Below are 57,671 nucleotides of genomic sequence, written 5' to 3' on the forward strand. Positions count from 1 at the left end.
TCGAGAGCACCATCCCGAAGTCGATGCCGTTGACTCCGACGCCGACCAGGGTGGCCCCGATGAGGCCGCCGAACAGCGCGTGGGACGAGCTCGAGGGCAGACCCAGCAGCCAGGTCAGCATGTTCCAGGTGATCGCGCCGATGAGACCGGCGAAGATCATCGGCAGGAACACGTCGCCTTGGATCGTGTCCTCGCGGATGATCCCGTGCGACACGGTCTTGGAGACCTCCGTCGACAGGAATGCTCCGACGAGGTTGAGGACTGCTGCGAGAAGGACAGCGGTCTTGGGCTTCAGCGCGCCTGTCGCGATGGGCGTGGCCATCGCGTTGGCGGTGTCGTGAAACCCGTTGGTGAAGTCGAAGAAGAGTGCCAGCAGGATAACCAGCACGACGATGAGGGCTGCGGTTTCCACCGTTCGCTTTCGGTCGTTGAGGAAGAAAGGAGAGGTGTCGACGGGATCGACGTGACGAACGAAGAGTTCACCGTGGGTTTTACTTCCGTTAACCGGCCCCGGTAGATCCTCCCACCCTCCCGGGTGCCGGTCAACTTGACCTGGGATAGCGTGGGAAGCGTGACTGATGCCCCGATCGCAGACCGCCGCTCCACCCTTCGCACGCACCACGGTGACACCTTCGATGATCCATACGAATGGCTTCGGGAGAAGGAATCCGGCGAGGTCATCGCACACCTCGAAGCCGAGAACGCCCACACTGAATCCGAGCTCTCCCATCTGACCGACCTCCGCGAGACTCTGTTCCAGGAGATCAAGGGCCGTGTGCAGGAGACGGATCTGTCCGTGCCCACGCGGCGCGGGGCCTGGTGGTACTACAGCCGCACCGAAGAGGGCGCGCAGTACGGCATCCACTGCCGTACTGCCGCGGCCGAGGACGACTGGACTCCCCCGGTGCTGGAGCCGGGCGTGGCGGTGCCGGGCGAGATCGTGCTGCTCGACGGCAACGTCGAGGCCGAGGGGCATGAGTTCTTCTCCCTCGGAGCGTTCGACACCTCGGACGACGCGACGAAGCTGCTCTGGGCGACGGACTTCGAGGGCGACGAGCTCTACACGGTGCACGTGCGCGACCTCGTGACCGGCGAGACGCTCCCCGACGAGATCCCCGACACGGGTGGCGCGTTCTTCACACCGGACGGCACCGGGATCCTCTACACGACTCGCGACGAGGCATGGCGGCCCGACACTCTCTGGCTGCACCGTCTCGGCACTCCCGTCTCGGACGACGTGAAGCTCTTCCACGAGCCCGATGAGAAGTACTGGCTCGGCGCCGGCATCACCCGCAGCCGCAAGTACCTGGTGATCGCCGTCGGATCGAGCATCACCAGCGAGGAGTACCTCGTCGATCTCGCCGGAGACCTCACCGCAGCTCCTCGGATCGTCTGGCCGCGTCGCGAAGGCGTCGAGTACTCGCTCGAGCACGCCGTGGTGGACGGCGAGGACCGCCTCTACATCCTGCACAACGATGAGGCCCTGGACTTCGAGCTCGTCTCCGTGCCCGCCTCCGACCCACAGAGTGAGCGCCGCATCGTCCTCGCGCACGAGCCGGGTCGTCGACTGCTCGGGATGGACGCGTTCCGCGACTTCGCGACGGTGGAGTACCGCCGTGAAGGCCTGGAACGGGTCGGCATCCTGGACTACACGACGGACTCGGTCGACGACATCGCCTTCGACGAGCCCCTGTACTCGGCAGGCGTCAGCGGCAATCCGGAATGGCACTCGCCGTTCCTCCGGCTCGGCTACACGTCGTTCGTGACTCCGGGAACCGTCTACGAGATGGATCTCGCCACCCGCGAGCTGCATCTGCGCAAGCAGGTCGCCGTCCTCGGCGGGTATGACCCCCGGGAGTACGGCCAGAAGCGCGACTGGGCCACGGCGTCGGACGGTACCCGCGTGCCGATCTCCCTCGTGTGGAAGCGATCGTTCGGAGAGCCTGGCGCCGACCCGCGCCCCGTGCATCTCTACGGCTATGGCTCGTACGAGCACTCGATCGACCCCGGCTTCTCGGTCGCGCGGCTCTCGGAACTCGACCGCGGCATCGTCTTCGCCGTCGCTCATGTCCGCGGCGGTGGCGAGATGGGTCGGCAGTGGTACGAGGACGGCAAGCTGCTGAACAAGCGCAACACCTTCACCGACTTCGTCGCGTGCGCCGAGCACCTCGTGGAGCAGGGAGTCACGTCGCCCGAGCGCCTGGTCGCCGAGGGAGGAAGCGCGGGAGGACTCCTCATGGGCGCGGTGACGAACCTCGCTCCCGAGCTGTTCGCCGGCGTGCTCGCGGCAGTGCCGTTCGTCGACGCGCTCACCACGATCCTCGACCCCTCCCTCCCCCTGACGGTGATCGAGTGGGATGAATGGGGCGACCCGCTGCACGGAGCCGAGGTGTACGAGTACATGAAGTCGTACTCGCCGTATGAGAACGTCCGCGACGGCGTGCGCTACCCGCGCATCCTGGCCGTGACCTCGCTCAATGACACACGCGTCCTCTACGTCGAGCCTGCGAAGTGGATCGCTGCCCTGCGCGTCGCCGGTGCGACCGACGCCCTGCTCAAGTGCGAGATGGTCGCCGGTCACGGCGGTGTCAGCGGACGCTACAACTCGTGGAAGGAGCGGGCGTTCGAGCTCGCCTGGATCCTCGACACGGTCGGCCTCGCGTCGCGCTGAGCTCTCGAAGAACACAGAGAACGGGCCGATCCGCAGGGATCGGCCCGTTCTCTGTGGTGCACGCGATCGAGGCTCAGCCGAAGAGCGCTGCCGCCTCGTCGTAGCGGCTGCGCGGAACGGTGTTCAGCTCGCCCAGAGCCTCGGCGAACGGCACGCGTACGATGTCCGTGCCCTGCATCGCGACCATCTGGCCCCATGCCTTGTCGATGATCGCGTCGGCCGCGTGGAGTCCGAGGCGCGTCGCGAGCACGCGGTCGAAGGCTGACGGCGATCCGCCGCGCTGGATGTGGCCGAGGATCGTCGCGCGGGTCTCGATGCCCGTGATGCGCTCGATCGCCGGAGCGAGCTGATCGCCGATGCCGCCGAGTCGAGGACGGTTGAATGCGTCCAGGCCCTTGTCGCTGTAGGCCTCATCCATACCGAGCAGCTTGAACCCCTCGGAGACGACGACGAGCGGTGCGCGACCGCGATCGTGCGCGCTCGAGACGAGCTCGGTGATGTCGTCGATCGACATGGGCACTTCGGGGATGCAGATGGCGTGAGCGCCCGCTGCCATGCCCGCGTGAAGGGCGATCCAACCGACGTGGCGCCCCATGACCTCGGCGACCATGCAGCGCTGGTGGGAGTCGCCCGTGGTGCGCAGACGATCCATCGCGTCCGTGGCGATGTTGACCGCCGTGTCGAACCCGAACGAGTAGTCCGTGGCGCGCAGGTCGTTGTCGATCGTCTTCGGCACGCCGATGACGTTGATGCCGTCCTTGGCGAGGCGGTCGGCTGCTGCGAGGGTCCCCTCGCCGCCGATCGCGATGATGCCGTCGATCTTGTGTCCGTACAGCGTCTTGGCGATGTTCTCGGCGCCGCCGCGCTCACCCTCGTAGGGGTTCGTGCGACTGGTGCCCAGGATCGTGCCGCCGACCTTCGACAGGCCCTTCACCTCGTGTCTGGTGAGCGGGAAGAAGTCCCCGTCGACCACGCCGCGCCAGCCGTCGCGGATGCCGACGAACTCGAGGTCGTAGGTGGTGGTGCCCTTGAGCACGATGCCGCGGATGACCGCGTTGAGTCCGGGGCAGTCGCCGCCGCTCGTCAGAATGCCGATCTTCATGCTTGCCTCAGACGGGTTCAGGGAAGGGGGAACAGGCGACGTTGCCTGCGATCGACACTAGCGCTCCGGGCGGACCGGGCGCCATTCGAGACGATGAAAACCGAGGATCTTGCCGCCGTTGCGCGACGATTCGCCAGAAATGCGCGATACGTCCGGCCGACATGAGAAATCGGCGCCAAGAAAAGAGTTCTTAACGCCGATCTCTGTCGACTCGAGAAGGCTCAGACGACGCCGAGCGTCTCCCGCAGAAGATGCATGAGAGCGCCCAGCTGCACAGGCTCGGCCGCCGCCTCGTCGAGGGCCTCGCCGTCCAGGGCACGGGCCGCGAGGCCCTGCTTCTGATCGATGAGCTCCGCGATCTTGGCGTCGATCGTGTGTGCGGCGATGATCCGCCACGCCGTCACCGGCTCGTCCTGACCGATACGGTGCACGCGGTCGATCGCCTGAGTCTGCTCGGCGGCCGTCCAGGACAGTTCCGCCAGGACCACGTTGGATGCGGCCTGCAGGTTCAGGCCGACACCGGCAGCGGTCAGCGAACACACCGCGATGCCGACCTCGGGGTCGCTGTTGAAGTCGTCGATCGACTGCTGCCGCACGGTCGAGGTCTGGTCGCCGCGGATCGAGACCGAACGGATGCCGGCCGACGCGAAGTGCGCCTCCGCCTGGTCCATTACGTCGATGTGCTTCGCGAAGAACACGACCTTGCCCACCGATCGCTGCAGCTGGGCCGCGTAGTCGGCTGCCAGGTGCGCCTTCGCCTGTCCGATGCGCCGCACCATCGTGAAGACGTTGTCTCCCCCGGTGCCAGCGGCCTTCGACTCCTCGAGCTCGTTCTGGGCGACCAGACGCACGATGTCGTCGTCGATCTCTCCGGGTGCCAGTCCGCGATCCCCTCGCGCCTCGATGATCCGCCGGTAGCGGGCGGCGAGCCGCTCGCCCAACTCTCGCTCGGCCTGACGGATGCCGCGGCCGAACTCGTCGTCCAGCTGCACGGGAAGGTCGGCGATGAGCTTGTCGGGAAGGTCGGCGGCGACGTCCTTCTTCTTGCGCCGCACGATACCCATCGAGATCACGGCTTCGCGAGCCTCGGGGTAGAACGCCTTGTCTGCGGGGGTGAAGCCGGTCGCGTCGAGCTTCTCCATCAACTCCGGCCCGGGCTTCTCACCCGTCGTCCACCCGAGGAAGCGCCAGATCGCGTCGAAGTCCTCGACGTCGTTGATCAGTGGGGTTCCCGTGAGCGCGAGCATCAGCGGGTTGCCGCCGGGGGTGCGCTCTCGAACGCGATTCGCGAGCGACAGCACGTTCTGCGACCGCTGGGAGCTGAGATTCTTGATGAAGTGGGCCTCGTCGACGACCATGCCCCGGAGGCCGATGGATGCGAGCCACGACATGTGGCGATCGAGGATCTCGTAGTTCACGATGAACACATCCGCGAAGGCGTCGATGTCATCACCATCGCCCTGGATCACGGTGGCCCTGCGCTGAGGGGTCCAGCGCTCGACCTCTCGCGCCCAGTTCATCTTGACCACGTTGGGCACGACCACGAGCAGCGGGTAGGCCCCGGCCACGGACGCCGCGAGCACCGACTGCGCCGTCTTGCCCAGACCGGGCTCGTCGGCGAGGAGGAAGCTCCTGTGCCCCTCTCGCACCGCTTCGAGGAAGCGGGACTGATGCACCATGACCTCGAGACCCTTGGGCGAGAGGTGGTCGTACTCGGGCGCCGGAGGCAGGTCCATACTGGCTGCTCCTCCCCCGGCTCCGGTCTCGAAAGCCTTGTAGAGCGGGCCCATGAGCTCCCAGCCGTCGAGACGTCGACGCGGAGTCGTGGTGGCGCGCGGGGTGAGATCGGGCGCGAGGAACGGGTTCGCCAGCTGACGCGCCTCGACAGAGGGCGGGGTCACCTGCCGCTCGGCGATCGCCGCAGACACCACGGGTGCCTGGACGGGCGCGATGTCGGCGATGATCAGCTCTTCCGGAGCCAGTTCGGCCCCCGACTCGAGCAGCCAGTCGCGTCGCATGCGCTTCGCCACCGGCGAGGTCGCCTGATCGGCTTCGAGAAGCTGGATCAGCGACGTGTCGCGCGCCGCCGTCTTCGCCAGGATCGTGGCGACGCCGTCGAGTCGCTTGAGAAGCTCTGCGCGGGCGGCATCGGCGATATCGGCATCCGCCTTGACCCTGGCGCGCTCTTCACGCACCAGGAAGGCGATGACCTGGAACTTGACCCGGTTGGTGGGTCCGAGCTTTCCTCGCTGCGACTTCGCCTCGATCTCACGCACCTTGCGGGCGAGGATCGGGATGAGGGGTGCCTCATCGTCGCGACGGGACGTCTTCTTGCGCCGTGTTGCGGCGGTTGCCGTGGTCGGCATGCTCCTCCTGAGCGTGAAGGCCGGAACACCCTGAGGATGCATCGGCCGTTCTCGGTGTCCGCGTGTGGCGTGAGCCAGGACCGTACGAACAGTATTTCCGGCGGTCGTCGACGAGCGAAGGACGCGCGAGGATCAGGGACCGCCGAGGCCCATTCTATGCCATGCCGCCTGAGCCACGCAGATCAGGACACGCAGAGTTCAGGGCGAGTTCAGCGGGCGTCGCGCGACAGGACGGTCTCGGCATCCGTCACGTCAGCGGCCATCTGGGATTTCAGCTTCTCGATCCCCTCGAACGCGACCATTCCGCGCAGACGCTCGACGAACTCGACGGTGACGTCGTGACCGTACAGATCGAGATCGGTCTCTCCGATCACGTGCGCCTCGACCTGACGTTCGAGCACGTCGTCGAAGGTGGGGTTGGTGCCGACCGAGATGGCAGCCCGGTGGCGGAGGCCGGTCTCGTGGTCGACGAGCCAGCCCGCGTAGACTCCGTCGGCCGGCACGAACGAGTCGACGGACGCCGAGAGGTTCGCCGTGGGGAAGCCGAGCTCGCGTCCGCGCTTGAGTCCGTGCACCACCTCCCCGCGCACGTCGACGTTGCGGTCGAGCACACGCGCGGCGGCGGTGACATCTCCGGCCATCAGCAGTTCCCTGATCCAGGTGGACGAGACCCGACGGTCGGAGCCGTCGAGGAAGACGTCGTCGACGACCTCTACGGTGAAGCCGTATTTCGGTCCGAGCTGTCGGAGGAGATCGGGGTTGCCCGCTCCGCCGCGGCCGAACCGGAAGTCCTCACCCACGAGAACGGTGGACACGTGCAGGGCACTGGTCAGGATGCCGGCGACGAAGTCCTCCGCGCTGCGCGCTGCGAGCTCCTCGTCGAACGTCAGAACCAGCGTGGCGTCGAGCTCGAGCTCGCTCAGCAGCTCGATCTTCCGCTCGACCGTGACCACGTTCTCCGGGCAGCGGTCGGGCCGCAGCACGGCGAGCGGATTGCGGTCGAACGTGACGGCCACGGCGCGGATCCCCGACTCGGCAGCGATCTCCTTGAGGCGCCCGATCACCGCTCTGTGCCCCGCGTGGACGCCGTCGAACTTGCCGATCGCCACGGCGGAGGGACCGAAACCGGGGGGAACCTCGCTCGGGTCTCGGAAGACGATCATGCGCTCGCCTCGACGCGGAGAGCGGACGCGACCGCACGGGCCGGCCTATGCGTGCGCAGCCACCAGATGCCGAAGATCGGCAGCACGAGCGGGATGAACAGATACCCGCGCCCGAACATCGACCAGACCGTGTCGTGCGGAAAAAGCTCGGGGAAGAAGATGCTGAGCGAGCCGACCACGAGGACGCCGGCGAGCTCGAAGACGATCGCCACCCAGGCCACCGCGTACCAGCCGCGTCGATTCGCGAGAACGAGTGCCAACGTCGCCAGGATGTACACGACGGCAGCGAGTGCCGAGAGCGCATACGCGAGAGGCGCTTCGCCGAACTGGCGGAAGATCTGCACGAAGCTTCGCCCGGTCGCCGCCAGCGCCATCACGGCGTAGACGATCACGAGGACACGACCGATGCCGGTCATGCGGGAGGTGGGAACGGTGGTGCTCATAGCGTCCTCCATTCTAGATCCGGGCGGGAAGCCCCGGATGCCTCGCCGACCGGTCAGGCCACCTGGATGGTCCAGATCACGTGCATGCGCCAGATCATGATCGCGACGGCCAGCGCCGCCACCCCGAGGATCACCGTGCTCCAACGGCTCCTCTCCATCAGCGCCCAGAGCACGGCGCCGATGGGGAGCAGCACCGCGGAGACGAGATAGACCCAGTACTCGAGCAGGTCGCCCGTCGGCGGGTTCCCCACCAGCGGCGCCACGATGGCGACGATCACCTGCACGACGAGGAGCAGCTCGACGAGCGCGAGCGCACCGACGGAGTAGTCGCTCGGACGTCGTCCGGCCAGGCCGAGTGACACGCAGAACAGTCCGGCCAGGGTCGCGACCGCCACCTGGGCGATCGTCAGCCAGAGGATCATCGAGCCGCCTCCGGCATGTTCATGGCGCTCTTGAGATCGGCACCGCGCCTCTCGACGACGCCGACCAGGACGCCGTCCTCGTCGATCGCAGCCGCTAGGGAGCCGGTCAGCCGATCCGCCTGGCCGACCAGCCGCTTGCCGTGACGCAGATCTCTCGCTTCCTCTGCCGACACCGGCATCACATCCAGGACCCTCGCGGCCGCAGCGGCCGGAGTCAGCAGCGCTGTCTCGTCGACGCCGTCGACCGTCACGGCATCCGCGACGTCGAAGTCGCCGACTCGCGAGCGCCGAAGGGCCGTGAGATGCCCGCCGACCCCGAGCGCTGCCCCCAGATCACGGGCGAGGGAACGGATGTACGTGCCGGAGGAGCAGTCGACGACGACGTCGAGATCCAGGAACCCGTCACCGGAACGCTCCGCCAGAACCTCGAACCGCGACACTGTGACGTCACGAGCTGCCAACACGACCTCTTCGCCGGCCCGCACACGGTCGTACGCACGACGTCCATCGACCTTGATCGCGGACACCGAGCTCGGGACCTGAGAGATCGCGCCGGTGAGCGCGTCGATCCCCGCCGCGACCCGATCAGGGGTGACCGAGTCCCAGGACCCCGCCGTGGCTCGGGTCAGGATCTCGCCGTCCGCATCGTCCGTGCCCGTCGTCTGTCCCAGTCGGATCGTCGCCTCGTAGGTCTTGTCCGCTCCGACGATGTAAGTGAGCAGTCGCGTCGCGCCCTCGACGCCGATCACGAGCAGACCCGTGGCCATGGGGTCGAGGGTTCCGGCGTGCCCGACCTTGCGAGTGCCGAGCGCACGTCGAGTGCGTGCGACGACGTCATGGCTGGTCAGTCCAGCTGGTTTGTCGACGAGGAGGATGCCGGGCGAGACCATCCCTCAAGCCTACGGTGCGCTCGAACGCCCCTCTGCCCGTCGCGACCCATGTCGACGCCGTCCGCCGCGCTTCGGCGGGATCGGGGTTCGCCTAGGCTGACGAGGTGCCTTCGACTTCGCATCCACCCGCCGAGGTGTCCGAGCCTCTCGCGGACTGGTACCGGGGTGCCGCACGCGACCTGCCGTGGCGGCGCACGGAATTCCGCGAGGATTTCGGCGCGTGGGGAACGCTGGTCAGCGAGTTCATGCTGCAGCAGACGCCCGTGAACCGAGTGATACCGCACCTCGAGGCGTGGCTCGCCCGGTGGCCGACGCCCGCGGCCATGGCCGCCGCTTCACCCGCCGAGGTCGTGCAGCAGTGGGCCAACCTCGGCTACCCGCGCCGCGCACTCTGGCTGCATCGCGCGGCCATCGAGATCTCTGAGCGACACGGCGGCGTCGTCCCCAACGACATCGATGCCCTCCTCAAGCTCTCGGGCATCGGCGACTACACGGCCAGGGCTGTCGCTGTCTTCGCCTACGGCGACCGGCACCCCGTCGTCGACACGAACACTCGACGTGTGATGGCGCGCGCCATCCTCGGCCGAGCACAGCCGGGACCGCCCTCGCGTCGCGACCTGGCGCTGATGGACTCGCTGCTGCCCGCCGATGTCGCAGAGTCCGCCGTGTTCAATGCGGCCGCGATGGAGCTGGGCGCGACGGTGTGCACGGCACGCTCGCCTCGCTGCGACGTCTGCCCGCTGAGCGACACATGCGCGTGGCTGGCCGCAGGGCGACCCGAGACCGGTGACACCCGCAGACGCCAAGCCGCCTTCGAGGGTTCTGACCGCCAGGCACGAGGAGCCGTGCTCCGGGTGCTGCGAACCGCCGCGCCCACCCCGGTGCTGATCGACTCCGTGCTGGCCGACTGGCCCGATCCGCTTCAGCGCGACCGTGCGATCGACTCGCTCATCGCCGACGGCCTCGCCGAGGCCGATGGCGAACTGCTGTCGCTTCCCCGCTGAGTCCGCCCGTCAGACGAACTGCCCGATGCGGTGAGCGAGCACCGTGAGCTCGACTCGGGTCCTCACCTCGAGCTTCACGAAGACCCGACCGAGGTGCACCTCCACGGTGCGCACCGAAACGTGGAGCGCATCCGCGATGTCGCGGTTAGAAGCTCCGCCGACCGCCAGCATCGCCACCTCGAACTCTCGAGCGGTGAGCATCGACTCCCACACTCGCCGGCACGAGGAGAGCGGGTCACCGCTGGCGGCAGCTCCGTCGGAGGCCCCCACCTGCTCCAGACGCACCGAGACCGCTCTCGCCCATGCCGTCGCACCGGAGACCTCGAGCAGGTTCCGTGCCATCGAGAGGTGCTCCCGTCCGAGACCCACGTCTCCCTTGATCAGCGACCTCGTGCCGATCATCGCCTCGACCCGTCCGCGCGAGAAAGGCGAGGTCAAGGTCCGTGCGGCGGCGACCACGACCGGCCGCGCAAGGCGCCACTCGTCGTCCGAGCAGCTGGTGATCTGCACGCGCAGCCGTTGCGCCAGAGCGATCTCGGGCGGTTCGATCCGCTGCGGGCTCCATGATCCGCCATGCGTGACCACGATCGCCTCCTCCAGCCCCGGCACCGACAGGGTCGGCTGAGGAGCGCCGCGATCCCTCCAGAGCCGCATGCACGCCGCGGCTTCGGCCGAGTGTCCCGACAGGAATGATTCGATCCCCCTGTCCACCAGCTGATCGATGCGCAGAGGGGCCGGGAGGGCGGCGGTGAGAGCCTTGGCGAACGGCCCCAGATGTCCGAGAACCGCGAGATCGAGGCGTCGTGCGATCACGACGCCGAGCCCGGCGAAAGGCAGCGCCACAGGCAGCTCGACGGCCGCACGAAGCATCCGGTCGCGCGCGGCGCCGATGTCTCCACGCCACATCAGGAGCAGCACCTCGGCGACCGCGCGGTACGCCGCGACGAGTGGACTGAGCTCGAAGCCGGCCACGAACGGGTCGACCTCGACGCCGACCGGCGAGTCACCTGCGGCGAGCAGGCTCAGCCCCCGGTCGACGTCCCCGTCGACCGCCGCTTGCAGAGCCCTCAACAGGCCGCCGGTGAGGGCCCGGCCCCGCGAACGTCGTCCTTCTCGCGGTCGCCGATGACGAGCCAGGCCAGTGCGACGACCGGATCTCGGAGTTCGCGATCGGCTTCGACGCGCGCGCTCGCGTGACGGAGAGCGTCGAGCCACGAGCGCATCGTGCGACGGTCACCGCGTTCGGCGCACAACATCGCCGCGAAGGCAGCAGCTCGCGCCCAGGAGTACCAGTGCTCCGCGTCATCGCGATCCGGCCGGATCACGCTCATGTCGACCTCGGGAACTGACCCGCGCAGATGCGTCTCGGCGACGAGCAGCCCGCCGAGCCCCTGGAGCCGATAGAGCTCGTCGCCACCGGGGAAGAGACTTCCGAGCCGTCGCGCCGCCTCGACCGCGTGCCCGGCCGCGATGGCGGCGACACCGGCGACGAGGTTCGCCTCGTCCTGCTCGACCCCGCTCGAGTGGGCGGCGGCTTCTGCAGCGAGGTGGAAGGCGCGCTCGCTGAGTCCCGCCTCCGAATGCTCCCTGGCTATCCGTGTGAGCTCCCCGGCAGTCACCGGTTCGCCGTGCATCGCAGCTCGAGCGCTGTGCCAGTCGGCGTCCACCTGCTCGCCGCGTTCGTCGAAGAGTCGGTGGAGTCGCAGGTGCACTGCAGCAGCCGCGGAGGAGGGCGTCGTCGCTCGCAACCAGATCGCCAAGCGGGGGTCGGACAGACGGACGCGACCGGCATGGATGTCGAGGAGCGCTCCGAGAGGGCCCGTGGTGAGCTCCGCGGCAGAACGACCGGCGAAATCGACCAGCGGATCCAGCCTGTCGTCGAGGCGCATCGACACCGCGATGAGCACCTCACGGTCGCTGTCGTCCAGCTCCAGCTGGGCGAAAAGCGTCTCGACCGATGACACCATCGGCAACGGTGAGGGGAGCGCCCTGAGCCCCTGCCGTTGAGCCGCGTCAAGACGAGCTGCGACGGCCAGGATCGTGGGAGGGTCCTCCGACAGCTCGGCCGCGAGTCGCGCCGCGACATGCGGCGCGCAGCTCAGGTCGTGCTCGAGGAGTTCCTCGAGAATCGTCTCGACAGCTGCCGGTGCGACCGGAGCTGTCGTCTGCGCACGCGAAACGTCGATGCCGAACTCCCCAGTCCCCACGGGCGACCGCCCGTTAGGCCGAGGTTACCAAGACTGCTCACGCCCTCAGACGAGGGCGCGATATTCAGGCCTGCGTGTCGTCGTCTTCCTGGCGCAGGTACGGGTCTGCGTCACCGGCGTGCGAGGCGGAGGAGGCGAGCTTCGCCACGTCGGCATCGCGCTGCTGCGCCTCGCGAAGAAGCGCGGAGATGTGATCGGCGTTCTCGGGCAGCGCGTCGGGGATGAACTCGAGCGTCGGAACCAGGCGGGTGCTCAGCTGCTTCCCGACCTCGCTGCGGAGCATGCCGGTCGCGGAGGTCAGCGCCGCACCGCTGGAGAGGCGCTCCTCCTCGGTGCCCAGCACCGTGTAGAACACGGAGGCGTGCTGCAGGTCTCCGCTCACGCGGACGTCGGTGATGGTCACGAATCCGAGTCGCGGGTCGCGCAGACCCTTCTCCAGTCGCTCTGCGAGGATCACACGAATGCGATCGGCCAGACGTGCCTGTCGTTCACCAGCCATTGTTCTCTCCCTCTACGTACCCTTCGGGCGAGGGTGCATGACGCACCCTCGCCCGAAGATATCGAACTCGATCAGCTGCGAGGCTTCTCGACCAGCTCAGTGGTCTCGATCTCGTCGCCGATCTGGATGTCGTTGAACTTGCCGAGGCCGATACCGGCCTCGTAGTCCGTGCGAACCTCGGTGACGTCGTCCTTGAAGCGACGCAGCGACTCGATGGCGAGGCCATCGGCGATCACCACACCGTCGCGGATGACGCGAGCCTTGGCGTTTCGCGTGATCGTTCCCGAGCGCACGATGACACCGGCGATGTTGCCGAACTTCGAGGAGCGGAACACCTCGCGGATCTCGGCGACACCCGACTGGACCTCTTCGTACTCCGGCTTGAGCATGCCCTTGAGCGAGCTCTCGATCTCGTCGATCGCGTTGTAGATCACCGAGTAGAACCGGATGTCCACACCTTCACGCTGTGCACGCTCGCGCGCCTTCGTGTCGGGACGGACGTTGAAGCCCACGATGATCGCGTTGTCGATCGTCGCGAGGTTGACGTCGGACTCCGTGATCGCACCGACACCGCGGTGGATGATGCGGAGCTGCACCGAGTCGTCGACCTCGATCTTGAGAAGCGACTCCTCGAGCGCCTCGACGGCACCGGAGACGTCACCCTTGATGATGAGGTTGAGCGACTCGACCTTGCCCTCTTCGAGAGCACGGGTGAAGTCCTCGAGCGAGATGCGCTTGCGGGCCTTCGCCAGCTGCGCGTTGCGCTCGACAGCTTCACGCTTCTCGGCGATCTGACGGGCCATGCGGTCTTCCTCAGTGACGATGAAGACGTCGCCGGCACGCGGCACGGAGTTCAGACCCTGCACCTGCACGGGACGCGACGGGTAGGCCTCGAGGACCTGCTCACCGTTCTCATCCGCCATCGCACGCACACGGCCGTAAGCCGTTCCGGCGACGATCGCGTCACCGACGCGCAGCGTTCCGGACTGGATGAGCACCGTGGCGACCGAACCGCGACCCTTGTCGAGCTTCGCCTCGATGGCGACACCGCGAGCGGCCTTGTTCGGGTTGGCGGTCAGGTCGAGGCCTGCATCGGCAGTGAGCAGCACCGCGTCCAGGAGCTCCTGGATTCCGGTGTTCGCACGGGCCGAGACATCGACGAACATGACGTCTCCGCCATACTCCTCTGCGACCAGGCCGTACTCGGTGAGCTGCTGGCGCACCTTGGCCGGGTTGGCGTCGGGCTTGTCGACCTTGTTGACCGCGACCACGATCGGCACGTTCGCCGCCTGGGCGTGGTTGAGCGCCTCGACCGTCTGCGGCATGATGCCGTCGTCGGCCGCGACCACGAGGATCGCGAGGTCGGTGACCTGCGCTCCACGAGCACGCATGGCCGTGAAGGCCTCGTGACCCGGGGTGTCGATGAAGGTGATGGCACGCTCGATGCCCTCGTGCTCCGTCCACACCTGGTACGCACCGATGTGCTGGGTGATGCCGCCGGCTTCACCCTCGATGACGTTGGTCTGACGGATGGCGTCGAGAAGGCGCGTCTTACCGTGGTCGACGTGACCCATGACGGTGACCACCGGAGGACGGATCTCGAGGTCGTCCTCGCTCTCCTCCTCGAGCTCCTGCTCGAGGTTGAGACCGAAGCCCTCGAGGAGCTCCTTGTCCTCGTCCTCGGGCGAGACCATCTGGATCTTGTATCCGAGCTCCGCACCCAGGACCTCGAACGTCGCCTCATCCAGCGACTCGGTGGCCGTGGCCATCTCGCCGAGGTTGAAGAGGATCGTCACGAGGGTTCCGGGCTGGACCGTGTAGCCGGTCAGCGTCTCGATCTTGTCGGCGAAGTCCGAGATCGACGCGCCGCGGCGCATACGGATGATCTCCCCGTTACCGCGGGTGACGTTGACGCCACCGACGACCGGGGCGCTCCGCATCTCGAATTCCTGCCGCTTCGCCCGCCGCGACTTGCGCTGCTTGCTCTTGCCGCCGCCCTTGCCGAAGGCACCTGCGGTACCTCCACCGGGACCGCGACCGCGACCTCCACCGCCACCGGGACGACCTGCGAAGCCTCCACCGGGACGAGCGCCGGGACCTGCACCGGGTCCACCGGCACCGCCGGGACGACCGGGTCCACCCGGACGCTGCTGGAACGGTGCGCCACCGGGACGACCGCCCTGACCGCCGCGCGGGGCGCCGGGACGGGGGGAACCGGGACGAGGTGCACCCGGACGCGGCGCGCCGGGACGCGGAGCCTGCGGACGCGGGATGTTGCCCGGCGTCGGGCGCTGGCCCATCCCCTGCGCGGAGGCGAAGGGGTTGTTGCCGGGTCGCGGTCCGTTGGGCCGCTGACCCATGCCCTGAGCGGACGAGAACGGGTTGTTGCCCGGGCGCGGGGCGCCGGGCTTGGGTGCGCCGCCGTCAGCGGGCTTGGAAGCTGCGCTGTCTGCGGACTGGGGAGCTGCCGGCGTGGCGGCAGCCGGAGCGGCGGCCTCTGCCGGAGCTTCGGGTGCCGGAGCGGCAGCAGACGCCTCGGGCGCGGGCGCGGGCTTGGGCCCGGGCTTCGGTCCGGGTGTCGGTGCACCGGCACCGGGCTTGGCTGCACCGGGCTTGGCAGCACCGGGCTTGGCTGCACCGGGCTTGGCGGCACCGGGCTTGGCGGCACCGGGCTTCGCTGCGGCGGGAGCCGCATCCGCGGAGCCCTTCAGCGAGGCGTCCGACTCGATGGCAGCGCGAAGCTTGCGCGCCACCGGCGGTTCGATGGTCGAAGAGGGGCTCTTGACGAACTCTCCGAGTTCCTTGAGCTTTGCAAGTGCGATCTTGCTGTCGACGCCGAGTTCGGCGGCGATCTCGTGTACGCGTGGTTTACCAGCCACAATTCTCCTGTCTGGGGTCGGTCCACCCAGACAGGGCAGACCACTAGTCGCGGACGGGTCTCATTTCGAGCCGTTCACTTTGTTTCCATAGCCGTTCAGCCTTTGTTTCTTGGTGGGTGCTGTTCGATGATCCGCGTGTCCAGATCGCTGGAGACGCGCAGTGCTCTCCCGAAAGCCCGGCGCCGCAGAGCGGCATCCACGCATTCCGGTGTCGGATGGACCCACGCGCCTCGCCCTGGCAGAACGGCGCGCTCATCGAGGATGAGGATGTCGTTCTGGGACACCACTCTGAGAAGAGCGGCGCGGGGAGCACGCGTGCGACAGCCGACGCACGTTCGTACGGGTTCCATCTTACACCTGTGTTCCCGTCCGACTCGCGCGGCGGGCGCGAGTCGGACGTGGCGAGCGGTCAGTCCAGGACGCTGTCCGGCTGGATGTCGATCTTCGCTCCGGTGAGCTTGGCAGCCAGTCGGGCGTTCTGCCCCTCCTTGCCGATCGCGAGCGAGAGCTGATAGTCGGGCACGAGTGCACGCACGGCCCTGGTGTTCGCGTCGAGGATGAACGAGCTCGTGACCTTGGCGGGAGAGAGGGCGTTCGCGACGAACGCGGCGAGCTCCGGGTCGTGATCGACGATGTCGATCTTCTCGCCGGCCAGCTCCTCGGTGACGGCACGAACGCGTCGGCCCATCTCGCCGATGCAGGCGCCCTTCGCGTTGATCGCCGGGTCGTTCGCACGGACGGCGATCTTGGTGCGGTGGCCGGCCTCACGAGCCAGCGAGACGATCTCGACGAGACCTGCGGCGATCTCGGGCACCTCGAGCGCGAACAGCTTGCGGACGAGACCGGGGTGCGTGCGCGAGACGGTGATCTGCGGTCCCTTGAGACCCTTCGCGACGCTGGTCACGTAGACGCGGAGGCGCGACCCGTGGGTGTACTCCTCGCCCGGCACCTGCTCCTCCGGAGGAAGGATCGCCTCAACGGCTCCGAGATCGACGTGGATCATGCGGGGATTCGGTCCCTGCTGGATCACGCCGGCGACGATGTCGCCTTCCTTGTCCTTGAAGTCTCCCAGCACGACATCATCCGCGATGTCCCGCAGGCGCTGGCTGATGACCTGCTTGGCGGCGAAGGCCGCGATACGTCCGAAGTCATTCGGCGTCGCGTCCTCTTCGCCGATGATCGCGCCCTCTTCGTCCTTGACGACCTGCAGCACGGCGACGTGCCCGGTGCGACGATCGAGTTCGACGCGGACCCCCTCGGGGGTGGCGCCGTCGTCCGAGACGTGCTTGGAGTAGGCGGTCAGGATGGCCTGTTCGATGATCGAGACCAGCTCATCGAAGGGGATCGCCTTCTCCTTCTCGATCCCACGCAGCAGACTCAGTTCGATATCCATGACGACTCCCTATTCAGCTCTCGTCGCGCGGGTGTTCACGCGCGACATCCGTACCACGATACCCTGTGCCCACCGCCCGATGCCACGGAGGCGGCCGCACCGACGCGGTGCCGAGCGCGCAGGAGGACTCAGTGACGACGTACGACACCATCGTGATCGGGGCAGGGATGTCGGGTGTGACGGCGGCCCGCATGCTCGACGACGCCGGAGCCGACGTCATCGTCCTCGAGGCGAGGGATCGCGTCGGGGGCAGGATGCACACCGACCGCGCTGCGGGTTTTCCCGTCGATCGCGGTGCGTCGTGGGTCCACGGCATCGACGACTCCCCGCTGTGGGATCTTGTGCAGGCGCTCGGCATCCCCACCCTCGAGTACACCGTCGGCAGCTTCCAGGCCGGAGGCAGGCCGATCGAGAACTTCGACGGGGAGGGCAGGGCGATGGATCCTGCGAGCACTTCTCAGTGGGTCGCCGATGTCGAGCAAGCAGATCGACTGTTGGCAGAGGAGATCACCCGGTCCTCCCCCGGCGACACCTATCTGGATGTCACGGAGCGCGCGCTCGACCGCTCGGGCTTCGAGCCGGAGCGCATCGATGAGGTCCGCGAGTTCTTCCGTCATCGCGTCGAGGAGCAGTGCGGTGCATGGGTCGGGGACCTCGACGCGCACGGGCTCGACGAGGATGCGATCGACGGCGACGAGGTCATCTTCCCGCGCGGCTACGATGAGCTCCCGCGTCGGATCGCCGCCGGTCTCGACATCCGACTCGGTCACGTCGTCACCCGCATCGAGCGGACCGACCGGGGCGTCACCGTGTCGACCCGGAACGGAGAGTTCTCGGCCCGCAACGCGCTGGTGACCGTGCCGCTCGGCGTGCTCAAGGCGGAGTCGATCGAGTTCGCCCCTCCGCTGCCCGACGCTGTCGGCGGACCGATCGCGCGACTGGGCATGGGAGTGTTCAACAAGGTGTTCATCCAGTTCCCGGAACGCTTCTGGCGCGAGGACAGCTACGTTCTCCGGGCGCTCGGCGAGGCCGGTGAGCACTGGCACTCCTGGTACGACGTCTCGGCGGTCAGCGGGATCCCGACGTTGCTGACCTTCGCCGCCGGCCCGTTCGGCCGCCGGATGCAGGATCTGTCGGATGAGGAGGTCGTCGCGGACGTCGTGAGCGCCCTGCGGTTCCTCTACCCGGATGCCGTCGGCGACCCCACCGCGCACTGGATCACGCGATGGGGACAGGACGAGTTCTCGAACGGGTCGTACTCGCATCTCGCGGTCGGCTCGTCACACCACGACCACGACGAGCTCGCGGGGCCGGTCGACGCAGTGCTGCACTTCGCCGGTGAGGCGACATGGGGCGACGAGCCGGCGACCGTGGGGGCCGCGTACTACTCGGGGCACCGCGCCGCTGAGCGCATTCTCGGTCGGTCAATCGACCTGGCGGAATTCGCGGCAGGCATCACAGCGCGGGAGCGGACTCCAGCGAGTTGATCGCGCCGATCAGACGGAACAGGTTGCCGACCTGTCGCTGGTCGAGATGCAGGGAGAGACGAGGAAGGTGCAGCAGATCGTCGTCTGCGACCTCCGGCGACCGCGGAGCTGTCCGTTCGATCCGTCCGCTCGCCAGCATCCCGGCGAACCGGTCGTTGAGATCCTCGAGCTCTTCGTCCGTCGGCTCTCCACGCAGTCTCAGCACGAGCGAGTCCCCCACCCAGCGCAGCGAGTCGTAGTTGCGCCAGAACCCGGCGATCACGGCGGCTGCCGACTCGACGGAGTCGGTGATGACCACGCGATCGAAGTCACCCTCGGAGATCACCCCTGTCGGCGCCAGGTCCTCGTCGATGAATCGCTTGAGGCCGTTCCAGAACGTGCCTCCCGGCTCGTCGAGCAGCACGATCGGCGTCGGCTCGGCCTTTCCGGTCTGCTGGAGGGTCAGCAGCTCGAACATCTCGTCGAGGGTGCCGAATCCGCCAGGGAGACAGATGAAGCCGCTGGACTCCTTGATGAGCATGAGTTTGCGGGTGAAGAAGTACTTCATCGCCACCACATGCTCGCTCGCCGCGATCAGGCTGTTGGCCTTCTCCTCGAACGGCAGCCTGATCGACACGCCGAGCGAGAGCGCGGGGCCGGCACCTTCAGCGGCAGCCTGCATGATTCCCGGTCCTGCTCCGGTCACCACCATCCATCCGTCCGCCGCGAGAGCAGCCGCGACATCACGCGCCTGGACGTAGAGCGGATCGTCGTGGAGGGTACGCGCCGAGCCGAACACCGTGACCTTCGGCACCCCTTCGAACGGTGCGAACAAGCGGAAGGCGTCCCGCATCTCGGCGAGGGCGGCGGAGGCGATCTTGAGATCGAGGCGGTTCGTGCCGTCCTCCCCCAGCAGGACCGCTGTGCGCATCATGCGCATCACGAGTCTGCGATCGGTCTTGACCCCTGCTTCGTCGAGGACGTTGTTGATCTCGGCGCTCAGCGACGCCGTCAGCGGTTCGTCGGTCATGCCCTCAGCCTGTCATGTGAGCGCGTCGGGCGGGCCGCCGCAACGCCGCCCTCCGCCCTCACCACGCTCACGTCCCCGTGTCAACGCCCGTGCCAAGTCAGGTCTCCTGCGGGACAGTGGCTGCATGACAGAGATCACTGGACCGGAAGCACTGGCACGCGTCACCGAACTCGTCGAGGACATCGACTTCACGATGCTGACGACCACCGACGACGACGGCAACCTCGTGAGCAGGCCGATGTCGACCCGGCAGATGGACGACGCCGGCGACATCTGGTTCTTCACCGCCGAAGACACCGAGAAGGTCGAGGAGGCGCGCGCCCATCGACAGGTCGGCCTCTCGTACTGCGACGCGAAGGGCATGCGATACGTGTCGGTGGCCGGCAACGCGTCCGTGGTGCACGACCGCGCGAAGATGGAAGAGCTCTATTCGCCCTCGCTCGACATCTGGTTCGAGGACGGGCTGGACACTCCCGGCATCGCACTTCTCAAGGTGACGCCGACGGTGACCGAGTTCTGGGAGCCCTCCAAGGGCAAGATCGCGATGGCGGCCGGCGCGCTCAAGGCCCTCGTGACCAAGGACACGCCCGATGACGACATCATGAACCACGGCCGGATCGTCTGCTGACGTCCGCTCCGAACGACAGAATGCCGCGCACCCGGTGAGGTGCGCGGCATTTCACTGTCGTCGAGGTCAGCGCTGGGTCAGCTGATCGACGGCGTCGGCGACGGACACCGCGCTGCGATCCCCCGTGCGCCGGTCCCACAGCTCGACCTGACCGTCCGCGGCCCCTCGGCCGACGATGACGATCTGCGGAACGCCGACGAGCTCGGCGTCTCCGAACTTGACTCCGGGCGAGACCTTCGGGCGGTCGTCGTAGAGCACGTCGAGACCGGCGGACTCGAGCTGAGCGGAGAGCTCAGCTGCCACGTCGAAGGCCACCTGGTCACGACCGGCAGCCACGACCTGCACGTCGAAGGGCGCGACCGATGCCGGCCAGATGAGACCCTTCTCGTCGTTGTTCAACTCGGCGATGATCGCCAGGATGCGCGTCACGCCGATGCCGTACGACCCCATCGTGACCGTGACGAGCTTGCCGTTCTCGTTGAGCACCTTGAGTCCGAGCGCGTCCGCGTACTTGCGACCCAGCTGGAACACGTGACCGATCTCCATTCCGCGCGCGAGCTCGACCGGACCGGAGCCGTCAGGAGCCGGATCGCCCGCGCGGACGTCGGCGATCTCGACGATGCCGTCGGCGAAGAAGTCACGTCCGGCGACAACCGAATGCGCGTGCTTCTCGTCGAGGTTCGCACCGGTGATCCAGCTCGTGCCCTCGCTCACACGGGGGTCGACCAGGTAGCGGATGCCGGTAGCCGATTCCTCGCCGAGCACAGCTCCCGTGGGCGACCAGGGGCCGATGTAGCCCTTGACGAGCAGCGGATTCTTCTCGAAGTCGTCTGCCGTGGCGGTCTCGACCTCGGCGGGCGCGAACGCGACCTCGGCCCGCTTCTCGTCGACCTCGCGGTCGCCGGGGATGCCGACGACGACGAGTTCACGGGTGCCGTCGAGGTGCGTGAGCGCGAGCACGACGTTCTTGAGCGTGTCCGCAGCCGTGTAGTCGCCGTCGAGGTGCACGTTCGAGTGCGCGACGAGAGTCTCGATCGTGGGCGTGTTCGGCGAGTCGAAGATCACCGGTGCCGCATCCGCGTCGAACGCGATGGCGTCGGGAACGGCGGTCGTGAATGCCTCCACATTGGCGGCGTATCCGCCGGCGCTGCGGACGAACGTGTCCTCGCCGACGGGAGTCGGGTGCAGGAATTCCTCGCTCCGCGAACCGCCCATCGCTCCGGCATCCGCCTGGACGATGACGTACTCGAGACCCAGGCGCTGGAAGATGCGCTCGTAGGCATCGCGCTGAGCCTGGTAGCTGAGATCGAGACCCTCATCGGAGGAATCGAACGAATAGGCGTCCTTCATCGTGAACTCGCGTCCGCGAAGCAGTCCTGCCCGCGGACGCGCCTCATCGCGGTACTTGTCCTGGATCTGGTAGAGCGTGAGGGGAAGATCCTTGTACGACGAGTACAGGTCCTTCACGAGCAGCGTGAAGGCCTCTTCGTGCGTCGGGGCGAGCAGGTAGTCGCCGCCCTTGCGGTCCTGGAGACGGAACAGCAGGTCGCCGTACTCGTCCCAGCGTCCGGTCGCCTCATACGACTCGCGGGGCATGAGAGCCGGGAAGTGCACCTCCTGTGCGCCCGCCGCGGCCATCTCCTCGCGGACGACGGTCTCGATCTTGGCCTTCACGCGGAGACCCAGCGGGAGCCACGCGAAGATACCGGCAGCCTGCGGCCGGATGTACCCGGCGCGGATCAGCAGCTTGTGGCTCGCGACCTCTGCGCCTGCAGGGTCTTCACGGAGCGTGCGGAGGAAGAATTTCGAAAGACGAGTGACCACCGGGCAAGTCTACTGACCGGTGGTCGCTCGTTTCGCGATGCGTCAGTTGAGCGCGGGCAGGCCGTTCGGGATCACGCCGCCCGCGTAGAGGCTTGCCGCAAGATCCTGGACCGCGGTCAGGGCGACCCGCTGAGGGAGCGGGCCGTAGGAAATGCGGGCCACACCGAGCTTCTCGTACTCCGAGGCGGCGAGGGTGCCGGGGAGCCCGATGACGCTGAGCTTGCCCTCGCCGAGCCCCTCCACGAGCTGACGCGTGATGTTGGCGTCGAGCATGCCCGGAACGAAGACAGCCGTGGCGCCGGCGTCAAGGAACGCCCGGCCGCGCTGGATCGCATCGGCGATGCTCTCGGCGACAGGACGGTGGCCGGCGCGCACGAAAGCGTCGGTACGAGCGTTCAGAGCGAACGGAACACCCTCGGCCTCGGCGGCCTTGACGATGGCCTCGACGGCCGCGACCGACTCGTCGAACGGCTTCAGACGGTCTTCGACGTTGGCACCCACCACGCCGGCGCCGATCGCGAGTCGCGTGGTCTCTCCTGCGTCGCCGTATCCGTCGTCGAGGTCGGCGGTCACCGGAACGGAGACGGATGCGGCGATGCGGCCGACCATGTCGATCATGATGTCGCGTGTGATGGTGCCGTCCTCGAAGCCGAACGAGGCGGCGATGCCGTGTCCGGCCGTCGCGATCGCCTTCGTCTCGGGAAGCTTGGCGACGGCGCGGGCGGACACGACGTCCCACACGTTCACGACGCGGAGGATCTCCGGAGCTTCGTAGAGTCCGATCAGGGTCTGGGCTTTCGCAGCAGTGGTCATGCCCCCACGCTAACGCCCAGTATTCCGGTCAGGGCCGGACGGACACGCGAATCTCAGGTTCCGGGTGGTGCGCATCGCTGCGGCTGACGGCTCGGCCACTCGGCTCCCGCGGTGCTGCCCCGACGGCACCGGCTCGCGAAAGCGAAGGATCTAGTGTGGGGTCATGCCTCAGCGCCGATCCCACGTTGCTCCGTCAGCCGCGCAGACCGAGCTCGCCGTCGCGCTCGCCACCCTTCGGGAATCTCTGGGCGCCCCCACGGACTTCCCTGCGGCGGTCCTGGCGGAGGCTGCAGCCTCGGACGCTGCGACCCCAGAGCTCGATCTGCGCGACATCCCGTTCGCCACCCTGGATCCGCTCGGGTCGCGCGACCTCGACCAGGCCTTCCACCTCGAGCGCCGGGAATCCGGCTACACCGTCCGCTACGCGATCGCCGATGTACCCGCTTTCGTGCGACCGGGCGGGGCTGTCGACGCGGAAGCCCGCCGGCGAGGTCAGACCCTGTATGCAGCGGACGGCACGATCCCGTTGCATCCGAAGGTGTTGAGCGAGGATCGTGCGTCACTGCTGGCCGATGTGGATCGCCCCGCGCTCGTCTGGACCTTCGCGTTGGATTCCGCGGGAGTCGTCGAGGAGTTTCGGCTCGAACGAGCGCTGATCCGCTCGCGCGCGCAGCTCGACTACGCCAGCACGCAGGCGGCACTCGATCAGGGCGAGGCGGGTCCCGCCGAGCTCCTGCCGGAGATCGGCGCGCTCCGCATCGCGCAGGAGAAGCTGCGGGGCGGTGCGAGCCTGAACCTGCCGGACGAAGAGGTCGTGCGGGGCGTCGACGGAACCTTCGCCATCGAACGCCGGCATCCGCTTCCTGTCGAGGAATGGAATGCTCAGCTGTCGCTCATGACGGGCATGGCAGCCGCGTCGCTCATGATCGACGCAGGCATCGGGATCCTGCGGACGATGCCCCAGCCCGACGAGAAGTCGTTCGAGGCGTTCCGCCACCAGACCGAGGCCCTCGGCCGGCCGTGGACGACCGGCAGGTATGGTGACTACCTCCGCGAGCTGGACCGCGAAGACCCCATGACCCTCCCGATCCTCGAAGCTGCGGCGTCCCTGTTCCGCGGAGCGGGGTATGTGACCTTCGACGGCCCGGTACCGCCCGACACGGAACAGGCGGCGATCGCCGCCCCCTACGCTCATGCCACCGCACCATTGCGGCGTCTCGTCGACCGCTGGTCGCTCACTATCTGCCTCGCCGCATCCGAGGGTCGCGAGGTTCCGGGCTGGGTGCGCGAGTCCCTCGCCGAGCTTCCTGCACTGATGCAGGAGTCCGGCCAGCGTGCCTCCCGACTCGATTCCGCGACGATCAACTGCGTCGAGGCTGCGCTGATGACACCGCTGGTCGGCGCATCCGTCGACGCGACCGTCATCGAGATGCGCGGTGAGCGCGCGACCGTCCAGATCACCGATCCCGCCGTGACGGCCTCCGCCCCTGTGCCGCCCGACACCGTCCCCGGCGCGATCGTGCGCCTCCGTGTCGAGCGGGTGGACGTCACCCGAGGTGAGATCGAGTTCGCCGTCTGACTCTCTCGGAACACACGCGGAGGGACGTTACGCTGGCGGCGTGGACCACCTCGCCATCGCTGAACGATTCGTCGTCGCTCACTATCCCGAGGCAGACGTCGCGGTAGTTGCGGGGAGCACCGCGCGCGGAGAGCGGACACCGTCGAGTGACATCGATCTGCTGCTTCTCGGCGACCGCCTCTTCGCGGTCGAGGAGCAGACGAGTGAGGCCTCGACGCACGAGTTCGAGGGCGAGATCTTCGAGGTCTTCGCATACACCCCGGCGGGATTCGACGAGTGGGCCGACCGCGGCGTCGCACAGCATCGACCGGTGACGGTGCACATGCTCGTCGAAGGCATCGCGATCCGAGACGACGGTCGCCTCTCCGCGCTGCGCGCTCGATGGCGGAGCGTGCTCGACGACGGCCCCTCCCTGAGCGCGAAGGAGTCCGCCTTTCGCCGATACGTCATCACCGATGTGCTCGACGATCTCAGGGATGCGACGGATGCGCTGGAGCAGCAGGTCGAGGCCGCCATCCTGTTCGAGAGGATCGCGGAGCTCATACTGTTGAGCGAAGGACGCTGGACGGCGACGGGCAAGTGGCTTCCGCGACGGCTTCGGAGCCTCAGTCGCGAGCGTGCCGACCTCCTGAGCACCCCTCTGCTCGCGCGGGACTACGCCGCCTTCGCCGCCCGGGTCGAGGACGAGCTCATCCGCGCGGGCGGCCGGGTGCAGAGCGGCTTCGTGCGCTGAGCGGGGCTCAGGATGCAGGCACGGCCCGCGTCGTCATGACCAGCAGCTGCGGATCGGTCAGGTCGAGTGTCACTGAGATCGAGACGAACTCGGCGAGGGACGCCACGTGCGTGCCGCCGCAGAGGATCTCGGCCGTGCCCTCCGGCAGGTCGCAGTGCCAAGTACGGCGGTCCACGATCGTCGGGCCTTCGGTCACCACCCTGCTCGATGCGCCGGAGGCCACCCATTCGGCCAGCTGAGCGTTGATCGCCGCCTCGCGCTCAGCGAGCGTCGTCGCGAAGGTCTCCGTGTCGAAGCCTGCCCGGCGCAGGCTCTTTCCCAGTCGGTATTCGTCCACAGCACCGTCGACGTGGATGCGGCTGGACTGATTGGCCTTCCCCTCGAAGTTCGGGTTGCCCAGAGCATCCTCGCCCGGGTCCTTCCGCCAGAGGTCGGCGAGAGCCAGGTCGAGCGCCAACGACGCGAGGTGGCAGGCCGTATGTCCGCGGCTGAGACCAGCCCGCCGGGACGAATCGACCGACAGCTCGACACGTGCGCCCTCGACCAGCCAGGACGGGGCCTCCCCTCCAGCGGATGACCGACGAGCCATGTCCATCCCTCGGCGCCGCGCTTCACCGGGATGTCGGATGCTACGGCGAACTCGCCCTCGTCGGAGACCGCTGCCATCACAGCCTCGGAGACGCGGACACTCGAACCGTCCTGCGCGATCTCGCCGCCGTCTCCCGGCTGATCGGGCCAGGTGTGGTCGACGGGGTGGAAGGGCGTCGCGTCGACGACGACGACGACACCTGCGGGAGTCGACTCGACCCGCGCGACGGTGCTCGAACCCGAGACGTCGCCACCGGCGAAGGACACGACAGTTGACGAGGACATGGAGCTCCTTGAGGTGTGCTGGATGGTCGCCGTCCCCCGCCGACAGGACCCGCTTTCGAGTCCGAGCGAGGGAACGCTCCGCGGTCAGACCGTGACGACCTGCGCGGTGCCGAGTGGCGCTTCCGGCCCCATGTCGGCCGCGATGCGGTTCGCCTCTTCGATGAGCGTCGCGACGATGTCGGCCTCCGGCACGGTCTTGATGACCTCGCCCTTGACGAAGATCTGTCCCTTGCCGTTGCCCGAGGCGACCCCGAGGTCAGCTTCGCGCGCCTCGCCGGGACCGTTCACGACGCATCCCATGACGGCGACGCGCAACGGCACCGTCATGTCTTTGAGACCCTCGGTCACGTTCTCGGCGAGCGTGTACACGTCGACCTGTGCGCGCCCGCACGAGGGGCACGAGACGATCTCGAGCTTGCGCTCTCGCAGGTTCAGCGACTGCAGGATCTGGTGACCGACCTTGACCTCCTCGGCCGGCGGTGCGGACAGTGAGACGCGGATGGTGTCTCCGATGCCCTCACCGAGCAGGATGCCGAACGCCGTGGCGCTCTTGATCGTGCCCTGGAACGCCGGACCGGCCTCAGTCACACCGAGGTGCAGCGGCCAGTCGCCCCGCTCGGCGAGCAGGCGGTAGGCCTTCACCATGACGATCGGGTCGTTGTGCTTGACCGAGATCTTGAAATCGTGGAAGTCGTGCTCCTCGAACAGCGACGCCTCCCAGACGGCACTCTCGACGAGGGCCTCAGCCGTCGCCTTGCCGTACTTGGTGAGGATGCGCCGGTCGAGCGACCCGGCATTGACACCGATCCGCAGAGAGACACCCGCGGCCTTGGCCGCCTCCGCGATCTTGCCGACGTTGCCGTCGAACTCCCGGATGTTCCCGGGGTTCACACGCACGGCGCCGCATCCCGCATCGATGGCGGTGTAGATGTAGCGCGGCTGGAAGTGGATGTCGGCGATCACCGGGATCTGGCTCTTCATGGCGATGATCTTCAACGCGTCGGCGTCGTCCTGATGAGGGACGGCCACACGGACGATCTCGCATCCGGACGCGGTCAGCTCGGCGATCTGCTGGAGCGTCGCGTTGATGTCCGTCGTCTTCGTCGTCGTCATGGACTGCACGGTGACGGGAGCGTCACCACCCACGAGCACCTTGCCCACCTTGATCTGGCGAGACTTGCGGCGCGGGGCGAGGACTTCGGGGATCTTCGGCATCCCAAGATTCACTGCTGGCACAACCCCCAGCCTACGCCGCCTGAATGCACACAGGCTGGATGTCGCCCGGCTCGGATGCGCGTCATACGACCGGGAACGCGGCGTTCGGTGTGATAGTTTTCAGCCCATGCTCGCGAACTTCACCTGGTGGCCCGCCTCTTAGGCGGTGTGTTCGCGTTCCCACGAATCCAGACCGCCTCCGGGGCGGTCTTTTCGTTGAGCCGAGCCGGAGCCACGCACAGGAGACACCGATGACCCTCTCACGTCTTGCCGAGCTCACCGCAGATCCCACGGCCTCGTTCGTGCTGATCGCCCGCGACGGCGCCGACACCGTCGAGCTGCTCACAGGCGAGGTCGTCGACGTCGACCTGCTCGCCGACATCCCGCTCACGATCGAGGGCACCCCCCGCGAGATCTTCGCCATGGTGCCGTACCGCCAGGTGCGCGAGCGCGGGTTCGTCGCCCAAGACGACGGCGCGCCGCTGCGATGCATCGTGGTCGACGAGCATCTGCATCTCCCGGCTTCCGAACTGGTCGCCGAACTCCCTTCCGCCCCTGTCCCCCTTCGTGACGGCGGCTTCGACATCGCCGACGACGACTACGCCCAGATCGTCGAGACCGTGATCGCCGACGAGATCGGACGGGGCGAGGGCGCGAACTTCGTGATCCGCCGCGACTTCACCGCCGAGATCGACGTCGACGACCGTACCGCGGCCCTCACCTGGTTCCGCGCCCTGCTCACGCACGAACGCGGCGCCTACTGGACCTTCGCGGTCGTCACGCCCGGACACATCGCCGTCGGCGCGAGCCCCGAGGCGCATGTCGTCGCGCGGGGCGGCGTCGTCACCATGAACCCGATCTCGGGCACCTTCCGCCACCCGGCCGGCGGAGCGACTCGGGACACCCTGGTGGACTTCCTCTCGTCGACCAAGGAGACCGAGGAGCTCTTCATGGTCGTGGACGAGGAGCTCAAGATGATGAGCGCCGTCTGCTCCGACGGCGGGCGCATCACCGGACCGCATCTGAAGGAGATGTCCCGCCTCACCCACACGGAGTACATGCTCCGCGGGCGCAGCACGCTCGACCCGCGGGACATCCTGCGCGAGACGATGTTCGCGCCGACGGTGACGGGCTCGCCGATGCAGAACGCATGCGCGGTGATCCGCCGGCACGAGAAGAAGCCCCGCGGATACTACTCGGGCGTCGCCGCATTGTTCACTCCGAATGTCGACGGCGGTCACGACCTCGACGCCCCGATCCTCATCCGAACCGTGTATCTGCAGAACGGATCGCTCAGCGTTCCGGTGGGTGCGACCCTGGTTCGGCACTCGGATCCCCACGGCGAGGTGTCCGAGACGCATGGCAAGGCCGCTGGAGTGCTCGGCGCGATCGGAGCGATCGACCGAGACCGCGTCGCCGAAGCCCGCGACGACGCGGACGCCCCGGGTCGGCCGCAGACGCTTGCCGACGACCCCGCGGTCTCGAAGCTCCTCTCGTCCCGCAATGCGCGGCTCGCGGACTTCTGGTTGAATCCGCAGGGCGACGACCTGAGCGGTCCTTTCGCCGGGCGATCGGCGATCGTCGTCGATGCAGAGGATCGTTTCACCACGATGCTGGCGCATCAGCTGCGCCACCTGGGACTCGACGTCGCGATCCGCGCCTGGAGCGACGCCGACGACGCGGAGCTCGATGCAGCCGACCTCGTTGTCGCGGGTCCGGGCCCCGGCGATCCCCGTGACGTCGAGAGCGACCGCATCACTCGACTGCGTGAGGTCGTGTCCCGACGTGTCGACGCCGAGGCGCCACTGCTCGCGGTGTGCCTGAGCCACCAGATCCTCAGTGATCGCTTCGGCATCGAACTGACACCCCTCGCGGCGCCGCACCAGGGGCTGCAGAAGGCGGTGCCCGTGTTCGGCGAGAACGCCTCGATCGGCTTCTACAACACCTTCACCGCCAGGGTTGCTCCGGGCACGACGTCGATCGGCTCGGTCGAGGTGTCGGCAGACCCGGAATCAGGCGACGTCTATGCGCTTCGCGGCGACCGCTTCGCGTCAGTGCAGGGGCACCTGGAATCGATCCTGTCCCGCGACGGCATCCGCACTCTCGAGCGCCTGGTCACGCACGCGCTCAGCTGATCCTCCACCGGGCGCAGTCCGGTGGATCGGCCGCACCGGCCGCTCAACCTCCAAAGAGCTTCACGGGGTTGAACACGTCGGCGAGGAGCAGCACGGCCCCCATCGCGATGAGAAGCGTGGCGACGACGACCGTGAGCGGCACGAGCCTGGTCGCGTCGACGGGCGCGGGCGGCGGACGACGGAACAGCTTCGCCCAGGCGCGCCTGATGCCGTCCCACAGGGCGACCACGACATGACCGCCGTCGAGCGGCAGGAGCGGAATCAGGTTGAACACGAACAGGGCCACGTTCAGGGAGCCGAGAAGTCCGAGAAGCACGGAGAACCGATTGAGGACCGGCGCATCGGTCGCCGCGACCTCACCGGCGATGCGTCCGACCCCGACGACGCTCAGGGGTCCATTCGGGTCCCGCTCCGAACCGGTGACCAGTGAGACGCCCACGTCCCAGATCCGAACGGGAAGGGTGACGATCATCGACCCCACGCGGGCGACGGTGTCCGCGGCCATCTGGGGGCCGGCGGAGAGCGGCTGCGGCACGAAGCCCATCTGAGCGGCCATACCCACGTAGCCGACCTCTCGCACGACGGGTTGCCCGTCGTCGTCGAGGACGGGCTGCCCACTCGCATCCGTGATGGTGCGCTCAGCTTCGATAGGCGTGATGCTGAGCGTCTCCTCGGCACCGTCCCGCAGCACCACCATCTCCAGGGTCTCGCCCGGCGCCGCCTGCACGATGGCCGTCGCCTGAGCGAACGTCGACACCGGCTGCCCGTCCACGGACACGAGGACGTCGCCCGGCAGGATCCCGGCTTCTGCCGCGGGCGTGGCCGGATCGTCCGGCGTGCATTCGGTCGCCGATGAGCCGGCGGGGAGCACGCACTCGTTCACCGAAGCGATCGTCGTGGTTCCCTGCTGGACGCCGATCCCGGAGACGAGGACGGTGAAGATCACGACCGCGAGGATCAGATTCATCAGCGGACCGCCGAGCATCACGATGACCCGCTTCCACACGGGAAGCCGGTAGAAGACGCGGTCCTCCGCGCCCTCGGCGATCGTCTCGTCATTCGCCGTCCGTGCGTCCTGGACGAGAGCGCTGAACACGCCTTTCGCGGGCCCCGATGCGGCGGAAGCCGGGTACATCCCCGACATCGAGATGAACCCACCGAGCGGCAGCAGCTTGAACCCGTACTCGGTCTCGCCGATTCGCTTGGACCAGATCCTCGGACCGAAGCCGATCATGTACTGGCCGACGCGCACGCCGAACAGCTTGGCCGGCAGGAGATGTCCGACCTCGTGCAGACCGATCGACAGACCGAGGCCGATCAGCATGAACACGATTCCGGCCAGATAGAGCAGTGCTTCCACTCCCCAAGCTAGTGCTCGACGCCTAGGAATACGCCCCGAGAGCTGCACGGGGCGACCGCGTCGCACGGTTAGGCTTGTCCCGTGACCTCCCGCCAGCTGCGACTTCTGCGCGCAGCGACGGCATCCGGTGCTGCGACTCTCGTCGCCGCCGCATCGCACACCACCGCTGGCGGGGCCGCGCCGCATCCGCTCCTCGTGGTCGCCGTGGCGATCCTCCTGGTCCCGCTCGCCGCGCTGCTCATCGGCGTAGGGATGTCTCGCGCGCGGATCGCTCTGACGGTGCTGATCAGCCAGGGGCTCTTCCACCTGGTGTTCCAGCTGCTCGGCACGCCGACCGGAACGGCGGCACCGGCGGGACATCAGCACCACCTCGATCTCGCAGCTCTGGGCCCGGTGGTCGCGACGACCGCCCCCGACTCCCTCATGCTCATCGGCCACGTCGTCGCGGCGATCCTCACCACTGCGCTGCTGTGCCACGGCGAATCGTCGGTGCGGGCCATCGCCGGATGGGTGCGGGCTCGCCTTCGTCACGCGGTCGCCGTGTTCCGCCCTCTGTCCGAGCCCCCGCGCTCCCCGTACTCTCGATCCGGCTGCCGGATCAGGACCTTCTCGCTGCGTCGGTCTCCCGCCGCGGGCCTCCCGCACTCGTCTGATCTCGCATCGCCTCCCCGAGGCGTTTCCCCTTCCCGCGGACGACGCGCACACCGACGCGCCCGCAGATCAGCACACAGGAGTACCACCATGCGTTCCACCAACACCCGCACCACCCGTCGCAACGTCACCGCAGGCCTCATCGGGGGTGCCATCCTCGCACTCGCCATCCCCGCCATGGCCAGCGCGCACGTCAGCGTCAGCCCCGACGAGCTGACTGCAGGAGACCACGGTGTTCTGACCTTCTCGTTCGCGCACGGCTGCGAGAACTCTCCGACCACCTCGCTGAAGGTCACGATGCCGGAGGGGCTCGCGTCGGTCGCGCCCACCATGGACAGCGACTGGACGATCGACATCGAGAAGGGCGACGACGGACTCGTCAGCGCCGTGACGTACACCGCCGTCACACCGGTGCCCAACGAGCTGCGCGGAGCGGTCAGCATGGCGGTCGGCCTCGACGAGAACACACCCGCTTCCCTCGCTTTCCCCGTGATCCAGACCTGCGTCGAAGGCAGCACCGAATGGACCCAGCTCGCGGAGGACGGCGAGGACCCGCACAGCCTCGACGCGCCCGCTCCCGTGGTCGAGGTGACCGCGGCCGCTGCCGACGGGCACGGCGAGCATGACTCTGCCGAAGATGCCGGAGATGCAGACTCCGCCGGTGCGGACGCGGCCGACGATGCGGGATCCGCGAATGCGGTCGGCACGGCGCTGGGCGCAGGCGGCCTCGTCGCCGGCATCGCCGCGCTCGTGGTCTCGGTACTGGCGTACCGCCGCGCGGCGTGACGCGCCGGCACGTCTCCCCGATCGCATACGGCCGGGGAGACGTGCCGCACCCGGTCATCGCGCCGCGGGCGTGAGATCATGAAAGGGACATGTCGATTGAACAACAACCGAGCCTGCCTCCCGTGCTCCGCCCCGCGAACCCGCCCCGGCGTCAGCTGTCCGAACTCGCCTCTCGATTCGCACGAGACGTCCGTGGCGAGGTGACCGGTGTCACCCTGTCCGGCATCACCCTGGCCACCGCCGATCTCCGCCCCGGCGAGGCGTTCGTCGCGATCCGAGGCGTGAACCGCCACGGTGCCGATTTCGCGGTCACCGCCGCGGAGAAGGGCGCTGTCGCGATCATCACGGATGAGGACGGCGCCGAGATCGCCGAACCCGCGGGCCTGCCCGTGCTCGTGGTGGACGACCCGCGCGCAGTCCTCGGCGCCCTCAGCGCCTGGGTCTACGGCACCGGCGCAGGCGAGCCGCTCCCGCTGCTGTTCGCGACGACCGGGACGAACGGCAAGACGAGTGTCTCGCACCTCCTCGAGGGCATCCTCGACCAGCTCGGCGTCGTCACCGGACTCTCATCGACCGCCGAACGACACATCGCCGGCGAGGTGATCGTGTCGAGACTCACCACTCCTGAGGCATCCGAGATGCACGCGCTCCTCGCCTTGATGCGCGAGCGCGATGTCGAAGCCGTGGCCGTCGAGGTCAGCGCGCAGGCGCTCTCACGTCATCGCGTCGACGGCATCCGCTTCGACGTCGCCGGCTTCACAAACCTCAGCCATGACCACCTCGACGACTACGCCGACATGGAGGAGTACTTCGAGGCGAAGCTGCCGCTCTTCCGTCCGGATCGAGCGACCCGCGCAGTGGTATGCCTCGATTCCCCGTCGGGCGCCACGGTCGTTCAGCGCTCGGAGATCCCCGTGGTCACCGTCGGCACGCCCTCCATCGCCGCCGACCCCGATGCCGCGGCCCGTGCCGACTGGGTCGTCGTGATCGACGACGAACGCGCGTCCGGTACCACGTTCACTCTCACCGGCCCGGCAGGCAGGCTCACGACGACGGTTCCCGTGATCGGTCCGCACATGGCCGCGAACGCAGCACTCGCCATCGTGATGCTGCTCGAGGGCGGCTACGCCTGGGATCGAATCGCCACGGCACTCGATCGCGACGGTGGCATTCTGGCGCACCTTCCCGGTCGCACCCAGCTCGTCTCCGGCGACTCCGGCCCGGTCGTCTTCGTCGACTTCGGGCACTCCCCCGACGCGTTCGAGAAGACGCTCGCCGCGGTCCGCCGTGTCACACCGGGCAAGGTGCTGATGCTCTTCGGCGCCGATGGCGACCGCGATGCCAGCAAGCGCTACGACATGGCGCGCACGGCCGTCGAGGGCAGCGACATCCTCGTCGTCACGGACCACCACCCCCGTTTCGAAGACCCTGACTCGATCAGAGCCACTCTCGTGGCCGGCGCACGCGCCGCGCGCCCGGACGCGCAGATCCATGAGTACTCGCCTCCCGAGACGGCCATCGTGGCGGCCGTGGGCCTGGTCGGCGAAGGCGACTCGATCCTGTGGGCGGGACCCGGCCACCAGGACTATCGCGACATCCGGGGCGTTCGCACGCCGTACTCGGCCCGCGAGCTGGCGCGTCGTGCCCTCCGAGCAGCCGGATGGCCCGTGCCCGATTCGCACTGGCCGGTCCCCTACCCGGACGAGGACTGAACCGGGCGCGGATGCCGTCGACGACCGCATCCGCGCCCGGGTCGACCGCGCGGCCTGGGCGGAATACCGCCCAGAACCGTTCAGTCAGGCTCGAGCGATGAGCTGGTCGGCTTTGCGGCGCGCCCACTCCTCGGCATCCGCCAGCGACTCGACCGTCAGCGTCTGCGGGGGCTCGTGGGAGTCGACGACCCGAGAGATCGTGTCGACGATCCCGAGGAACGGCAGACGACCCTCGTGGAAGGCATCGACGGCCTGCTCGTTGGCCGCGTTGTAGACCGCAGGGAAAGTGGCAGCCGCACGGCCGACGGACTTCGCGAGATCAACCGCCGGGAACGCGACGTTGTCGAGCGGCTCGAAGGTCCAGGAGGTCGCCTGAGTCCAGTCGAGCGGGCGACCGACGCCGCCCACACGGCTCGGCCAGTCGAGACCCAGCGAGATCGGCAGACGCATGTCGGGCGGGGACGCCTGAGCGATCGTCGAGCCGTCGATGAATTCGACCATCGAATGCACGATGGACTGCGGGTGCACCACGACCTCGATGTCGTCGTAGGCGACATCGAACAGCAGGTGCGCCTCGATCACCTCGAGTCCCTTGTTCACGAGCGTCGCGGAGTTCGTCGTGACCATCCGGCCCATGTCCCAGGTGGGGTGCGCGAGCGCTTCCTGCGGCGCGACATCGAGCATCTGATCACGCGAACGGCCGCGGAACGGACCACCGGATGCCGTCACGACCAGGCGTCGCACCTCGGCGTGCGTGCCGCTTCGCAGCGCCTGGGCGAGCGCCGAGTGCTCGGAGTCGACCGGGACGATCTGGTCAGGGGCAGCTGCTGCGCGCACCAACTCGCCTCCGACGACGAGGGACTCCTTATTCGCGAGAGCGAGCGTTCTCCCGGCCTTCAGCGCCGCGAGAGTGGCGCCGAGTCCGATCGATCCGGTGATCGCGTTGAGAACGACGTCAGCCTCGACGTCACGCACGAGCTGCTCGGCCTCGGTCGCGCCGAGCGCGATGTTCTCGACCCCGAAAGCGGCAGCCTGCTCTGCGAGCATCTCGGCATTCGTTCCGGCCGCGAGCCCGACGAGTTCGAAGCGACGTGGATTCGCCCGGATGACGTCGAGCGCCTGTGTGCCGATGGAGCCGGTGGAGCCGAGGACGATGATGCGACGCATGCCGCCAGCCTATGGCAAGCCCTCGACGCCTCCGTCTTACTGGGCCTGTTCGATCGGCGTGGTCGCGAGGATGTCGACGACGAAGACCAGGGTCTCGCCGGTCAGATCGGTGTCGTTGATCTCGCCCTCGCCATAGCCATCCTTCGGAGGCATGGTGACGATGACCTGCGAACCGACCTTCTGGCCCTCGAGTGCCATCTTGAAGCCCGTCACGACACCGCTGGTCTGGAACTGCGAGGGAGCTGCATCCCGGCTCCAGCTGGAGTCGAACTCCGAGCCGTCCGACCACTTCACACCGCGGTACTGCACAGTGACCAGGTCGCCTGCGCCGACGACGGCGCCGTCGCCCTGCTTGAGGACGGCCACCTCCGTCTCGGCGGGAGCATCGGAGTCCGGGAGCGTGATCGTCGGCGAGCCCTCGTCGTCGAGCTTCACGGTCGGCATGCCTTCGGTCGCGTCGACATCAGAGCCGGATGCGGTCGTAGGAAGCTGTTCGATCGTCTCGACGTAGAGGACGCTCGGGTTCATGCCCTCCTGCGCGGCGGGGAGCGTCAGCACGACACTCGAACCGATCGGGAGGCACTCGGCCGCCACCGTGAACACCGTGGACTGCGTCGGGTCGACGATCTGCTGAGGCTGCTGCACCGCGAGCAGGGCTGACAGAACCCCGTCGGGGCCCCGCTCCGAGGTGCTGAGCACCTCGTTGGTGGTGGCGTCGATGAGCTGGTAGCGCAGAGACACGAGATCGCCGGGCATGACGTCATCGCCGTCACCCTCGACGACGACCGAGCGCTCGGCCTCCGCGAGGTCGGTGCCCGCCGGCACCGTGACCTTGGCGTCTGCCCCGGATCCCTCGACGGTCACGGCATCGGAGCCGGCGCCCGACGCGATGTCCGCCAGGCAGGAGGTCTCGGCGGCAGGGTCAGGAGTGCTCGTGGACTCGGGGTCCGAGCCTCCGGCGCACCCGGCCAGCAGAAGGGTCGCCGCGGCGACGGTGGACAGGACGATAAGCGGACGCTTGCGCACAGTGGAACCTCAGGATCGCGGGCGGGACACCCCATCATCCCCCATACCCCTTTGCCGATGCTGGGAGACTCGCTCCGGCGCTTCATTCCCACTGGGGCATGATCGCCGGGGTAATCTGCTCTGATGACGTCAGAGCAGTCCGTGGAGCCCGAAACTTCGCCCGCAGAGACTGAGAAGCCTCGACACGCCGGCTTCGCCTATGCGCTCGGTCGCAGCCTCATCACACCCCTCGCGCGCACGATATACCGGCCCCGCATCGAAGGCAGGGAGAACGTCCCGAAGGACGGCCCGGTCATCTTCGCGAGCAACCACCTGTCGTTCATCGACTCGATCGCGATCCCGGTCGCCGCACCGAGGCCCGTGCACTTCCTCGCGAAGTCCACGTATTTCGAGGGCCCTGGATTCAAGGGCTGGCTCAGCAAGACGTTCTTCGAGTCCATCGGGGCGATCTCGGTCCGCCGTGGCGCGGGGAAGGCCGCCCTCGACGCACTCGACGTGCAGCGTCAGCTTCTCGAGGAGGGCCTCGCTGTCGCCCTCTATCCGGAGGGCACGCGCTCGACGGACGGACGCCTCTACAAGGGACGCACCGGCGTGGCGTTCCTCGCCCTGCAGACCGGTGCGCCGGTCGTGCCGGTCGGCCTCGTCGGCACGGACAAGGTGATGCCCGTCGGCGCCAAGATGCCGACCCTCAAGGAGCGCATCACCGTGCGCTTCGGCGAACCTCTCGACCTCTCGCCCCACGGACCCGCCACGAGCGGGCGCGCCCGCAGACTCGCGACGGACGAGATCATGGCCGCGATCCATGCCCTGTCCGGGCAGGAACTGGCGGACGCCTACAACGAGGCTCCCGCGCAGGGCACCATCGAGAAGATCAAGCAGGCGCTGCCCCACGAGCGCCGCTGACGCCGCCGCCGCTCAGCTCTGCTCGGCGCGGACCGAGGCTTCGTGCCGCACGGGGAAGTTCATCGAATTCGCGATGAAGCACCATGCGTTCGCCTGGGCATGGGCACGTTCGGCCGCCTCTATCATCGAGGCGTCCGCGACGACGACCTCGGGCCGCAGCATCACCTCGACGAACGCGCCGCCGCCGCGCCCGTCCTCTCGCATCATGCCGGAGGCCGTATCGCGGTAGGAGACGACGACGACGCCAGCCGTCACGCACGCGTGCAGATACGAGAGCAGATGGCACTGCGACAGGGAGGCGAGGAGCAGATCCTCAGGGTTCCACCGGGACGGATCGCCACGGAACGGCTTATCGGCTGAGGCCAGGATGTCGGGCTTGCCGTCGACCTCGAGCGTGACATCGCGTCGATACTCGCGGTAGCCGCTGGTGCCGGTGCCAGAATTTCCGGTCCAGGTCGAGGTGAGTGAGTAACGGTGCTCGCCGAGCGGCGCGAGTCGATCTGCCATATCGACAGTCTGCCACTCGGCTCTGCCCGACGATGTGCCGGACGATGTGCCGGTGGCACGGTCGACGCCCATCCGACGATATCCTGGGGAGGTGCTGGAGACTCTCACCGTTCAAGATGCCGTGGAACTCGCCGTCGTCGAACGCAGCGGGTTCATCGAGTCCCGCCACGCGGGGGCGGCGGTGGTCCTCTCCCCCGACGGCGACATCGTCGCTCGATACGGCAACGCCGACGCCCTGATACTTCCGCGCTCGAGCCTCAAGCCGCTGCAGGCCGTGGCGTGCATCACCGCGGGTGCCGCTCTCGAGGACGAGCAGCTCGCCATGTCGACCGCGAGCCACAGCGGCACGGATCGTCATGCCTCCGTGGTTCGCGACGTGCTCACCGAGGGCGGTCTCACCGAGGACCACCTGGGCTGCCCGCCGGCGTGGCCGGGCGACACCGCCGCTCGCGACGAGCTCGTGCGCGAACACGGCGCACAGACACGTATCCGCATGAACTGCTCAGGCAAGCACGCGGCCATGCTCCGTGCCTGCGTCGCGACGGGCTGGCCGACCGACAGCTACCTGGACCCGGCGCATCCGCTTCAGCTGCACATCCGCGACGTGATCGAGCGGCTCACCGGCGAGAAGGTCGCTCACACGGCCATCGACGGCTGCGGCGCCCCGGTATACGCGATCACGCTGACGGGCCTCGCCCGATCGATCCACCGGATCGGCACCGCCTCGGACCGCTCGCCCTTCGCCCTGCACCGGGTGGCCGGCTCGCTGGTGCGTGCGGTGCGTGAGCACCCGTGGACGATCGACGGCCCGGGGCGCCCGGACACCATCGCGATCGAGACGCTCGGCGTGTTCGCGAAGGGCGGTGCCGAAGGGATCATGGTCATGGTCGCCCCCAACGGCACGACCGTCGCGCTGAAGATGCTCGACGGCGGGGCGCGCGCGTCGACCATCGTGGCGGCGACTCTGCTGGCGCGCGCAGGTGGGCTCACCGATTCGGACGTGGCGACACTCGCCGCCGCGCTGCCTCTCGAGGTGCTCGGCGGTGGGGCGACGGTCGGAGCCGTTCGTCCCGGCAGTGCCATCTGACCAGGAGACGACACGCTTCTCATCGCCGGGGCGCGAGTGCCGGGATCACGATTCGTCGGGGCCCCGAGTCGCCGACCAGCGACCAGGCCCGGCCCGCATGCGGTCGCGAATACGGCGGGAGCTTTCGCACACCGGCGAGCTGCCGCAGCTCCGCGGCATTCTCGGCTCGGATGAGCACTTCGCCCTCTCGACGCACCCGCTGCCACAGCGTCCAACTGCGCTGCCACGCGTCTGCATCGCCGAGCAGGACGGTGGGACGCGTGGGTGCCTGAGCATCGCGCGGTTCGCCGCTCAGAGTGACGACGTCGCAGTCGGGATACGCAGCCGCCACTGACTCCGCCACCGCAGACACCCCCGGCGTGATGAGCGCCGTGAGGGCACGCCGCGGAGCCCAGCCGTCACTTTCCCGTTCCCGATATCGAGAGGTGCCACTGGATGAACCCGACGACCGCAGTCGCTCCTCGGGGACCCAGACCAGTTGGATCTCCCGATCCCCCATCCGCATCCGTCCCGGACCGCGCTGCGGATCGAAACCTGCGGAGTCCCCACCCGCAGCAAGGTGATCGACCCGACTCGGCATCCTGAGCAGCCCACGACGCGGCAGAGCATCGAGAAGCCGCCCGACAGGCCCCGATGCTCTCGTCGCCGTGATCGCGATCGTGGCTCCGGCCCCGTTGCGGAGGATCTGCTCCCAGAGCTGCGCCAGCTGTTGGCCGTACTCGACGGGCAGCTCGCCGATCCGGACGTCGATGTCGTCGCACAGCACGAGCCCTCCGCGCGGAACTCCCCTTCCGCCAGAGCCACGACGGCGTCCCACGAATGCTCTGGATCGGTCGGTATCCAGAGTGGATGCCCATGCTGCTTGGCGAGCGCACGCAAGGCCGAGCTGCGCCCCGACTCGGGTCCTCCGAGGAAGGCGATTCCTCGATCGGATCCGATCGACAGGCGCTGGAGTGGCTGCTCCTGACGTTCCGGATCGTCGCCTCGGCCCAGGATGACGTCGCCGTCCTTGCGTGCCTCAGCGTGAAACTCCTCGAGAGGAAGCATCCGCGGCAGCACCGGCAGCCACGGGCTGCCCGGAACGTCGGCGTCAGCCCATCTCAGCGCGATCGCCCTGAGATCGGCGACGCCGGTCAAAGCCACTCGCATCGCGATCGGCACAGCGTCCTGCGGGCGCCGAACCAGAGCCAAGCCCCTCGACTCGACGCCGCCCGGGAGCTCAGCCGCGTCGTCGGCACCGATGACGGCCCGACTGTCAGCGGCGTCCGCAACACGCAGGCTCACTCTCAGCGGACAGTTCGCCGCCAACGCATCGCGGATCACGCCGGACGCGCGCTGCGTCCCGAGGACCAGGTGCATGCCCAGCGCCCTTCCCCGAGCGGCGATGTCCGTGAACACAGCCCCGAGGTCCGGATGATCCTGGAGCAGCGCGGCGAACTCGTCGACCACGATGACCAGCCTCGCCATGCCGACCTCACGGACGTCTCGTGCGCCGGCCTCGGCGAGGACCGACTCGCGGCGCCGCAGCTCGGCGGTCAGGCTGGAGACGCCCCTCCGCGCCCCCTCCTCATCGAGGTCCGTGATCACTGCAGCCACCTGCGGGAGCATCCGAAGCGGTTCGAAGGCTGTGCCGCCTTTGAAATCGGCGAGGACGAATGTCACTCGATCGGGTCCATGGCGGCTCGCCATGGCCGTCACCCACGAGACCAGCAGCTCGCTCTTGCCCGTTCCGGTCGTGCCGGTCACGATGGCGTGCGGCCCGTCATCGACGATGTCGAGGAGTATGTCCTCGCGCTCACCACGGCCGACTGCGGCCGGGAGACCGACGAGCGATTCCGGCTGCAGCAGGTCGCTGAGCGCCACCGACGCGGGGACAGAATCGAGTTCCTCTCCCTCTCCTGTGCGACTAACCCCGATCGCGATCGTCTGATCCCGGGACATGCACTCGACGTCGACCTCGACGATCCCCTGCGCCGTGCGGACGCGCGCCCGGTGCGGCTCGGTGATGTCGATGACGGTCGCGATCCCCTCCGGAACATCGTCATCCCGATCCAGCAGCCAGATCACGGCGTCGGCCGTCGGCCGAGGATCAACGCCCTGCACCACGGCCACCCGGAACGAGCCGCGCCGCGCGGCGTGGGCCTGCGGGAACCCCGCGAGCCCCAGCTCTTCAAGACGGCAGCCGACGATGGACATCTGGGCGGTGCCGAATCTGAGACACAGCTGCACCGCGAGCGCTCTCGTCGCGGCGGCGACGAGAGGATACGAGCCGCGCAGTCCGATTCCACCGCTGAGGGGCACCGTCACCGGCACCCGCTCGACCCTCGCGCATCGCATCCGGAAGTCCCGTTCGCGCTCCCCATCCCCGCCTGAAGCGCGCACGCCGCTGTCGCCGGTACCGCTGCCGACGACGACCTGAGTGGCGGCGTCGGGTGGATCGAGGCCGCGCAGAGGCGGCTGCGCCAGGCCTGCCGCAGCGTCGGGATATCGATGCCACCGCAACTGACGCTCATCATCGTGAAGCTGCGTCAACTGTGCTTCGACGAGCGACCACGCAGCCTCGCTGTCGGTCGCAGCCACCCGCGACGCCCTGCGTCGGGATCGCGACCCGTCGATCAGCGAAGCGATGATCATCAGGGGACCCAGAACCGCGAAGCACAGAGAGAACAGCGACCCGGTGACGAGCCAGAGCACCACTCCAGCGGCCACGGGGACGAGTGCCGCGACGAACGGTGTCGGAGGCCTACGAGCCGGTGCGGGGGCGGCAGGGATCGCGATCGGCAGAGAGTCCATGCAGCCAGTGGACCGCACACGCGGGCCTCAGAATCAGCCCTCCACAGGAAAAGGACGTCAGGCGGAGGACTCGCCCGTTGTGGAGGAGGACTCGTCCGGCGCCGAGGACGACTCGTCCGCGATCTGCACGATGACGAGCGTCACGTTGTCGCGACCGCCGTTCTCGAGTGCCGCAGCGAGCATCGCATCGACGGCGGCCGCCGGATCGGCGTTCTCGCGGAGGAAATGCTGGATGCCGTAGTCGGTCAGCTCCTTCGTGAGTCCGTCAGAGCAGATCACGAAACGATCTCCCGGGCGCACATCGAGCGTGACGTAGTCGGGAGCGGTGAGCTCGCTCGCCCCGACCGCTCGTGTGATCACATTGCTGTACGGATGACCTTCGGCCTCTTCGGGGCTGATCTTGCCTGCCGCGATGAGTTCCTGCACGACCGAGTGGTCGGTGGTGATCTGAACCAGGCGGTCGTCCCTGAGGAGGTACACGCGCGAGTCGCCGATGTTGAGCGACGTCCAATGCGGCTCGTCGCCCTCGAACTCGAGGAAGACTCCGGTGAGCGTCGTCCCTGTACCCTCGTCTGTGGTCTCCGGATGGTCGGCGATGTCGGCCACCGCCATCTCCAACGCACCCTCGATGGCGCCGCGATCGACCGCGCCGGCAGCGACCACGGCGTCGAGCCGCTTCACCGTGCTGCGGCTCGCGATCTCGCCGCCCGCATGGCCACCCATGCCATCCGCGACGATGAAGAGCGGATAGTCCGCGAAGAACGCGTCCTGGTTCGTCTCACGTCGCCGACCCACGTCGGTGACGCCTGCCCAGGAAAGGAGCAGCTGACGCTGCGCAACCGTGACGCGGCGCGTCTTCGTCGTCGTTTCAGCCACTCGTCGCCTCCGGATTTCCTGCGGTTCGGGCTACCCCAGGACACTCACATATCGTAGTGGACGCCGCGACGGCCGCACGCGCACCCCCGGCCATCACGCGGAGTCCTGCGGCGCCGACTCTGGGCTGCGACATGAGCATGCCTCCACGTTATCGTCTTCCACCGTTGCTCTTCACCACGCCGCGAGCGCCCCATACAGCACAGAGCCCCCGACCGAAGTCGAGGGCTCTGTGCGGTATGCGATCAGGCCGGAGGCTGCGTGGGATCCGTGGGCGGAACCTGCGGAGCGGCCGGAGGCGCTGCGGGCGGAGCCGGCGGTGCCGTGGGCGGTGCCGTGGGCGGCGTCGACGGAGCGGCCGGCGGAGCACCGGTGGTCGACGGGGCCGCGGGCGGAGCGTAACCGGGCTGGGCGGGCGGAGCGTAGCCGGGCTGCGCGGGCGGTGCGTATCCCTGCGGCGCGGGCGGCGCGTAGCCCTGCTGAGGAGCGCCGTAGCCCTGCGGAGCGCCGTAGCCGGGACCGGCTGCCGGACGCGCCTGCACAGGAACGCCATCCCAGACGGTGGAATCGGCGAGGAAGCTGTTTCCTGCCCACGGTGCGGGAACGATGTTCGGGTTCCAGCGCGACTTGTCGAACGCGTTGATGCCGTACCAGACGATCGAGAGCAGAACGAACAGGACCACCCAGACGGCATCCTTCTGCAGCTTCAGTCCGACCCGCCATGCGGCCAGAGCGAGCGCCACAGCGAGAGCGATGCCGGTCAGGAAGTTGAGGTACGGAATGAACGAGAGACCGATGCCGATGAGGACGACCCACGGCGAGATGTCACCCAGCTTCGCGAAGATCATCGTGTTGTACACCGGCACCCACGCGCGCCACTTGCCCTGGACGCCAGCCTTTTCGAAGATCTTCATGAGGAAGATCGACGAGATCACATAGAACGCCAGCGCGAAGAGCAGACTGATCAAGAAGACGACGAACAGACCGGCGATAGCCGCCCCGTTGTCGTAATAGTCGTTGTACATGATCCCCTCCGGATCCGATGGAGCGGACGCTGTGCGCGCCGCGAGACCCACCATATCGGTGTGCTGATATTCGGGGCAACGACACACGCGGAGACAGCGCACTGCCCGTCATGCACCGTCATTCCGCGACGACGAGCTCCTCGACACCGCGGTCGTCGGTCGGTCGAAGGACGAGACCCCTGCTCGCCACCCATGTCCGAAGCGTGCGAAGCGACCGAACTCGCGGGCGGTCCTCCGCCAGCGCGCGCACGAGAAGACCCTTGGACTTCTTGTTGAAGTGATTGAGAGCCCGTCCGTGCTCGGTGACGACCCGCACATAAGCGGAGGGCACGGAGTCCGGCACGGGACCGAGCGCGACGTAGGCCTCACTGCGCAGATCGAGAATGAAGTCGGGGTCCTCCCCGCTATGGCCGTCGTGGTCGCGTCTGCCCAGTGCCTGCGCAGCGCAGCCAGGCCCGGCAATGAGGTCCCGGCAGCGAGCCGGTACGGCGGAATGAGATCGAGCGCTCCGATCGGCCCCAGCGGCGCCGAGTGGATCCAGACGTGCGAACCGAGCCAGCGGCGAGACGCGGGGTCGAGACTGCCCGCATCGAGAGCGTCATACAGAACGCCCGTGTAACGGTCGACCGCCGGCATCGTCGCGGCCGAGCGCAGAATCCGATTGTGCTCGACATCGCCTGCCTGCTTGGGGCTCAGCTTCAGCACTCTGCGCGCTGCTTGTTCGTCGTGCGCCAGATCGATGAGCGCATCGATCACCGCTCGGCGCTCGGCGACCAGCCCGGGGAGCGCCAGCGAGCTCTCGTCGAGAGGCGCATCGCGTCCTCCGGGTCGCTTGGTCTCCGACGGGGGCAGCAGAATCTTCATGAGACCTCGGGATACAGACGCGTCCGCCCCGACCCACTGAGGGCCGAGGCGGACGCGAAGAACTGGGACTGATCAGGCGATGAGAGCCGCGTTGCCTGCCACGATCGTCAGGACGTCGCTCTCCATCGAGAGGAATCCGTCCTGCGCGTTGGCGAGCACCTTGGTGCCATCCGTCTGCGTGATCCGGACCTCGCCCTGGGCGAGGATCGCCAGGACCGGCTCGTGGCCGGCCATGAATCCGATCTCACCCTCGACGGTCTTGGCGACCACGAGGCTCGCCTCTCCCGTCCAGACCTCCGCATCCGCGGAGACGAGGCTGACATGCAATGCCATGATCAGCCGTTCTCCTTCTGGATCTTCGCCCACTGCTCTTCGACATCGGAGATGCCACCGACGTTGAAGAAGGCCTGCTCGGCGACGTGGTCGAAGTCACCGCGGGCGATCGCATCGAACGACTCGATGGTCTCCTTGAGCGGGACGGTCGAACCCTCGACACCCGTGAACTTCTTGGCCATGTAGGTGTTCTGCGAGAGGAACTGCTGGATACGACGTGCACGAGACACGACGATCTTGTCCTCTTCGGAGAGCTCGTCGACACCGAGGATGGCGATGATCTCCTGCAGTTCCTTGTTCTTCTGGAGGATCTGCTTGACCGTGGTGGCGACGCGGTAGTGGTCCTCGCCCAAGTAGCGGGGGTCCATGATGCGCGACGTCGAGGTCAGCGGGTCGATGGCCGGGTACAGACCCTTCGACGCGATCTCACGCGAGAGCTCCGTGGTGGCGTCGAGGTGGGCGAACGTGGTCGCCGGTGCCGGGTCGGTGTAGTCATCGGCGGGCACGTAGATCGCCTGCAGCGAGGTGATCGAGTGGCCACGGGTCGACGTGATGCGCTCCTGCAGGAGGCCCATCTCGTCGGCGAGGTTCGGCTGGTAACCCACGGCGGAGGGCATGCGGCCCAGCAGCGTGGAGACCTCGGAACCGGCCTGCGTGAAGCGGAAGATGTTGTCGATGAAGAGCAGCACGTCCTGCTTCTGCACGTCACGGAAGTACTCCGCCATCGTCAGAGCCGAGAGGGCGACGCGCAGACGCGTTCCCGGCGGCTCGTCCATCTGGCCGAAGACGAGGGCCGTCTTGTCGAAGACACCCGCCTCTTCCATCTCGTGGATGAGGTCGTTGCCCTCACGGGTGCGCTCACCGACACCGGCGAACACCGAGACTCCACCGTGGTCCTGCGCGACGCGCTGGATCATCTCCTGGATGAGGACGGTCTTGCCGACACCGGCTCCACCGAACAGACCGATCTTTCCACCCAGCACGTACGGCGTGAGGAGGTCGATCGACTTGATGCCGGTCTCGAACATCGTGGTCTTCGACTCGAGCTGGTCGAAGTTGGGAGCCTTGCGGTGGATCGGCCAGCGCTCGGTGACCTCGATGGTCTCGCCGGGCTCGAGGTTCAGGACCTCGCCGATCACGTTGAAGACCTTGCCCTTGGTGACGTCGCCGACCGGGACCGAGATGGCCTCGCCCGTGTCGCGGACTTCCTGGCCGCGGACGATGCCGTCGGTGGGCTTCAGCGCGATGGCGCGAACGAGGTCGTCGCCGAGGTGCTGAGCGACCTCGAGGGTGATCTCCGTGGACTCCTCGCCGATGACGATGGTGGTCTTCAGAGCGTTGTAGATGTCGGGGATCGAGTCGTGCGGGAACTCGATGTCGACAACCGGACCGTTGACGCGCGCGACGCGCCCGACGACCGCGGTCGCCGGCTGGTCAGCCGTAGCGGTGGGGGTCATTTCTTCGTCTCTTTCCTGATGGTCTATTTGCTCGACGAGAGGGCGTCGGCGCCGCCGACGATCTCCGCGATCTGCTGCGTGATCTCCGCCTGACGCGCGTTGTTGCGCAGACGGGTGTAGTCGGTGATGAGCTTGTCGGCGTTGTCGCTGGCCGACTTCATCGCCTTCTGCGTGGCGGCCTGCTTGGCGGCAGACGACTGCAGGAGAGCGTTGAAGACGCGGCTCTGGATGTACACCGGCAGGATCGCGTCGAGGACTGTCTCGGCATCCGGCTCGAACTCGTACAGCGGGTAGACGGCGCTGCCCGCTTCCGAGTCATCGGCTTCCGCGATCTCCAGCGGGAGCAGTCGCACGGATTCCGGCGACTGCGTCATCATGCTGACGAAGCGGTTGTACACGAGGTGGATCTCGTCGACGCCACCCTCGTCCGCACCGCGCGAGAAGTCCTCGAGCAGCGTGGCCGAGATCTCCTCCGCCGTGTGGAACGACGGGGTGTCGGTGTCGCCCGTCCACTCCGCAGCAGCCGCGATGCGGCGGAACTGGAAGTAGCCGACGGCCTTGCGTCCGACGAGGTAGAACACCGGCTCCTTGCCCTGCCCCCGCAGGAGCTCAGCCACCTCGAGACCCTCACGGAGGATCTGCGAGTTGAAGGCTCCGGCGAGACCGCGGTCCGACGAGAAGATCACGACCGCAGAGCGGCGGATCGTCTCGGGCTCGCGGGTGAGCGGGTGGTCGACGTTCGAGTGCGTCGCGACGGCGGACACGGCCCTCGTCACGGCCCGCGCGAAGGGGCTGGACGCTTTGACGCGTGCCATCGCCTTCTGGATGCGCGAAGCCGCGATGAGTTCCATCGCCTTCGTGATCTTCTTGGTCGTCTGAGCAGAAGAGATCTTCTGCTTGTAGACCCTGAGTTGAGCGCCCATGAAATCAGTTCCTCACGCGATTACGCGCGACGACCCTTGACGATCTTCTCCTGGTTGACGTCCTCAGCCTCGGCTGCAGCGTGCTCCTCGTGACCCGGGGCGCCGATCGCCTGCCCCTTGCCACCCTGGAACTCCAGAAGGAAAGCGTCGGTGTGCTTGTCGAGCTCGGCGACGGTGTCGTCATCGAGGACGTTGGTCTCGCGCAGGGTCTCGAGCACCTTCGTGTTGCGACGCAGGTAGTCGAGCAGCTCGCGCTCGAAGCGAAGCACGTCCGAGACCTCGAGGGTGTCGAGCTTGCCCTTCGTTCCGGCCCAGATCGAGACGACCTGCTCCTCGACGGGGTACGGCGAGTACTGAGGCTGCTTGAGCAGCTCCGTCAGGCGCGCTCCGCGGGAGAGCTGACGACGCGAAGCCGCGTCGAGGTCGGATGCGAACATCGCGAACGCCTCGAGCGAGCGGTACTGCGCGAGCTCCAGCTTCAACGTTCCGGAGACCTTCTTGATCGACTTGACCTGAGCGTCACCGCCGACTCGCGACACCGAGATACCCACGTCGACCGCCGGACGCTGGTTGGCGTTGAAGAGGTCGGACTGGAGGAAGATCTGGCCGTCGGTGATCGAGATCACGTTGGTCGGAATGTATGCCGAGACGTCGTTCGCCTTGGTCTCGATGATCGGGAGACCGGTCATCGAACCTGCGCCGAGCTCGTCGGACAGCTTCGCGCAACGCTCGAGCAGACGCGAGTGCAGGTAGAAGACGTCACCCGGGTAAGCCTCGCGGCCCGGCGGACGACGCAGGAGAAGCGACACCGCACGGTAGGCCTCAGCCTGCTTCGACAGGTCGTCGAAGATGATGAGGACGTGCTTGCCGCCGTACATCCAGTGCTGGCCGATGGCCGAACCGGTGTAGGGGGCGAGGTACTTGAAACCGGCGGGGTCGGATGCCGGAGCCGCCACGATGGTGGTGTACTCCAGAGCGCCGGCCTCTTCGAGCGCGCCCTTCACCGAAGCGATGGTCGAGCCCTTCTGACCGATGGCGACGTAGATGCAGCGCACCTGCTTGTTGACGTCGCCCGACTCCCAGTTGGCCTTCTGGTTGATGATCGTGTCGATCGCGATGGCCGTCTTGCCGGTCTGGCGGTCACCGATGATCAGCTGACGCTGACCGCGGCCGACGGGGATCATGGCGTCGATGGCCTTGATGCCGGTCTGCATCGGCTCGTGCACCGACTTGCGCTGCATGACACCCGGTGCCTGCAGCTCGAGCTCGCGAACGCCTTCGGTGGCGATGGAGCCGAGGCCGTCGATCGGGTTACCCAGCGGGTCGACGACGCGACCGAGGTAGCCGTCGCCGACGGGAACCGAGAGGACCTCACCCGTGCGGGTGACTTCCTGGCCGGCCTCGACGCCGGTGAAGTCGCCGAGCACGACGACACCGATCTGGTGCTCGTCGAGGTTGAGCGCGAGACCCTTGGTGCCGTCCGCGAAGGTGACGAGTTCGTTCGCCATCACCCCGGGCAGTCCCTCGACATGCGCGATGCCGTCGGCTGCGTCGATGACGGTGCCGACCTCGGTCGCCGCGGCCCCAGTGGGCTCGTATGCTGCGGCGAAGTCCTTCAGCGCGTCACGGATGACGTCGGGGCTGATCGATAGTTCTGCCATTGTCTTCCCTTTGTATCTGGGTGCGCGGTTCCCCGCGCGAAGTCGTGTTAGCCGGCGAGCTTCTGGCGAAGATCGGCGAGACGGGCGGAGATACTGCCGTCGATGACGTCATCGGCGATCTGCACGCGCAGGCCTCCGACGACAGAGGGGTCGTTGACCTCGTTGAGCGAGATCTTGCCGTCGTAACGACGCGAGAGAGCGTCGCTGAGACGGGTGCGCTGTGCGTCGGTGAGCGGTGTGGCGCTGTGCACCGTCGCGACCACACGGTCGCCCTGGTCGGCGACGACCCGCGTCGCACGGGTGAGCATCTGCCGAACGCGACGGTCACGAGGCTGGCGCACCAGCGACGAGACGATCACGGCGGTCGCGTCGCTGACGCCCCCGGCGAGAAGCCTGTCGACGAGCGCGCCCTTGGCGTCCTCGCCCCCGAGACGGCTTCCGAGCGCGAGCTCGAGCTCCGCGTTCGCGGCGATCACCCGGGTGAAGCCGAAGAGCTCTCCCCCGATGTCAGCCTGCGGTTCGGCGATCGCGGCAGCCCTGATCGCGAGTTCCTCGACGCCGTCCACGAGCTGGGAAGCCGATGACCAGCGCTCGGCGACGACCGTCTTCAGGACGGTCTGCGCGTTCTGCGAGAACCCGCCGAACACCGCGGCGACGACGTTCTGTCGCGCCACGACCGGAGCCGACGGGTCAGCGAGCGCGCCGCTCAAATGAGACGACTCCGCCACGGCGCGTGCGGCTGCGAACAGCTCCCGCGCCGTGTCGAGAGTGACGTCCGTCGCTGCGGCAAGCGTCTGAGTGGATGCCGCGAGTGCCTGAGTGGTCGCGCTGCCCATTACTGAGCCGCCTTCTCGGATGCTTCGAGGTCGGCGAGGAAGCGGTCGACGACCGCGGTCGCACGTGCATCGTCGGAGAGCGTCTCGCCGACCACGCCACCGGCGAGGTCGATCGCGAGCGAGCCGACCTCGCTGCGCAGCGAGACGAGAGCGGTCTGCCGCTCGGCCTCGATCTGCGTGTGCGCGGTCGCGGTGATGCGAGCTGCTTCGCTCGACGCGGCCTCCTTGGCCTCGGCGACGATCTTCTTGCCGTCCTCACGGGCGGCTTCGCGGATCTCACCGGCCTCGGTGCGTGCCTCGGCGAGCTGACGGGTGTACTCCTCGAGCGCGGCCTCAGCCTGCTTCTGTGCTTCGTCCGCCTTGGCGATGTTGCCCTCGATGGCGGCGGACCGCTTGTCGAGCATTGCCGTGAACTTCGGAAGGGCGACCTTCCACACGACGATGAGGATGACGAGGAACCACAGACCCGACCAGATGATGTCGTACCACGCAGGGATCAGAGGGTTGGGTGTTTCACCCTCTGCTGCGAGGTTCGTGACAAGAGCGTTCAGCATCCTGTCTCCTTCAGAAGTCGGTTCGGATTACGGGAAGGGGATGAATCCGACGGCGATGCCGACGAATGCAAGCGCCTCGGTGAAGGCGATACCGATCCACATGAGGACCTGCAGGCGGCCGGCCAGCTCGGGCTGACGAGCGACACCCTCGATGGTCTTGCCGACGACGATACCCACGCCGATGGCCGGACCGATCGCTGCGAGGCCGTAGCCGACCGATGCGAGGTGACCGTTGATGTCTGCGAGAACCGTAGTAGCGTCCACGGGTTTTTCCTTTCGTTGGGTGGGACGGCAGTTGCCGACCCGCTCAGTGCTCTTCTGCGACCGCGAGCTGGATGTAGACCGCGGTGAGGACGGTGAAGACGTATGCCTGGAGAACGGCGACCAGGATCTCGAAGAGAGTGAAGGCGCCGCCGAAGGCGAGGGTTCCGACACCGAGAGCGGCCCAGCCGCCACCTGCGGTGAAGAAGAAGAACTGGGTGGCTGCGAAGCACAGCACCAGGAGCATGTGGCCGACCACCATGTTCATCAGGAGTCGGAGCATCAGCGTGACGGGCCGGATGATGAACGTCGAGAGGAACTCGATCGGCGTCACGATGATGTAGACCGGCCACGGAACGCCGGCCGGGAACAGCGCGTTCTTGAAGAAGCCCAGCGGGCTCTTCTTGATACCCGCGTAGATGAAGGTGATGTAGCTCACCAGCGCGAGCGTCAGCGGCACGGCCGCGATGCTCGTGCCTGCGATGTTCAGGAACGGGATGATTCCCGTGATGTTCATGAACAGCACCATGAAGAAGATGGTGGTGAGGATCGGCAGGAATCGGTTGCCGTCCTTGCGTCCGAGCAGATCGTGCGCGATATTGGTGCGGACGAAGTCCAGCCCCATCTCGACGACGCTCTGGAAGCGTCCGGGGACGATCTTCATACGGCGGGTTCCGAGGACGAGGATCAGCACGACGGCGACCACGGCGAGGAACTGCACGAGGTGGATTCGGTGCACGGGGATACCCGCGACTTCGAAGAGGATCTCCGGGAAGAACTCGTCGATCGAAGGTCCGTGGAACTCGCCGTCAGAGGCGAGTTTGGGCATCAGGGTCGCAGCAAGATTGAACAGCGCGGGCTCCAGCTTCGGGGCACCGGTCAGAACCGGGGCGACGATGGTCGGTGTGCTTCAAGCGCAAGCGCTCGCGGGCGAGCGGCGGGCACGTCTCAACACTATCAGAATAAGAGGGTGTCCTAAGACCGCGGGGGCTGTTCGTCGGAGCCTTCCTGCGCAGGGGGTTCGGGCACGATGTGGTGGCGCCCGGGCGCACGATCCTCCGGCACGACGGTCGGCAGCTCCACCCCCGGCGCGCGGTCGATCGGAGCCTCGGCGGGAAGGGACGCGTCGCTCACGTGCGGAAGGCGCATCCGCGTGATGACGATCACGTCGATGACGAGGGTCGCCACCACTCCCGTGACGATCGACAGGAAGAACACCATCGGCTCGATCCACGGCTGACCGCTCAGGACGATCATGATCACGACGAAGAGGCCGAGCTTCAGAAGCCATCCGCCGAGCACGATCGCGAAGAACAGCTGCACGTAGAGCGGATCCCCGAACCAGCGGTTGGCGATGAGGATGCTGAGGGCGGTGATGCCGAGGAACAGCATGGCGAGCACGACGCCCAGCAGGCCGCTGACGAGACCTTCCGTCCCGCCGACGAGGAGGCCGATCGCTCCGGCGACGATCGCGAGGACCGCCATCGAGACCGCGGACCAGATCAGCGTCCTCCGCAGGATCGGATTGCTGGAAACAGGGCTCGGGCTCACGGGGACTCCACGGGTGTCGGGTCGGACTCAGCAGACGCCGCGGGCTTCCGTCGGCGCAGAGGATTCAGGGTGATGACGAGGCACGCGGCGATTCCCACCAGGCCGAACACGACTCCGGGGAGGTACTGGCCGGGCCAGTCCTCACGCGCGCCCACGTACATGAGGAGGACGGCCAAGGAGATGACCGCGGTCCAGGCGTAGAAGATGAGCACGGCGTCGCGGTCGCGGTGGCCGAGGTCGAGCATGCGGTGATGCAGGTGCTTGCGGTCGGGTGAGAACGGCGACTTCCCCGCGTTCATCCGTCGCAGCACTGCGAGCCCGAAATCGAGGAGCGGCAGCAGCACGACCAGAAGAGGGAGGAGGATCGGGATGAACGCGCCGAGGAGCTGCGATCGTCCGAGACGCTCGGGATCGAGGGCCGACGGCTCGAGCTGCCCGGTCACGGCGATCGCGGACGTCGCCATCAGCAGACCGATCACGAGCGCTCCCGAATCGCCCATGAAGAGCTTCGCAGGACTCCAGTTGAACGGGAGGAAGCCGAGGCACGCGCCGATCAGCACTGCGGCGAGGAAGGATGCGAGGTTGAAGTAGCTCGATGCTCCGGTGTCACGCGTCAGGATGTAGGAGTAGGCGAAGAACACGCCGTTCGCGATCAGGCAGACGCCGGCGACGAGGCCGTCGAGGCCGTCGATGAAGTTGACGGCGTTCATCACGATGACGATCGCGAACATCGTGATGGTGATGCTCAGCCAGCTCGAGAAGACGATCAGATCGCCGAACGGCAGGGAGAGGATCTGCAGCCCGCCACCGACGGTGATGATCCCGGCGGCGAGGAACTGTGCGCCGAGCTTGATCATCCAGTCGAGATCCCACAGATCGTCGACGACGCCGATGACGGCGATCAAGAGGGATGCGGCGAGGATCGACCACATCGTCTGTGGCGGCATCCACATGGTGGTGAAGAACGGATTCAGAGCCGAGACCCCGATCGCCGCTGCGATGCCGAGGAAGATCGCGACGCCACCGAGACGGGGAGTGGGAGTCGTGTGCACATCCCGCTCTCGGATGCCGGGGTACAGCTTGAAACGCAGGCTCAGCTTCCAGACCGCCCAGGTCAACGCGAAGGTGATCGCGGCGGTCAGGATGATCGTGAGGAGGTACTGCTTCACGAATCCCCGTCCGATTCCGGCGACGGCGCCTCGGGTTCGAGCAGGTCGCCGAGCACCTCCTCCAGCCGTTCGCGGCTGACGGCGCCGGCTCTGAGGATGCGAACACCACCGGCGGCGGGCTCCGCGCCGCGGGGAACCAGGGAGGTCGCGTCGACGATCGTCGACGCGACCCCGTCGCGACTGACGCCGTCTGCGAGATACACCGACACGCTGTCTCCGAGCATCCGCTCGGCATCGAACGCGGAGATCGCCGACTCACGGCCGGTGAGGTTCGCGCTGGAGACGGCCAGCGGTCCGGTCTCCGCCAGGAGCTCCAGCGCGACGCGCCCTTCGGGCATTCTGACGGCGACGGTCCCCTCCGTGTCGCCCAGGTCCCAGACGAGAGAGGGCTGAGCGGGGAGAACGATGGTCAGGCCGCCGGGCCAGAAGGCGTCGACGAGTCGCTGGACGGGCTCGGGAACGGACTCCGCCAGCGCGTGCAGCGTCTCCTTCGTGCCGATGAGCACGGGAGGCGGCTGATTGCGCCCTCGCCCTTGGCGTCGAGGAGGCGCTGTACGGCAGCGGGAGAGAACGCGTCGGCGGCGACGCCGTAGACCGTGTCGGTGGGCATGACGATGAGTTCGCCGCGGGCGATGGCCTGGCGGGCGTGGCGCATGCCGGCGAGGAGCTGGGCCTCGTCGCCGCAATCGAAGATGGAGGACATGACGATCCGATTCTAGTTGGCGATGTCTGTGCGGTTCGTGTCTGCGCGTCAGGGACGCAGAGCGGTCGTCGCGCGGTCTCGCAGGGTGAGGTCGCGGTGCGTCGCGGCGGCACGCCAGCCGTCGCGCGTGAGGATGCTGCGGATCTCCTCGCCCTGGAGCTCGCCGTGCTCGATCACCAGCAGCCCGCCCGGATGCAGCAGCTCGAGCGCGCGCACGCTGAGCACACGCACGATGTCGAGCCCGTCTTCTCCCCGTACAGCGCCATCGACGGATCGAAGAGCCGAACCTCAGGGTCACGAGGCACCGCGGCGTCCGGAACGTACGGCGGGTTCGAGATCACGACGGAGGCAGTGCCGTCCAGCTCCGCGAACGCGTGCGCCAGGTCGTCGTTCACGAGGGTGAGGTTGGCCACCCCCGCCGTGTTCCGAGCCGCCCACGGATACGCGTCGGGCGAGAGCTCGGCGGCGAAGATGCGCGCATGGGGCACCTCGGTGGCCATGGCGAGTGCTATCGCCCCGCTGCCGGTGCCGAGATCGATGCCGATCGGGTCGGGAAGCGCGGACCCGAGGAGCGCGTCGATCGCGTACTGCACGACCGTCTCGGTCTCAGGTCGCGGGACGAAGACTCCGGGCCCGACCGCGAGCTCGAGGTGGCGGAACGGCGCCGTTCCGGTGATGTGCTGCAACGGCTCCCTGCTCGCACGACGGGCGACCAGAGCCCGCAACGCCTCGGCGTCCGCCTCCTCCACCGCATCACCGCGGATGATCGATGCCTGCACCTCACCACGCCGCGCGCCGAGGACGTGACCGGCGAGCAGCTCCGCGTCGACGAGAGGATCCGTGACGCCGGCGTCGGCGAGCTGTCGGGCCGCCGCATGCACGGCGGAGGCGAGGGAGAGATCGGACATGGATCAAGCGTAGAGCGCGGCAGGTGTCATATTGCCCACCCCCTAGGGCTCTCGCCTAGGCTGGAGCGCGCAGTCCCCCGCACAGGAAGGCTCTCCCCATGCCCGGTATCCACTCCGACATCACCTCCGCTTTCGGCAACACTCCCCTGGTTCGTCTGAACCGGGTCACCGAGGGCCTCGGCGCGACAGTCCTCGCCAAGCTCGAGTTCTACAACCCGGCCTCGAGCGTCAAAGACCGGCTCGGCATCGCCATCGTCGACGCTGCGGAGGCCTCGGGCGAGCTGAAGCCCGGAGGCACGATCGTGGAGGCGACCAGCGGCAACACCGGTATCGCGCTGGCGATGGTCGGCGCCGCACGTGGGTACAAGGTGATCCTCACGATGCCCGCGTCGATGTCCAAGGAGCGGCGCCTCCTTCTCAAGGCGTTCGGCGCCGAACTCATCCTCACGGACCCCACGAAGGGCATGACGAACGCGATCGCCGAGGCGGAGGCGATCGCCGCCCGCACTCCGGGTGCCATTCTCGCGAAGCAGTTCGCCAACGAGGCGAACCCCGCGATCCACCGCCGCACGACGGCCGAGGAGATCCTCCGCGACACGGAGGGCTCCGTCGATTACCTCGTCGCCGGCATCGGCACGGGCGGAACCATCACGGGCGTCGGTCAGGTCCTGAAGGAGCGCGTCCCCGGCGTGAAGATCGTCGCCGTCGAACCCAAGGATTCGCCCATCCTCACCGAGGGACACCCCGGGCCGCACAAGATCCAGGGCATCGGACCGAACTTCGTGCCTCCGATCCTCGATCGTGATGTCCTCGACGAGGTCATCGACGTCACGTTCGACGACGCCATCCGTGTCGCGCGCGAGACCGCGAGCCGAGAGGGCATCCTCGTGGGCATGTCGAGCGGAGCCGCGATCTGGGCCGCTCTGCAGGTCGCCCAGCGCCCGGAGGCTGCGGGGAAGACGATCGTCGTCATCATCCCCTCGTTCGGCGAGCGCTACCTCTCGACCGCGCTCTACGAGGATCTGCGCGAGGCCTGAACTCCCGATGGACATGATCGGCCGAATGCGTGAGGACATCGCGGCAGCCCGACTTCGCGACCCCGCCGCGCGCAGCGGCGCCGAGGTGGCACTGCTGTATCCGGGGATGCACGCGATCTGGGCCCATCGGGTCTCGCACGCGCTGTGGCGCCGCCGGCTGCGACTGCTCGCCCGTGCGACATCACAGGTGTCGCGATGGCTCACCGGGATCGAGATCCACCCCGGCGCGCGCATCGGTCGACGCTTCTTCATCGACCATGGCATGGGCGTGGTCATCGGCGAGACGGCAGAGGTCGGCGACGATGTGATGCTGTATCACGGGGTCACTCTCGGCGGCCGCACGCGTGACTCAGGCAAGCGGCATCCGACGCTCGGCGACGGCGTGGCCGTGGGAGCAGGCGCGAAGATCCTCGGACCGATCACGATCGGCGAGGGCTCCGTGGTCGGAGCGAATGCCGTGGTCACGCGCGACGCCCCGGCGGACAGCATCCTCGTCGGTGTGCCCGCCAAGCCCCGTGCACGGGTCATGGGCGAGGACACCCGAGCGGTGCTCACCGCACCCGACTACTCGATCTGACGCGGCCGCGCTCTCAGGCCGCCCCGCGGCGAGACCTCACCTTGTCGACCTTCTTGCGAAGGAAGATCAGTGGCAGCAGCACACTGCCGAGCGCCGTGATCAGCCAGACGATCACCGATCCGAGCAGCCAGCCCACGAGATCGACGATGCGCAGCCCGCCGATCGGCAGCAGGACGACGACCACGAGGGCGATGAGCGTCGAGAAGATGCCGATGCCGCCCATCAGGACCGGTGCATAGCGATCCGCGATCTTGCTGACCCACGGTGAGAGCACGCTCTGCAGCACGGCGAAGATCAGGATGCAGAGCACGAACCCCCACCACTGGTCCCACTGGATCTGGAACCCCTCGAGCGCGAGGTCGGCCACGATGAGACCGAGACCGGCCGAGATGACGTACATCAGCGCGCGGAAGAGGAAGGTGATCACGCGCTGAGCATATCGCTCTCACTGGGCGACGAAGAAGGGGATCGCGCCCGACAGGATGCCGACGGCGAGCATCACGAGCGACACGATCACCGCGCGCCACAGCACCTTCCTGTGGTGATCGCCCAGGTTGACGCTGGCGAGCGAGACGAGCAGCAGGATCGCCGGCACGAGCGGGCTCTGCAGGTGGACCGGCTGACCGATGATCGATGCCCTCGCCATCTCGACGGGGTCGATGCCGAACGTCGCCGCGCTCTGCGACAGCACCGGCAGGATGCCGAAGTAGAAGGCGTCGTTCGACATGAAGAACGTGAACGGGATCGACAGAACACCGGTGATGGGTGCGAGGAAGGGGCCGAGCGCAGGCGGAAGCACGTCGGTGATCCAGGTCGCCATCGCATCGACCATCCCGGTGCCGGTCAGGACGCCGACCAGGACTCCGGCCGCGATCACCATCGAGACGACACCGACGATGCTGGGCGCATGAGCCACGATCTCGGACGCCTGTTCCTTGATCCCTCGGAAGTTGACCAGCAGCGCGACGGCGGCACCGACCATGAACACGTACGGGAGCGGCATGATGTCGAGAACGAGCAGCACCATGACGGCGACGGTGAGCGCGAGGTTGAACCAGATCAGTCGCGGCCTCAGCGTCGGGCGCGCGGGGTCGAGCATGGTGTCCGCCATGGCGGTGTCGGCCGGGTCGACGCTGGCCGCGGCGACGGGGCCTCGCCCACCGGCGACGACGACGATGTTGCCGGTGCGGAGCGCTGCACGGGCGCCGGGCTTCGGTCCGGCACCGCGGAAGATCTTCGGCACTGTAGAAAGAGCACCGCCGTCGGAACCCGTGAGCAGCCCTTCGGAGTCGAGGCGCCCGAGTCGGCGGCGCTCCCCCAGCCCGAGCATCCAGGCGAAGCCCAGCGTCACGACGATGCCGACGCCGAGAGCCGGCAGCATGGGGACGAAGATGTCCGTCGGCTGCAGTCCCAGAGCGGTCGCCGCGCGCACCGTCGGCCCGCCCCAGGGAACGATGTTCAGAGTGCCGTTCATCAAGCCGGCGACGCACGTGAGGACGACCGGACTCATGCCGAGACGGAGGTAGATCGGCAGCATCGCCGACGTCGTGATGATGAACGTCGTCGAGCCGTCGCCGTCGAGCGAGACGGCTCCCGCGAGGATCGCGGTTCC

General features: G+C 67.7%; 51 protein-coding genes and 3 pseudogenes (2 of these 54 running past the window's edge). 13 read left to right on the forward strand and 41 right to left on the reverse strand.

The genetic code is table 11. The annotated features are described in order from the left end of the window. Nucleotides 1-412: the 5' portion of an inorganic phosphate transporter gene (locus tag ACZZ93_RS03880; RefSeq protein WP_053095797.1), read on the reverse strand. It extends 968 nt beyond the left edge of the window; 412 of the gene's 1,380 nt are visible here — the first part of the coding sequence; it begins with the start codon at nt 410-412; the stop codon falls past the left edge of the window. 159 nt (nt 413-571) lie between these two features. Here ACZZ93_RS03880 and ACZZ93_RS03885 point away from each other — a divergent pair, with 159 nt between their 5' ends. Beyond that, nucleotides 572-2,671, forward strand: coding sequence for a S9 family peptidase (locus ACZZ93_RS03885; RefSeq protein WP_463510501.1), 2,100 nt, complete (start codon nt 572-574; stop codon nt 2,669-2,671). 73 nt (nt 2,672-2,744) lie between these two features. On the opposite strand, the gene ACZZ93_RS03890 is transcribed toward ACZZ93_RS03885, so the two are convergent. The 6 genes from ACZZ93_RS03890 to truB form a co-directional block, all read right to left on the reverse strand. Beyond that, nucleotides 2,745-3,773 carry an ATP-dependent 6-phosphofructokinase gene (locus ACZZ93_RS03890; RefSeq protein ID WP_053095796.1) on the reverse strand — a complete coding sequence of 343 codons (1,029 nt, stop codon included), beginning with the start codon at nt 3,771-3,773 and terminating at the stop codon, nt 2,745-2,747. 221 nt (nt 3,774-3,994) lie between these two features. Further along, a complete protein-coding gene (locus ACZZ93_RS03895; RefSeq protein ID WP_053095795.1) occupies nt 3,995-6,139 on the reverse strand; it encodes a DEAD/DEAH box helicase in 2,145 nt (714 codons plus the stop codon). Nucleotides 6,140-6,348: 209 nt separating this feature from the next. Next, nucleotides 6,349-7,302: a bifunctional riboflavin kinase/FAD synthetase gene (locus tag ACZZ93_RS03900; protein WP_394194223.1), complete on the reverse strand. Its 954-nt coding sequence runs from the start codon at nt 7,300-7,302 to the stop codon at nt 6,349-6,351. Beyond that, nucleotides 7,299-7,745 (reverse strand): hypothetical protein, encoded by a 447-nt coding sequence (locus ACZZ93_RS03905; RefSeq protein WP_261987734.1) that lies wholly within the window; start codon nt 7,743-7,745, stop codon nt 7,299-7,301. The genes ACZZ93_RS03900 and ACZZ93_RS03905 overlap by 4 nt, the downstream gene beginning before the upstream one ends. Before the next feature lie 53 nt (nt 7,746-7,798). After that, the gene (locus ACZZ93_RS03910) at nt 7,799-8,167 is read right to left on the reverse strand and encodes a hypothetical protein (protein WP_053095792.1); all 369 of its coding nucleotides are present in this window, start codon (nt 8,165-8,167) and stop codon (nt 7,799-7,801) included. After that, nucleotides 8,164-9,057, reverse strand: a complete 894-nt coding sequence (truB, locus tag ACZZ93_RS03915; protein WP_463510502.1) for a tRNA pseudouridine(55) synthase TruB — start codon at nt 9,055-9,057, stop codon at nt 8,164-8,166. Before truB ends, ACZZ93_RS03910 begins: the two co-directional genes overlap by 4 nt. A gap of 104 nt (nt 9,058-9,161) precedes the next feature. Between truB and ACZZ93_RS03920 the strand changes: the two genes are divergently transcribed. Continuing rightward, nucleotides 9,162-10,061 carry an HhH-GPD family protein gene (locus ACZZ93_RS03920; RefSeq protein WP_320488039.1) on the forward strand — a complete coding sequence of 300 codons (900 nt, stop codon included), beginning with the start codon at nt 9,162-9,164 and terminating at the stop codon, nt 10,059-10,061. A gap of 9 nt (nt 10,062-10,070) precedes the next feature. On the opposite strand, the gene ACZZ93_RS03925 is transcribed toward ACZZ93_RS03920, so the two are convergent. The 6 genes from ACZZ93_RS03925 to nusA all read right to left on the reverse strand — a co-directional run bounded on the left by ACZZ93_RS03925 (nt 10,071) and on the right by nusA (nt 17,039). Next, nucleotides 10,071-11,132, reverse strand: coding sequence for a helix-turn-helix transcriptional regulator (locus ACZZ93_RS03925; protein WP_463510503.1), 1,062 nt, complete (start codon nt 11,130-11,132; stop codon nt 10,071-10,073). Then, entirely contained in the window at nt 11,129-12,268 is a 1,140-nt protein-coding gene (locus tag ACZZ93_RS03930) for a hypothetical protein (RefSeq protein ID WP_463510504.1), read from the reverse strand. The genes ACZZ93_RS03925 and ACZZ93_RS03930 overlap by 4 nt, the downstream gene beginning before the upstream one ends. A 64-nt stretch (nt 12,269-12,332) precedes the next feature. Beyond that, nucleotides 12,333-12,767: a 30S ribosome-binding factor RbfA gene (gene rbfA / locus ACZZ93_RS03935; protein WP_053095788.1), complete on the reverse strand. Its 435-nt coding sequence runs from the start codon at nt 12,765-12,767 to the stop codon at nt 12,333-12,335. A 71-nt stretch (nt 12,768-12,838) separates the two neighbouring features. Next, a complete protein-coding gene (infB, locus tag ACZZ93_RS03940; protein ID WP_230100588.1) occupies nt 12,839-15,646 on the reverse strand; it encodes a translation initiation factor IF-2 in 2,808 nt (935 codons plus the stop codon). 95 nt (nt 15,647-15,741) lie between these two features. Continuing rightward, nucleotides 15,742-15,996, reverse strand: a complete 255-nt coding sequence (locus ACZZ93_RS03945) for a YlxR family protein (protein WP_072591126.1) — start codon at nt 15,994-15,996, stop codon at nt 15,742-15,744. A 59-nt stretch (nt 15,997-16,055) separates the two neighbouring features. Next, nucleotides 16,056-17,039, reverse strand: a complete 984-nt coding sequence (nusA, locus tag ACZZ93_RS03950) for a transcription termination factor NusA (RefSeq protein ID WP_053095786.1) — start codon at nt 17,037-17,039, stop codon at nt 16,056-16,058. A 131-nt stretch (nt 17,040-17,170) separates the two neighbouring features. On the opposite strand from nusA, the gene ACZZ93_RS03955 reads away from it, so the two are divergent. Further along, nucleotides 17,171-18,526 carry a flavin monoamine oxidase family protein gene (locus ACZZ93_RS03955; protein WP_072592263.1) on the forward strand — a complete coding sequence of 452 codons (1,356 nt, stop codon included), beginning with the start codon at nt 17,171-17,173 and terminating at the stop codon, nt 18,524-18,526. Here the strand turns inward: ACZZ93_RS03955 and ACZZ93_RS03960 are convergent. Beyond that, complete coding sequence (locus ACZZ93_RS03960) at nt 18,495-19,535, reverse strand: LOG family protein (protein WP_053095785.1); 1,041 nt, start codon at nt 19,533-19,535, stop codon at nt 18,495-18,497. The genes ACZZ93_RS03955 and ACZZ93_RS03960 overlap by 32 nt on opposite strands. A gap of 124 nt (nt 19,536-19,659) precedes the next feature. Here ACZZ93_RS03960 and ACZZ93_RS03965 point away from each other — a divergent pair, with 124 nt between their 5' ends. Next, nucleotides 19,660-20,163: a pyridoxamine 5'-phosphate oxidase family protein gene (locus tag ACZZ93_RS03965; protein WP_053095784.1), complete on the forward strand. Its 504-nt coding sequence runs from the start codon at nt 19,660-19,662 to the stop codon at nt 20,161-20,163. Nucleotides 20,164-20,229: 66 nt separating this feature from the next. Here ACZZ93_RS03965 and ACZZ93_RS03970 read toward each other — a convergent pair whose 3' ends face one another. After that, entirely contained in the window at nt 20,230-21,987 is a 1,758-nt protein-coding gene (locus tag ACZZ93_RS03970; protein WP_056278438.1) for a proline--tRNA ligase, read from the reverse strand. A gap of 42 nt (nt 21,988-22,029) precedes the next feature. Then, nucleotides 22,030-22,800, reverse strand: coding sequence for an isocitrate lyase/PEP mutase family protein (locus ACZZ93_RS03975; RefSeq protein ID WP_053095782.1), 771 nt, complete (start codon nt 22,798-22,800; stop codon nt 22,030-22,032). 163 nt (nt 22,801-22,963) lie between these two features. Between ACZZ93_RS03975 and ACZZ93_RS03980 the strand changes: the two genes are divergently transcribed. Then, nucleotides 22,964-24,379, forward strand: coding sequence for an RNB domain-containing ribonuclease (locus ACZZ93_RS03980; RefSeq protein WP_463510505.1), 1,416 nt, complete (start codon nt 22,964-22,966; stop codon nt 24,377-24,379). 40 nt (nt 24,380-24,419) lie between these two features. Continuing rightward, nucleotides 24,420-25,112 (forward strand): nucleotidyltransferase domain-containing protein, encoded by a 693-nt coding sequence (locus ACZZ93_RS03985; protein WP_463510506.1) that lies wholly within the window; start codon nt 24,420-24,422, stop codon nt 25,110-25,112. Nucleotides 25,113-25,119: 7 nt separating this feature from the next. On the opposite strand, the gene ACZZ93_RS03990 is transcribed toward ACZZ93_RS03985, so the two are convergent. Both ACZZ93_RS03990 and ispG read right to left on the reverse strand, forming a co-directional pair. Then, nucleotides 25,120-25,701, reverse strand: coding sequence for a hypothetical protein (locus tag ACZZ93_RS03990; RefSeq protein ID WP_463510507.1), 582 nt, complete (start codon nt 25,699-25,701; stop codon nt 25,120-25,122). 368 nt (nt 25,702-26,069) lie between these two features. Then, nucleotides 26,070-27,221 (reverse strand): flavodoxin-dependent (E)-4-hydroxy-3-methylbut-2-enyl-diphosphate synthase, encoded by a 1,152-nt coding sequence (ispG, locus tag ACZZ93_RS03995; protein WP_187249498.1) that lies wholly within the window; start codon nt 27,219-27,221, stop codon nt 26,070-26,072. A 230-nt stretch (nt 27,222-27,451) separates the two neighbouring features. Between ispG and ACZZ93_RS04000 the strand changes: the two genes are divergently transcribed. Beyond that, nucleotides 27,452-29,335, forward strand: coding sequence for a chorismate-binding protein (locus ACZZ93_RS04000; protein WP_463510508.1), 1,884 nt, complete (start codon nt 27,452-27,454; stop codon nt 29,333-29,335). A gap of 43 nt (nt 29,336-29,378) precedes the next feature. On the opposite strand, the gene ACZZ93_RS04005 is transcribed toward ACZZ93_RS04000, so the two are convergent. Continuing rightward, a complete protein-coding gene (locus ACZZ93_RS04005; RefSeq protein WP_150115054.1) occupies nt 29,379-30,695 on the reverse strand; it encodes a M50 family metallopeptidase in 1,317 nt (438 codons plus the stop codon). Nucleotides 30,696-30,776: 81 nt separating this feature from the next. On the opposite strand from ACZZ93_RS04005, the gene ACZZ93_RS04010 reads away from it, so the two are divergent. Beyond that, nucleotides 30,777-32,132, forward strand: coding sequence for a YcnI family copper-binding membrane protein (locus ACZZ93_RS04010; RefSeq protein ID WP_463510509.1), 1,356 nt, complete (start codon nt 30,777-30,779; stop codon nt 32,130-32,132). A gap of 89 nt (nt 32,133-32,221) precedes the next feature. After that, nucleotides 32,222-33,844: a Mur ligase family protein gene (locus tag ACZZ93_RS04015; protein ID WP_463510510.1), complete on the forward strand. Its 1,623-nt coding sequence runs from the start codon at nt 32,222-32,224 to the stop codon at nt 33,842-33,844. Between the two features lie 84 nt (nt 33,845-33,928). Here the strand turns inward: ACZZ93_RS04015 and dxr are convergent, their stop codons facing one another. Next, on the reverse strand, nt 33,929-35,011 hold the full coding sequence (dxr, locus tag ACZZ93_RS04020) for a 1-deoxy-D-xylulose-5-phosphate reductoisomerase (protein ID WP_072591117.1): 1,083 nt from the start codon (nt 35,009-35,011) through the stop codon (nt 33,929-33,931). Between the two features lie 36 nt (nt 35,012-35,047). Continuing rightward, complete coding sequence (locus ACZZ93_RS04025; RefSeq protein ID WP_056278410.1) at nt 35,048-36,037, reverse strand: FKBP-type peptidyl-prolyl cis-trans isomerase; 990 nt, start codon at nt 36,035-36,037, stop codon at nt 35,048-35,050. A 123-nt stretch (nt 36,038-36,160) separates the two neighbouring features. On the opposite strand from ACZZ93_RS04025, the gene ACZZ93_RS04030 reads away from it, so the two are divergent. Then, entirely contained in the window at nt 36,161-36,940 is a 780-nt protein-coding gene (locus tag ACZZ93_RS04030) for a lysophospholipid acyltransferase family protein (protein ID WP_187249494.1), read from the forward strand. Between the two features lie 12 nt (nt 36,941-36,952). On the opposite strand, the gene ACZZ93_RS04035 is transcribed toward ACZZ93_RS04030, so the two are convergent. Beyond that, complete coding sequence (locus ACZZ93_RS04035) at nt 36,953-37,447, reverse strand: OsmC family protein (RefSeq protein ID WP_187249493.1); 495 nt, start codon at nt 37,445-37,447, stop codon at nt 36,953-36,955. A gap of 91 nt (nt 37,448-37,538) precedes the next feature. Between ACZZ93_RS04035 and ACZZ93_RS04040 the strand changes: the two genes are divergently transcribed. Then, nucleotides 37,539-38,534, forward strand: coding sequence for an asparaginase (locus tag ACZZ93_RS04040; protein WP_400340866.1), 996 nt, complete (start codon nt 37,539-37,541; stop codon nt 38,532-38,534). A 19-nt stretch (nt 38,535-38,553) separates the two neighbouring features. Here the strand turns inward: ACZZ93_RS04040 and ACZZ93_RS04045 are convergent, their stop codons facing one another. The 17 genes and pseudogenes from ACZZ93_RS04045 to prmC form a co-directional block, all read right to left on the reverse strand. Further along, a complete protein-coding gene (locus tag ACZZ93_RS04045) occupies nt 38,554-38,877 on the reverse strand; it encodes a hypothetical protein (protein ID WP_463510511.1) in 324 nt (107 codons plus the stop codon). Beyond that, nucleotides 38,826-41,327, reverse strand: coding sequence for an FtsK/SpoIIIE domain-containing protein (locus ACZZ93_RS04050; protein ID WP_463510512.1), 2,502 nt, complete (start codon nt 41,325-41,327; stop codon nt 38,826-38,828). Before ACZZ93_RS04050 ends, ACZZ93_RS04045 begins: the two co-directional genes overlap by 52 nt. Before the next feature lie 57 nt (nt 41,328-41,384). Continuing rightward, nucleotides 41,385-42,203 carry a PP2C family protein-serine/threonine phosphatase gene (locus ACZZ93_RS04055; RefSeq protein ID WP_463510513.1) on the reverse strand — a complete coding sequence of 273 codons (819 nt, stop codon included), beginning with the start codon at nt 42,201-42,203 and terminating at the stop codon, nt 41,385-41,387. Between the two features lie 242 nt (nt 42,204-42,445). Beyond that, a complete protein-coding gene (locus ACZZ93_RS04060) occupies nt 42,446-43,225 on the reverse strand; it encodes a large exoprotein (RefSeq protein ID WP_463510514.1) in 780 nt (259 codons plus the stop codon). A gap of 118 nt (nt 43,226-43,343) precedes the next feature. Beyond that, nucleotides 43,344-44,089: pseudogene (locus tag ACZZ93_RS04065) on the reverse strand (YaaA family protein). Between the two features lie 72 nt (nt 44,090-44,161). Beyond that, nucleotides 44,162-44,422 carry a F0F1 ATP synthase subunit epsilon gene (locus ACZZ93_RS04070; protein WP_053095764.1) on the reverse strand — a complete coding sequence of 87 codons (261 nt, stop codon included), beginning with the start codon at nt 44,420-44,422 and terminating at the stop codon, nt 44,162-44,164. A 2-nt stretch (nt 44,423-44,424) separates the two neighbouring features. After that, nucleotides 44,425-45,879, reverse strand: a complete 1,455-nt coding sequence (gene atpD, locus ACZZ93_RS04075; protein WP_053095763.1) for a F0F1 ATP synthase subunit beta — start codon at nt 45,877-45,879, stop codon at nt 44,425-44,427. A 23-nt stretch (nt 45,880-45,902) separates the two neighbouring features. Continuing rightward, nucleotides 45,903-46,802: a F0F1 ATP synthase subunit gamma gene (locus tag ACZZ93_RS04080; protein ID WP_053095762.1), complete on the reverse strand. Its 900-nt coding sequence runs from the start codon at nt 46,800-46,802 to the stop codon at nt 45,903-45,905. A 20-nt stretch (nt 46,803-46,822) separates the two neighbouring features. Then, on the reverse strand, nt 46,823-48,463 hold the full coding sequence (atpA, locus tag ACZZ93_RS04085) for a F0F1 ATP synthase subunit alpha (protein WP_053095761.1): 1,641 nt from the start codon (nt 48,461-48,463) through the stop codon (nt 46,823-46,825). Nucleotides 48,464-48,510: 47 nt separating this feature from the next. Further along, on the reverse strand, nt 48,511-49,299 hold the full coding sequence (locus ACZZ93_RS04090; protein ID WP_053095760.1) for a F0F1 ATP synthase subunit delta: 789 nt from the start codon (nt 49,297-49,299) through the stop codon (nt 48,511-48,513). After that, nucleotides 49,299-49,853, reverse strand: coding sequence for a F0F1 ATP synthase subunit B (locus ACZZ93_RS04095; RefSeq protein WP_053095759.1), 555 nt, complete (start codon nt 49,851-49,853; stop codon nt 49,299-49,301). Before ACZZ93_RS04095 ends, ACZZ93_RS04090 begins: the two co-directional genes overlap by 1 nt. Before the next feature lie 27 nt (nt 49,854-49,880). Continuing rightward, on the reverse strand, nt 49,881-50,117 hold the full coding sequence (gene atpE / locus ACZZ93_RS04100; protein WP_042541851.1) for an ATP synthase F0 subunit C: 237 nt from the start codon (nt 50,115-50,117) through the stop codon (nt 49,881-49,883). 43 nt (nt 50,118-50,160) lie between these two features. After that, nucleotides 50,161-50,943: a F0F1 ATP synthase subunit A gene (atpB, locus tag ACZZ93_RS04105; protein ID WP_053095758.1), complete on the reverse strand. Its 783-nt coding sequence runs from the start codon at nt 50,941-50,943 to the stop codon at nt 50,161-50,163. A gap of 146 nt (nt 50,944-51,089) precedes the next feature. Next, entirely contained in the window at nt 51,090-51,665 is a 576-nt protein-coding gene (locus tag ACZZ93_RS04110; protein WP_463510515.1) for a hypothetical protein, read from the reverse strand. Then, nucleotides 51,662-52,834, reverse strand: a complete 1,173-nt coding sequence (locus tag ACZZ93_RS04115) for an MraY family glycosyltransferase (protein ID WP_053095756.1) — start codon at nt 52,832-52,834, stop codon at nt 51,662-51,664. The genes ACZZ93_RS04110 and ACZZ93_RS04115 overlap by 4 nt, the downstream gene beginning before the upstream one ends. Further along, nucleotides 52,831-53,537: pseudogene (locus ACZZ93_RS04120) on the reverse strand (L-threonylcarbamoyladenylate synthase). The gene ACZZ93_RS04115 and the pseudogene ACZZ93_RS04120 overlap by 4 nt, the downstream one beginning before the upstream one ends. A 48-nt stretch (nt 53,538-53,585) precedes the next feature. Continuing rightward, nucleotides 53,586-54,445, reverse strand: a pseudogene (prmC, locus tag ACZZ93_RS04125) (peptide chain release factor N(5)-glutamine methyltransferase). A 98-nt stretch (nt 54,446-54,543) separates the two neighbouring features. On the opposite strand from prmC, the gene cysK reads away from it, so the two are divergent. Together cysK and epsC are read left to right on the forward strand one after the other, a co-directional pair. Continuing rightward, a complete protein-coding gene (gene cysK, locus ACZZ93_RS04130) occupies nt 54,544-55,482 on the forward strand; it encodes a cysteine synthase A (protein WP_053095753.1) in 939 nt (312 codons plus the stop codon). 7 nt (nt 55,483-55,489) lie between these two features. Next, nucleotides 55,490-56,059 (forward strand): serine O-acetyltransferase EpsC, encoded by a 570-nt coding sequence (gene epsC, locus ACZZ93_RS04135; RefSeq protein ID WP_053095752.1) that lies wholly within the window; start codon nt 55,490-55,492, stop codon nt 56,057-56,059. 13 nt (nt 56,060-56,072) lie between these two features. On the opposite strand, the gene ACZZ93_RS04140 is transcribed toward epsC, so the two are convergent. Both ACZZ93_RS04140 and ACZZ93_RS04145 read right to left on the reverse strand, forming a co-directional pair. Further along, on the reverse strand, nt 56,073-56,486 hold the full coding sequence (locus ACZZ93_RS04140) for a hypothetical protein (RefSeq protein WP_053095751.1): 414 nt from the start codon (nt 56,484-56,486) through the stop codon (nt 56,073-56,075). Nucleotides 56,487-56,504: 18 nt separating this feature from the next. After that, nucleotides 56,505-57,671, reverse strand: the 3' portion of a protein-coding gene (locus ACZZ93_RS04145; protein WP_463510516.1) for a CitMHS family transporter. Its footprint extends 378 nt past the window's final position; the window shows 1,167 of its 1,545 coding nt (coding positions 379-1,545); its start codon lies beyond the right edge, outside the window; it ends in the stop codon at nt 56,505-56,507.

This window comes from Microbacterium sp. AC026 (assembly GCF_979258475.1).

Coding starts and splice junctions, on each gene's coding strand:
- ACZZ93_RS04080 (WP_053095762.1), bottom strand. CDS start 46,802: ATGGGCGCTCAACTCAGGGTCTACAAGCAGAAGATCTCTTCTGCTCAG.
- cysK (WP_053095753.1), top strand. CDS start 54,544: ATGCCCGGTATCCACTCCGACATCACCTCCGCTTTCGGCAACACTCCC.
- ACZZ93_RS04095 (WP_053095759.1), bottom strand. CDS start 49,853: ATGCTGAACGCTCTTGTCACGAACCTCGCAGCAGAGGGTGAAACACCC.
- ACZZ93_RS03990 (WP_463510507.1), bottom strand. CDS start 25,701: ATGGCTCGTCGGTCATCCGCTGGAGGGGAGGCCCCGTCCTGGCTGGTC.
- ACZZ93_RS03890 (WP_053095796.1), bottom strand. CDS start 3,773: ATGAAGATCGGCATTCTGACGAGCGGCGGCGACTGCCCCGGACTCAAC.
- ACZZ93_RS03900 (WP_394194223.1), bottom strand. CDS start 7,302: ATGATCGTCTTCCGAGACCCGAGCGAGGTTCCCCCCGGTTTCGGTCCC.
- nusA (WP_053095786.1), bottom strand. CDS start 17,039: ATGGATATCGAACTGAGTCTGCTGCGTGGGATCGAGAAGGAGAAGGCG.
- ACZZ93_RS03905 (WP_261987734.1), bottom strand. CDS start 7,745: ATGAGCACCACCGTTCCCACCTCCCGCATGACCGGCATCGGTCGTGTC.
- ACZZ93_RS04050 (WP_463510512.1), bottom strand. CDS start 41,327: ATGGACTCTCTGCCGATCGCGATCCCTGCCGCCCCCGCACCGGCTCGT.
- ACZZ93_RS03965 (WP_053095784.1), top strand. CDS start 19,660: ATGACAGAGATCACTGGACCGGAAGCACTGGCACGCGTCACCGAACTC.
- atpA (WP_053095761.1), bottom strand. CDS start 48,463: ATGGCAGAACTATCGATCAGCCCCGACGTCATCCGTGACGCGCTGAAG.
- atpB (WP_053095758.1), bottom strand. CDS start 50,943: ATGCCCAAACTCGCCTCTGACGGCGAGTTCCACGGACCTTCGATCGAC.
- ACZZ93_RS04015 (WP_463510510.1), top strand. CDS start 32,222: ATGTCGATTGAACAACAACCGAGCCTGCCTCCCGTGCTCCGCCCCGCG.
- ACZZ93_RS03975 (WP_053095782.1), bottom strand. CDS start 22,800: ATGACCACTGCTGCGAAAGCCCAGACCCTGATCGGACTCTACGAAGCT.
- ACZZ93_RS03945 (WP_072591126.1), bottom strand. CDS start 15,996: ATGGAACCCGTACGAACGTGCGTCGGCTGTCGCACGCGTGCTCCCCGC.
- ACZZ93_RS03960 (WP_053095785.1), bottom strand. CDS start 19,535: ATGACCGACGAACCGCTGACGGCGTCGCTGAGCGCCGAGATCAACAAC.
- ACZZ93_RS04060 (WP_463510514.1), bottom strand. CDS start 43,225: ATGTACAACGACTATTACGACAACGGGGCGGCTATCGCCGGTCTGTTC.
- ACZZ93_RS04070 (WP_053095764.1), bottom strand. CDS start 44,422: ATGGCATTGCATGTCAGCCTCGTCTCCGCGGATGCGGAGGTCTGGACG.
- rbfA (WP_053095788.1), bottom strand. CDS start 12,767: ATGGCTGGTGAACGACAGGCACGTCTGGCCGATCGCATTCGTGTGATC.
- ACZZ93_RS03980 (WP_463510505.1), top strand. CDS start 22,964: ATGCCTCAGCGCCGATCCCACGTTGCTCCGTCAGCCGCGCAGACCGAG.
- ACZZ93_RS04000 (WP_463510508.1), top strand. CDS start 27,452: ATGACCCTCTCACGTCTTGCCGAGCTCACCGCAGATCCCACGGCCTCG.
- epsC (WP_053095752.1), top strand. CDS start 55,490: ATGGACATGATCGGCCGAATGCGTGAGGACATCGCGGCAGCCCGACTT.
- ACZZ93_RS04030 (WP_187249494.1), top strand. CDS start 36,161: ATGACGTCAGAGCAGTCCGTGGAGCCCGAAACTTCGCCCGCAGAGACT.
- truB (WP_463510502.1), bottom strand. CDS start 9,057: ATGGTCTCGCCCGGCATCCTCCTCGTCGACAAACCAGCTGGACTGACC.
- ACZZ93_RS04035 (WP_187249493.1), bottom strand. CDS start 37,447: ATGGCAGATCGACTCGCGCCGCTCGGCGAGCACCGTTACTCACTCACC.
- dxr (WP_072591117.1), bottom strand. CDS start 35,011: ATGCGTCGCATCATCGTCCTCGGCTCCACCGGCTCCATCGGCACACAG.
- ACZZ93_RS03895 (WP_053095795.1), bottom strand. CDS start 6,139: ATGCCGACCACGGCAACCGCCGCAACACGGCGCAAGAAGACGTCCCGT.
- ACZZ93_RS03910 (WP_053095792.1), bottom strand. CDS start 8,167: ATGATCCTCTGGCTGACGATCGCCCAGGTGGCGGTCGCGACCCTGGCC.
- ACZZ93_RS04090 (WP_053095760.1), bottom strand. CDS start 49,299: ATGGGCAGCGCGACCACTCAGGCACTCGCGGCATCCACTCAGACGCTT.
- atpD (WP_053095763.1), bottom strand. CDS start 45,879: ATGACCCCCACCGCTACGGCTGACCAGCCGGCGACCGCGGTCGTCGGG.